The organism is Pseudoalteromonas sp. T1lg48, from assembly GCF_002964785.1.
Lineage (GTDB): Bacteria > Pseudomonadota > Gammaproteobacteria > Enterobacterales > Alteromonadaceae > Pseudoalteromonas.
Genome location: NZ_PQCC01000018.1, coordinates 1 through 57,671 on the forward strand (window position 1 = coordinate 1; position 57,671 = coordinate 57,671).

Annotated in this window: 54 protein-coding genes and 1 pseudogene (1 of these 55 running past the window's edge); 29 read left to right on the forward strand and 26 right to left on the reverse strand. The window is 50.3% G+C overall.

Annotation, left to right across the window (positions count from 1 at the left end; translation table 11 throughout):
* Positions 1-799: 799 nt before the first annotated feature.
* The 13 genes from C2M29_RS09270 (at position 800) to C2M29_RS09330 (ending at position 16,907) form a co-directional block, all read left to right on the forward strand.
* The gene (locus C2M29_RS09270; RefSeq protein WP_105189515.1) at positions 800-1,846 is read left to right on the forward strand and encodes a DUF2066 domain-containing protein; all 1,047 of its coding nucleotides are present in this window, start codon (positions 800-802) and stop codon (positions 1,844-1,846) included.
* A 6-nt stretch (positions 1,847-1,852) separates the two neighbouring features.
* Positions 1,853-2,554, forward strand: coding sequence for a DnaA regulatory inactivator Hda (hda, locus tag C2M29_RS09275; RefSeq protein WP_105190227.1), 702 nt, complete (start codon positions 1,853-1,855; stop codon positions 2,552-2,554).
* 93 nt (positions 2,555-2,647) lie between these two features.
* A complete protein-coding gene (gene pheS / locus C2M29_RS09280) occupies positions 2,648-3,628 on the forward strand; it encodes a phenylalanine--tRNA ligase subunit alpha (RefSeq protein ID WP_105189516.1) in 981 nt (326 codons plus the stop codon).
* Between the two features lie 13 nt (positions 3,629-3,641).
* A complete protein-coding gene (gene pheT / locus C2M29_RS09285; protein WP_105189517.1) occupies positions 3,642-6,029 on the forward strand; it encodes a phenylalanine--tRNA ligase subunit beta in 2,388 nt (795 codons plus the stop codon).
* A 2-nt stretch (positions 6,030-6,031) separates the two neighbouring features.
* A complete protein-coding gene (gene ihfA, locus C2M29_RS09290) occupies positions 6,032-6,334 on the forward strand; it encodes an integration host factor subunit alpha (protein WP_105189518.1) in 303 nt (100 codons plus the stop codon).
* A gap of 322 nt (positions 6,335-6,656) precedes the next feature.
* Positions 6,657-8,102, forward strand: coding sequence for a glyceraldehyde-3-phosphate dehydrogenase (locus C2M29_RS09295; RefSeq protein ID WP_105189519.1), 1,446 nt, complete (start codon positions 6,657-6,659; stop codon positions 8,100-8,102).
* Between the two features lie 282 nt (positions 8,103-8,384).
* Complete coding sequence (locus C2M29_RS09300; RefSeq protein ID WP_105189520.1) at positions 8,385-9,512, forward strand: M14 family metallopeptidase; 1,128 nt, start codon at positions 8,385-8,387, stop codon at positions 9,510-9,512.
* A 359-nt stretch (positions 9,513-9,871) separates the two neighbouring features.
* On the forward strand, positions 9,872-11,374 hold the full coding sequence (locus C2M29_RS09305; RefSeq protein ID WP_105189521.1) for an alanine/glycine:cation symporter family protein: 1,503 nt from the start codon (positions 9,872-9,874) through the stop codon (positions 11,372-11,374).
* A 159-nt stretch (positions 11,375-11,533) separates the two neighbouring features.
* Positions 11,534-11,863, forward strand: coding sequence for a hypothetical protein (locus C2M29_RS09310; RefSeq protein ID WP_105189522.1), 330 nt, complete (start codon positions 11,534-11,536; stop codon positions 11,861-11,863).
* Positions 11,860-12,141 carry a YeaC family protein gene (locus C2M29_RS09315; protein ID WP_105189523.1) on the forward strand — a complete coding sequence of 94 codons (282 nt, stop codon included), beginning with the start codon at positions 11,860-11,862 and terminating at the stop codon, positions 12,139-12,141. Before C2M29_RS09310 ends, C2M29_RS09315 begins: the two co-directional genes overlap by 4 nt.
* Positions 12,131-14,836 (forward strand): DUF349 domain-containing protein, encoded by a 2,706-nt coding sequence (locus C2M29_RS09320; protein WP_105189524.1) that lies wholly within the window; start codon positions 12,131-12,133, stop codon positions 14,834-14,836. Before C2M29_RS09315 ends, C2M29_RS09320 begins: the two co-directional genes overlap by 11 nt.
* Entirely contained in the window at positions 14,833-15,402 is a 570-nt protein-coding gene (locus C2M29_RS09325; protein WP_105189525.1) for a DUF1439 domain-containing protein, read from the forward strand. The genes C2M29_RS09320 and C2M29_RS09325 overlap by 4 nt, the downstream gene beginning before the upstream one ends.
* Positions 15,403-15,476: 74 nt before the next feature.
* Positions 15,477-16,907: a sigma-54 interaction domain-containing protein gene (locus C2M29_RS09330; RefSeq protein WP_105189526.1), complete on the forward strand. Its 1,431-nt coding sequence runs from the start codon at positions 15,477-15,479 to the stop codon at positions 16,905-16,907.
* Here the strand turns inward: C2M29_RS09330 and C2M29_RS09335 are convergent.
* Both C2M29_RS09335 and C2M29_RS16585 read right to left on the reverse strand, forming a co-directional pair.
* Positions 16,872-17,183 carry a hypothetical protein gene (locus C2M29_RS09335; RefSeq protein WP_105189527.1) on the reverse strand — a complete coding sequence of 104 codons (312 nt, stop codon included), beginning with the start codon at positions 17,181-17,183 and terminating at the stop codon, positions 16,872-16,874. The genes C2M29_RS09330 and C2M29_RS09335 overlap by 36 nt on opposite strands.
* A 93-nt stretch (positions 17,184-17,276) precedes the next feature.
* Positions 17,277-17,567 (reverse strand): hypothetical protein, encoded by a 291-nt coding sequence (locus tag C2M29_RS16585; protein WP_158684696.1) that lies wholly within the window; start codon positions 17,565-17,567, stop codon positions 17,277-17,279.
* A 603-nt stretch (positions 17,568-18,170) separates the two neighbouring features.
* On the opposite strand from C2M29_RS16585, the gene ccoG reads away from it, so the two are divergent.
* Positions 18,171-19,550 (forward strand): cytochrome c oxidase accessory protein CcoG, encoded by a 1,380-nt coding sequence (ccoG, locus tag C2M29_RS09345; RefSeq protein WP_105189529.1) that lies wholly within the window; start codon positions 18,171-18,173, stop codon positions 19,548-19,550.
* Positions 19,551-19,651: 101 nt separating this feature from the next.
* Here the strand turns inward: ccoG and C2M29_RS09350 are convergent, their stop codons facing one another.
* Together C2M29_RS09350 and C2M29_RS09355 are read right to left on the reverse strand one after the other, a co-directional pair.
* Positions 19,652-20,563: a M14 family metallopeptidase gene (locus C2M29_RS09350; RefSeq protein WP_105189530.1), complete on the reverse strand. Its 912-nt coding sequence runs from the start codon at positions 20,561-20,563 to the stop codon at positions 19,652-19,654.
* A 128-nt stretch (positions 20,564-20,691) separates the two neighbouring features.
* Entirely contained in the window at positions 20,692-21,099 is a 408-nt protein-coding gene (locus tag C2M29_RS09355) for a hypothetical protein (RefSeq protein WP_105189531.1), read from the reverse strand.
* Between the two features lie 196 nt (positions 21,100-21,295).
* Here C2M29_RS09355 and C2M29_RS09360 point away from each other — a divergent pair, with 196 nt between their 5' ends.
* The 5 genes from C2M29_RS09360 to C2M29_RS09380 all read left to right on the forward strand — a co-directional run bounded on the left by C2M29_RS09360 (position 21,296) and on the right by C2M29_RS09380 (position 26,120).
* Entirely contained in the window at positions 21,296-21,853 is a 558-nt protein-coding gene (locus C2M29_RS09360; RefSeq protein ID WP_105189532.1) for a GbsR/MarR family transcriptional regulator, read from the forward strand.
* A 268-nt stretch (positions 21,854-22,121) separates the two neighbouring features.
* Positions 22,122-24,290, forward strand: a complete 2,169-nt coding sequence (locus C2M29_RS09365; RefSeq protein ID WP_105189533.1) for a prolyl oligopeptidase family serine peptidase — start codon at positions 22,122-22,124, stop codon at positions 24,288-24,290.
* A gap of 70 nt (positions 24,291-24,360) precedes the next feature.
* The gene (locus tag C2M29_RS09370; RefSeq protein WP_158684697.1) at positions 24,361-24,876 is read left to right on the forward strand and encodes a GNAT family N-acetyltransferase; all 516 of its coding nucleotides are present in this window, start codon (positions 24,361-24,363) and stop codon (positions 24,874-24,876) included.
* A gap of 109 nt (positions 24,877-24,985) precedes the next feature.
* Entirely contained in the window at positions 24,986-25,540 is a 555-nt protein-coding gene (locus C2M29_RS09375; RefSeq protein WP_105189535.1) for a cytochrome b, read from the forward strand.
* 1 nt (position 25,541) lies between these two features.
* Positions 25,542-26,120, forward strand: a complete 579-nt coding sequence (locus tag C2M29_RS09380) for a YceI family protein (protein ID WP_442792547.1) — start codon at positions 25,542-25,544, stop codon at positions 26,118-26,120.
* A gap of 17 nt (positions 26,121-26,137) precedes the next feature.
* On the opposite strand, the gene C2M29_RS09385 is transcribed toward C2M29_RS09380, so the two are convergent.
* Positions 26,138-26,995 (reverse strand): TIGR02285 family protein, encoded by an 858-nt coding sequence (locus tag C2M29_RS09385; RefSeq protein WP_105189536.1) that lies wholly within the window; start codon positions 26,993-26,995, stop codon positions 26,138-26,140.
* 207 nt (positions 26,996-27,202) lie between these two features.
* On the opposite strand from C2M29_RS09385, the gene C2M29_RS09390 reads away from it, so the two are divergent.
* Positions 27,203-28,393 carry an isocitrate/isopropylmalate family dehydrogenase gene (locus tag C2M29_RS09390; RefSeq protein ID WP_105189537.1) on the forward strand — a complete coding sequence of 397 codons (1,191 nt, stop codon included), beginning with the start codon at positions 27,203-27,205 and terminating at the stop codon, positions 28,391-28,393.
* A gap of 22 nt (positions 28,394-28,415) precedes the next feature.
* Here the strand turns inward: C2M29_RS09390 and C2M29_RS09395 are convergent, their stop codons facing one another.
* The 3 genes from C2M29_RS09395 to C2M29_RS09405 all read right to left on the reverse strand — a co-directional run bounded on the left by C2M29_RS09395 (position 28,416) and on the right by C2M29_RS09405 (position 31,303).
* Positions 28,416-28,805: a hypothetical protein gene (locus C2M29_RS09395; RefSeq protein ID WP_105189538.1), complete on the reverse strand. Its 390-nt coding sequence runs from the start codon at positions 28,803-28,805 to the stop codon at positions 28,416-28,418.
* 115 nt (positions 28,806-28,920) lie between these two features.
* A complete protein-coding gene (locus tag C2M29_RS09400; protein WP_105189539.1) occupies positions 28,921-29,853 on the reverse strand; it encodes a LysR family transcriptional regulator in 933 nt (310 codons plus the stop codon).
* 208 nt (positions 29,854-30,061) lie between these two features.
* Complete coding sequence (locus C2M29_RS09405) at positions 30,062-31,303, reverse strand: hypothetical protein (protein WP_105189540.1); 1,242 nt, start codon at positions 31,301-31,303, stop codon at positions 30,062-30,064.
* Between the two features lie 176 nt (positions 31,304-31,479).
* On the opposite strand from C2M29_RS09405, the gene C2M29_RS09410 reads away from it, so the two are divergent.
* Positions 31,480-32,448: an NAD(P)H-quinone oxidoreductase gene (locus C2M29_RS09410; RefSeq protein ID WP_105189541.1), complete on the forward strand. Its 969-nt coding sequence runs from the start codon at positions 31,480-31,482 to the stop codon at positions 32,446-32,448.
* Positions 32,449-32,502: 54 nt separating this feature from the next.
* Here the strand turns inward: C2M29_RS09410 and metG are convergent.
* Positions 32,503-34,535: pseudogene (gene metG, locus C2M29_RS09415) on the reverse strand (methionine--tRNA ligase).
* 168 nt (positions 34,536-34,703) lie between these two features.
* Between metG and apbC the strand changes: the two are divergent.
* Positions 34,704-35,789 (forward strand): iron-sulfur cluster carrier protein ApbC, encoded by a 1,086-nt coding sequence (gene apbC, locus C2M29_RS09420; RefSeq protein WP_105189542.1) that lies wholly within the window; start codon positions 34,704-34,706, stop codon positions 35,787-35,789.
* Positions 35,790-35,791: 2 nt separating this feature from the next.
* On the forward strand, positions 35,792-36,382 hold the full coding sequence (gene dcd / locus C2M29_RS09425; protein WP_105189543.1) for a dCTP deaminase: 591 nt from the start codon (positions 35,792-35,794) through the stop codon (positions 36,380-36,382).
* A 49-nt stretch (positions 36,383-36,431) separates the two neighbouring features.
* Here the strand turns inward: dcd and C2M29_RS09430 are convergent, their stop codons facing one another.
* Both C2M29_RS09430 and C2M29_RS09435 read right to left on the reverse strand, forming a co-directional pair.
* Complete coding sequence (locus C2M29_RS09430; protein WP_105189544.1) at positions 36,432-37,208, reverse strand: CLCA_X family protein; 777 nt, start codon at positions 37,206-37,208, stop codon at positions 36,432-36,434.
* Positions 37,205-37,786 (reverse strand): tRNA-uridine aminocarboxypropyltransferase, encoded by a 582-nt coding sequence (locus C2M29_RS09435; protein WP_105189545.1) that lies wholly within the window; start codon positions 37,784-37,786, stop codon positions 37,205-37,207. Before C2M29_RS09435 ends, C2M29_RS09430 begins: the two co-directional genes overlap by 4 nt.
* Positions 37,787-37,901: 115 nt before the next feature.
* On the opposite strand from C2M29_RS09435, the gene C2M29_RS09440 reads away from it, so the two are divergent.
* Positions 37,902-38,243: an Hpt domain-containing protein gene (locus C2M29_RS09440; protein ID WP_105189546.1), complete on the forward strand. Its 342-nt coding sequence runs from the start codon at positions 37,902-37,904 to the stop codon at positions 38,241-38,243.
* A gap of 87 nt (positions 38,244-38,330) precedes the next feature.
* The gene (locus tag C2M29_RS09445) at positions 38,331-39,548 is read left to right on the forward strand and encodes a pyridoxal phosphate-dependent aminotransferase (protein ID WP_105189547.1); all 1,218 of its coding nucleotides are present in this window, start codon (positions 38,331-38,333) and stop codon (positions 39,546-39,548) included.
* 97 nt (positions 39,549-39,645) lie between these two features.
* Here C2M29_RS09445 and C2M29_RS09450 read toward each other — a convergent pair whose 3' ends face one another.
* The 7 genes from C2M29_RS09450 to C2M29_RS09480 form a co-directional block, all read right to left on the reverse strand.
* Positions 39,646-40,320 (reverse strand): M15 family metallopeptidase, encoded by a 675-nt coding sequence (locus C2M29_RS09450; RefSeq protein ID WP_105189548.1) that lies wholly within the window; start codon positions 40,318-40,320, stop codon positions 39,646-39,648.
* Positions 40,317-41,444, reverse strand: a complete 1,128-nt coding sequence (gene dapE, locus C2M29_RS09455; protein WP_105189549.1) for a succinyl-diaminopimelate desuccinylase — start codon at positions 41,442-41,444, stop codon at positions 40,317-40,319. Before dapE ends, C2M29_RS09450 begins: the two co-directional genes overlap by 4 nt.
* An 8-nt stretch (positions 41,445-41,452) precedes the next feature.
* Positions 41,453-41,800, reverse strand: coding sequence for an ArsC family reductase (locus tag C2M29_RS09460; RefSeq protein ID WP_105189550.1), 348 nt, complete (start codon positions 41,798-41,800; stop codon positions 41,453-41,455).
* A 15-nt stretch (positions 41,801-41,815) separates the two neighbouring features.
* Positions 41,816-42,328 (reverse strand): PTS glucose transporter subunit IIA, encoded by a 513-nt coding sequence (locus tag C2M29_RS09465; RefSeq protein WP_105189551.1) that lies wholly within the window; start codon positions 42,326-42,328, stop codon positions 41,816-41,818.
* Positions 42,325-42,708 (reverse strand): ACT domain-containing protein, encoded by a 384-nt coding sequence (locus tag C2M29_RS09470; RefSeq protein ID WP_105189552.1) that lies wholly within the window; start codon positions 42,706-42,708, stop codon positions 42,325-42,327. The genes C2M29_RS09465 and C2M29_RS09470 overlap by 4 nt, the downstream gene beginning before the upstream one ends.
* Positions 42,709-43,132: 424 nt before the next feature.
* Positions 43,133-45,283 (reverse strand): phosphate acetyltransferase, encoded by a 2,151-nt coding sequence (pta, locus tag C2M29_RS09475; RefSeq protein WP_105189553.1) that lies wholly within the window; start codon positions 45,281-45,283, stop codon positions 43,133-43,135.
* A 2-nt stretch (positions 45,284-45,285) separates the two neighbouring features.
* A complete protein-coding gene (locus tag C2M29_RS09480) occupies positions 45,286-46,485 on the reverse strand; it encodes an acetate kinase (protein ID WP_105189554.1) in 1,200 nt (399 codons plus the stop codon).
* A 176-nt stretch (positions 46,486-46,661) separates the two neighbouring features.
* Here C2M29_RS09480 and yfbV point away from each other — a divergent pair, with 176 nt between their 5' ends.
* On the forward strand, positions 46,662-47,108 hold the full coding sequence (yfbV, locus tag C2M29_RS09485) for a terminus macrodomain insulation protein YfbV (protein ID WP_105189555.1): 447 nt from the start codon (positions 46,662-46,664) through the stop codon (positions 47,106-47,108).
* Here yfbV and rlmA read toward each other — a convergent pair.
* The 7 genes from rlmA to C2M29_RS09520 all read right to left on the reverse strand — a co-directional run bounded on the left by rlmA (position 47,093) and on the right by C2M29_RS09520 (position 54,478).
* Positions 47,093-47,902 (reverse strand): 23S rRNA (guanine(745)-N(1))-methyltransferase, encoded by an 810-nt coding sequence (rlmA, locus tag C2M29_RS09490; protein WP_105189556.1) that lies wholly within the window; start codon positions 47,900-47,902, stop codon positions 47,093-47,095. The two genes, yfbV and rlmA, sit on opposite strands and share 16 nt — an antisense overlap.
* Positions 47,899-48,528, reverse strand: a complete 630-nt coding sequence (locus C2M29_RS09495; RefSeq protein ID WP_105189557.1) for an energy-coupling factor ABC transporter permease — start codon at positions 48,526-48,528, stop codon at positions 47,899-47,901. The genes rlmA and C2M29_RS09495 overlap by 4 nt, the downstream gene beginning before the upstream one ends.
* A gap of 6 nt (positions 48,529-48,534) precedes the next feature.
* A complete protein-coding gene (gene xthA, locus C2M29_RS09500; protein ID WP_105190229.1) occupies positions 48,535-49,344 on the reverse strand; it encodes an exodeoxyribonuclease III in 810 nt (269 codons plus the stop codon).
* 113 nt (positions 49,345-49,457) lie between these two features.
* Positions 49,458-50,465, reverse strand: coding sequence for a glutaminase A (glsA, locus tag C2M29_RS09505; RefSeq protein ID WP_105189558.1), 1,008 nt, complete (start codon positions 50,463-50,465; stop codon positions 49,458-49,460).
* Between the two features lie 37 nt (positions 50,466-50,502).
* Positions 50,503-51,951 carry a DcaP family trimeric outer membrane transporter gene (locus tag C2M29_RS09510; protein ID WP_105189559.1) on the reverse strand — a complete coding sequence of 483 codons (1,449 nt, stop codon included), beginning with the start codon at positions 51,949-51,951 and terminating at the stop codon, positions 50,503-50,505.
* 8 nt (positions 51,952-51,959) lie between these two features.
* Positions 51,960-53,048 (reverse strand): DUF481 domain-containing protein, encoded by a 1,089-nt coding sequence (locus C2M29_RS09515; protein ID WP_105189560.1) that lies wholly within the window; start codon positions 53,046-53,048, stop codon positions 51,960-51,962.
* A 137-nt stretch (positions 53,049-53,185) separates the two neighbouring features.
* Positions 53,186-54,478, reverse strand: a complete 1,293-nt coding sequence (locus C2M29_RS09520) for an anti-phage deoxyguanosine triphosphatase (RefSeq protein ID WP_105189561.1) — start codon at positions 54,476-54,478, stop codon at positions 53,186-53,188.
* Positions 54,479-54,638: 160 nt separating this feature from the next.
* Here C2M29_RS09520 and C2M29_RS09525 point away from each other — a divergent pair, with 160 nt between their 5' ends.
* From C2M29_RS09525 to C2M29_RS09540, 3 genes are all read left to right on the forward strand, one after another.
* Positions 54,639-55,457 carry a glucosaminidase domain-containing protein gene (locus C2M29_RS09525; RefSeq protein WP_105189562.1) on the forward strand — a complete coding sequence of 273 codons (819 nt, stop codon included), beginning with the start codon at positions 54,639-54,641 and terminating at the stop codon, positions 55,455-55,457.
* Positions 55,450-56,100, forward strand: a complete 651-nt coding sequence (locus C2M29_RS09530; protein WP_158684698.1) for a DUF2987 domain-containing protein — start codon at positions 55,450-55,452, stop codon at positions 56,098-56,100. Before C2M29_RS09525 ends, C2M29_RS09530 begins: the two co-directional genes overlap by 8 nt.
* Positions 56,101-56,318: 218 nt before the next feature.
* Positions 56,319-57,146: a hypothetical protein gene (locus tag C2M29_RS09540; RefSeq protein ID WP_158684699.1), complete on the forward strand. Its 828-nt coding sequence runs from the start codon at positions 56,319-56,321 to the stop codon at positions 57,144-57,146.
* A 57-nt stretch (positions 57,147-57,203) separates the two neighbouring features.
* Here C2M29_RS09540 and ttcA read toward each other — a convergent pair whose 3' ends face one another.
* On the reverse strand, positions 57,204-57,671 hold the 3' portion of the coding sequence (gene ttcA / locus C2M29_RS09545) for a tRNA 2-thiocytidine(32) synthetase TtcA (protein WP_105190230.1). It continues 450 nt past the right edge of the window; only the last 468 of its 918 coding nucleotides appear in the window; its start codon lies off the right edge, out of view; its stop codon occupies positions 57,204-57,206.

Consider the following 57,671-nt stretch of genomic DNA (forward strand, 5'->3'; position numbering starts at 1 on the left):
CCCCATGCCGAACTCAGAAGTGAAACGAAACAGCGTCGATGATAGTGTGGCATTTGCCATGTGAAAGTAGAACATCGTCAGGGCCTTATTCAGAGAAACCCGTTGCAGCAATGCAGCGGGTTTTTTGCGTTTGGCGTTTTAAAATTATCAGCCTGGGTGCAATCAATTCATCCATGAAGTATCTCCCCTTCGCGCATCCATGCGCTCACTTCCTCGAACTGCGAAGCGGGGCTTCGGTTTCTCGTCACCCAAACTCAGAAGTGAAACGAAACAGCCGGATGGCCGGCCCCGGCTAGGCGCCCCCGGTCAAAGATAGTGTGGCATTTGCCATGTGAAAGTAGAACATCCTACTTCTTAGCGAGCCAGGGCCTTATTATACGAAGAACCCAGCCTAGTGCTGGGTTTTTTTCGTTTTAAAGACGTGATGTTCTATTTGAACGCCGAAGGCGGCCCGAAGGGCGGAGGGCAGGAGAGCCCGGAGTAAAGTAGGTCATCTTACTGCGTCACGAACCAGGCTCCTATTCAGAAAAACCCGCTCAATGCAGTGGGTTTTTTGCGTTTGGGGTTTTGAAAAGTGTTTGTAGCCTAGCGGAAATGAATTCAGTCATTCAGCTATCACCTTCCTTAGCCCTACACCTTAAAGTTAGGTAAAAAGTAGGGGAGTATGGTGTTTAAATGAGCTTCTATTTACTTGTTAATTAATCGGGGATTCAGCAAGTTAACTAATCTTGGGTAACCCTTTGCTTTGTTACTGGCTTTGTTTTAGGATCAGGGCATTCACACTAAGGTTTAAGACGACGTGATCCGTAATTTATTACTGCTACTTATAGTCCTTGGCGCTTGGCCATTGCAGGCAATTGAAGTTAAAGGCTTATATCAATATCGCCAGCCGGTGGAAGACAAAACCAGAGCTAGTCGCGCTACCGCCAGCCAAAATGCGCTGCTCAATGTTATCGTTAAAGTAACCGGCGACGCTGGAGCATCGGAAAACTCCACCGTGCGTGCCGCCTTGCCCGATATCGCCAACTACATGACCAAATATGAGTATGCGGACGACAAGGGACAAACGTATTTACGGGTGCAGTTCGACGGTAACAAGGTCAATGATTTAGTACGTGACGCTGGCTTACCCTTATGGGGTAATCGTCGTCCATTGGTCGTAATTTGGTTGGCAATTGAAGACGGTTGGCGTCGTGAGTTAATGACCGCAGATTCTTATCCGCAAATTCAAGAATTGCTTGCCGAACGAGCGTCCCGTCGCGGACTTCCCGTGGTGACGCCTTTATTGGATCTACAGGATCATCAGCATGTTACCGTTGCGGATGTATGGGGTAACTTCAGTGACTCGCTTGATATCGCCTCTGAACGTTATATGGCTGAGCGTGTCGTCTCTGCGCGCCTTTATAAGGATGACAATTCCGATGCTTGGGAGGTGGAGTGGCGATTCACCAATGAAGACCAATTTGAAGCTATTAAGCATAAAGGCGACCAGCAGCAGGTCGTGGTTGATATGGTCGATGCCCTGGCAAGTGCTTTGGCAAGCGAGTACGCCATTGATGCAAGCTCAAGTTATGAAGCGCAACAGCAAACCCTAAAACTCTATAATACCCGTACCTTTGTCGATATAGAGTATGCTTTGCGTCGATTAAAAAGCCTAAGCGTGGTGACCGATGCTGCGGTGACGCACATTAGTCAGGAACGCGTGGAAATACGTATTAGTCACACAGGTGGCGTGGAAGATCTCAAAAAAGCACTTACCCTTGACTCTTACTTTAGCGACTATCGCGATCCGCAGAAATTCTATTACTCCAATAGTAACGATGACTTAGAGTACGCGTGGCAATAACCTATGATGCTTAGCTCGCAATTAGCGCTGCCGGTTACCTTGCCCGATGATGAAACCTACGCCAGTTACTTTGGCGGGGAAGACTCACTGGAGGTTAATCATCTGCAGGCGGCTTTCAATCACCTAAACGAACAGTTTCAATACACCTATTTGTGCGGTTTAGGTGATTCTGGCAAGTCGCATTTGCTTTATGCAACCTGTGTTCACGCCCAGGAGCTAGGTCTTTCCAGTATGTTGTTATCACTCAGTGAAGTGCAGCATTATGGCCCTCAGGTGCTAGAGGGAGTCGATGCCCTCGATGTGGTTTGTATCGATGATTTACACCTTATAGCCGGTGATGAAGCCTGGGAAAAAGCCCTTTTTAACTTCTTTAACCGCTTTAACGAGCCGGGTAAGCTTTTGCTTATCTCCGCCGACCTGTTGCCAGATATGTTGCATTTGGATCTGCCGGATCTTGAGTCCCGCTTAAAGTGGGGCACGACCTTGCAAATCCGCTCCATGAGCGATGATGATAAGGCGCAGGCACTGACCAACAGAGCCAAGATGCGCGGCCTGGAACTATCCGATGAATGTGCGCGCTTCTTGCTGACTCGTCTTAGCCGGGACATGCGTGCACTTCTGGATGTGCTTGATACATTGGATCACGCATCCATGGCAGCACAGCGTAAGCTTACCATTCCTTTTATAAAAGCCACACTAAAGCTGTAGAAACAGCCGCTCGGGGCTAGAATCAACGCGGCCCTTTAGTTATCATAAGTGGCTAAATAAACACTTTAAATTATCACCCTAGTCAGGTATCCGATGAACTTAGAAGCGATTTTGGCTGACGCCTTAAAGGCGGTTGAATCAGCCAGCGAAATCGCGCACCTAGAAGATGTGCGCGTAAACTACCTTGGTAAGAAAGGTGAAATAACCGGGCTACTTAAAACACTTGGGCAAATGGCGCCAGAAGAGCGTAAGAGCGCAGGCCAAGTAATTAATCAGGCTAAGCAACAAGTTACTGAAGCAATCAACGTTAAACGTGAAGCATTGAGTGCGGCTGCGTTAGAGGCGAAACTTGCAGCCGAAACAATAGATGTCACTTTGCCGGGCCGTAACATGGCCGCGGGCGGTGTTCACCCGGTGACGCGCACTATCGAGCGTATCGAGTCCTTCTTTGGTGAGCTAGGCTTTGCCGTTAAGTCGGGCCCAGAGGTTGAAGACGACTTCCATAACTTTGATGCTTTGAATATTCCAGCTCATCACCCGGCACGAGCCGATCACGATACCTTCTATTTCAATCCTAAGCTGGTATTGCGTACGCAGACCAGTGGCGTACAAATTCGTACCATGGAAACCGAGCAACCGCCACTGCGCATTATCTCGCCTGGTCGCGTATATCGTAACGATTACGACCAAACCCATACGCCGATGTTCCACCAGGTTGAAGGCCTGATGGTGGACACAGACGTAAGCTTTACCGAGCTTAAAGGCATTCTGCACGACTTCCTTCGTAACTTCTTTGAAGAAGACATGGAAATCCGCTTCCGTCCCTCATACTTCCCATTCACCGAGCCTTCTGCGGAAGTAGATGTGAAGGGTAAAGACGGTAAATGGCTAGAGGTATTAGGCTGTGGCATGGTGCACCCGAACGTTTTACGTGCGGTAAACATCGACCCTGAAAAGTACACCGGCTTTGCTTTTGGTATGGGTGTAGAGCGCCTGACCATGCTGCGCTATGGCGTAACCGACTTACGCGCTTTCTTCGAAAATGATATGAAATTCCTAAACCAGTTCCGTTAAGAGGTCGTGATAAATGAAATTCAGTGAAAAGTGGTTACGCGAATGGGTTAACCCGGCCATCGACGCGAACGAACTGGCAGAGCAACTGTCCATGGCAGGCCTTGAGGTAGACGGCGTTGACGCCGCTGCGGGTCAATTTGAAGGCGTGGTTGTGGGTGAAGTGGTTGAGTGTGGCCAACACCCTGATGCAGATAAACTGCGTGTTACCAAGGTTAACGTAGGTGAAGACGAACTACTCGATATCGTGTGTGGTGCGCCAAACTGTCGCCAAGGCCTCAAAGTGGCCGTAGCAAAAGTGGGCGCGGTACTTCCTGGCGACTTTAAAATCAAAAAAGCCAAGCTACGCGGCCAGCCTTCACACGGCATGTTATGTGCGTTTGTAGAATTGGGTATCAGCGAAGAAGGCGACGGCATCATGGAGTTGCCTCTTGATGCGCCTATCGGTCAGGATTTACGTGAATACCTGGCTCTTGACGACAAGATTATCGATGTTGATTTAACGCCTAACCGAAGCGACTGTTTAGGTATTAAAGGCCTGGCTCGTGAAGTGGGTGTACTAAATAACCTGGACGTTAAAGAGCTTGAAATTCCTGCGGTTGAACCAACAATCGACGACAAAATTAGCATCGAGCTGGTTAATGAAGAAGCCTGTCCGTGTTACCTTGGCCGTGTGCTTAAGGGCATTAACCTGGATGCGCAAACACCACTGTGGATGGTTGAAAAGCTTCGTCGCAGCGGCATTCGTTCAATCGATCCGGTTGTAGATGTAACCAACTATGTGTTGATTGAGCTGGGTCACCCAATGCACGCCTTTGATCTTAATGCCATTGAAGGTGGCATCAAGGTACGTAGCGCGAACGCCGGTGAAGAACTGGTATTGCTTGACGGAAACACAGCGAAATTAAACGAGTCGACTTTAGTGATCGCCGATCATAACAAAGCCCTGGCCATGGCCGGTATCTTTGGTGGCGAGCACTCGGGTGTAACCGAAGAGACCTCAGATATTCTGCTTGAAAGTGCTTTCTTCAACCCAGTTGCGATTGCCGGTCAGGCGCGCAGCTATGGTTTACACACCGATGCCTCACACCGCTATGAGCGTGGTGTGGATTTCGCCCTGCAGCGCGACGCTATGGAGCGTGCCACCGCATTGTTGCTTGAAATCGTTGGCGGTCAGGCTGGCCCTATCGTAGAAGCGGTTGCCCCTGAGCAATTGCCTAAGGTCACGGCCGTAACGCTTCGTCGCGAGCGTCTCGATCGTGTCATCGGTTATCATATCGATGATGAAACGGTCACCAATATCCTGCGCCGCCTGGGCCTGGATGTACAGTTCGAAAACAACACCTGGCAGGCGGATGTGCCTAGCTACCGTTTTGATATTCGCATCGAAGAAGACCTAATCGAAGAAGTGGCTCGTGTTTTTGGTTACAACAATATTCCTAACGAGGCACCGTTAGCCAAGTTGAATATGACCCGCCACAATGAAGCCGATGTTGCCATCAAGCGTATGCGCGACACCCTGGTAACCCGTGGCTATCAAGAAGCCATTACCTATAGCTTCGTTGATCCTAAAGTGCAAAATGCCATTCACGGCGAAGACAATAGCCTGGTTTTACCACACCCGATTTCAATCGAAATGTCGGTGATGCGTAAGTCTTTGATGCCGGGTCTACTTAACACCTTGGTGTATAACCAGAACCGTCAACAGCCGCGCATTCGTTTCTTCGAGCAAGGACTGAAGTTCATAGCCGATGAGCAAGCCGAAAATGGTGTATTGCAGCAGGCCGTGATCGGTGGCGTGGTAGCAGGCAGCTGTTACGGTGAGCATTGGCACCTAGATAGCCGTGCCGCGGATTTCTACGATGTCAAAGGTGATGTAGAAGCCTTGTTGGCGCTGTGTAATGACAGTGCGCGCTTTAGCTTTAAGGCTCAGGTGTGTGATGGTTTACACCCAGGTCAAAGCGCGGCCATTTACGCCGATGGCGTACAAGTTGGTTTTATCGGTGCATTGCACCCGCAGTTGCATAAGCAACTGGGCATTAATGGCACCGCGTTTGTATTCGAAATTGAAATAGCCGCGCTAAATAACCGCGTGCTGCCACAGGCAAAGGCTATTTCTAAGTTCCCATCGAACCGTCGCGATATCGCTATTTTAGTCAAAGACGAGGTGAAAGCCGGTGATGTTTTGGCCGCGATAGAAAAAGTTGGCGGAAATCAATTGGTTGACCTAAACTTATTCGATGTGTATAAGGGCAAAGGTATAGAGCCAGATTATAAGAGTTTGGCGATTGCTCTGACACTACAAGCGGTTGATAGAACGCTCGAAGAGAAAGATATCAACCTAGTTGTCGACAACGTCGTAGCCACTTTGGCTAAAGAGTTTAATGCATCGTTGAGGGACTAGATATGGCGCTTACCAAAGCCGACATAGCTGAACACCTATTTGAGAAGTTGGGGATCAATAAGAAGGATGCCAAAGAACTAGTTGAAGCGTTTTTTGAAGAAATCCGCTCAGCTTTAGAGAATGGGGAGCAGATCAAGCTTTCTGGCTTTGGCAATTTTGATCTTCGCGATAAGAAAGAGCGACCGGGTCGTAACCCAAAAACCGGAGAGGATATTCCTATTTCGGCGCGCCGTGTGGTTACCTTCAGGCCCGGGCAAAAACTGAAAACCCGTGTTGAAGTCGGTACCAGTAAGCTTGAATCTTAATAACAAAAAGCAGCCTTAGGGCTGCTTTTTTAATGCCTAAAACGGCAGACATTAGCTGTTTGTGCGCTTATTTTTGCTGTCAGCGTCTGGTGCTATGTTTTCTACAGCTGATATCTCCAGCCCCTATACCTCAATTTACCATCGCCCATTCTTAGGGTATTTAGTTAAAGCCAACTAGAGGTGGTTATTGTCGGCGCTTTGCATTAGAATATGGGCGCCCGGCAACAGGCATATTGTCCTTGATCACGCTCTCACTTTGTGGTCTGAACAATGGAATGCTGGGGTTGATATCCGTTCAAAACAAATTTCAAAGGCAGAAACAATGACCTTATCTCACGAGCAAGAATACTTAAACAGCTGGCAGGAACGCCAAGACTTCGCTGAAAGTATGCAACCTATTATTGGTAAACTGTACCGCAACCGTGGTATCGAAATTGCTGTATATGGCCGTCCGCTAGTAAGCGCCAGTACTATCGATATCATCAAAGCGCACAAAACCGTCGCTCAATTTGAAGATTCAAAACTGCGTTTACGTGAAAGCTTCCCATTCCTAGAAGCCATTAGCAAAATGGAGTTAAACTCTGCTCGTATCGATATCGGTAAGTTAGCTTATAACTACCTATACAAAGATGCAGCCAATGGTCGCTCTGTTGAAGAATACCTAAACGATGAACTGGCTGAAATCGTTAACGCCGGTTCAGCAAAAGAGCCACGCGACGTAGTACTTTACGGTTTCGGTCGTATCGGTCGTCTGCTAGCTCGTCTACTTATCGAAAAATCAGGTCCTTACGCTGATCTTCGCCTTCGTGCCATCGTAGTTCGTGGCGGTAAAGACGGTGACCTTGAAAAGCGTGCCAGCCTGTTGCGTCGTGATTCAATCCACGGTCCTTTCAACGGTTCAATCACTGTTGATACCGAGCGTAATGCCATTAAAGCAAACGGCAGCTACATCCAGGTTATCTACGCTAACTCACCAAGCGAAGTTGATTACACAGCTTATGGCATCAAGGATGCACTTGTTGTTGATAACACAGGTATCTGGAAAGACGAAGCTGGCCTGGGCCAACACCTTGAAGCAAAAGGCGCGGCAAAAGTACTACTTACCGCTCCTGCTAAAGGCGATATCAAGAACATCGTATACGGTGTTAACAACCAGGATATCAAACCTGAAGACAAGATCGTGTGTGCGGCAAGCTGTACTACTAACGCCATCACACCAACCTTGAAGGCTCTTAACGACAAGTTCGGTATTAAAAATGGTCACGTTGAAACGGTACACTCGTACACCAACGACCAAAACCTAATCGACAACTACCACAAGGCCGAGCGTCGTGGTCGTGCTGCGGCATTGAACATGGTTATTACCTCTACCGGTGCGGCTAAAGCGGTATCTAAAGCGCTTCCAGAGCTAGAAGGCAAACTAACTGGTAACGCTATCCGCGTACCTACGCCTAACGTTTCAATGGCTATTTTGAACCTGAACCTTGAAACTGCAACAAACGTTGAAGAGCTAAATGCCTTCCTACGTGACACTGCACTATACTCTGACCTGCGCGACCAAATCGATTACACAGCGTCGACAGAAATCGTGTCTACTGACCTTGTAGGCAGCCGTTACGCCGGTGTTGTTGACTCGCAAGCAACGATTGTTGACGGTGACCGCGTAGTACTTTACGTTTGGTACGATAACGAATTCGGTTACAGCTGTCAGGTTGTACGTTGTATGCAAGACATGGCTGAGGTTACTCACCCAAGCTTGCCACGCTAATAAGCGTAAAGAACAAGACTAGCCGACACCGAGTGTCGGCTTTTTTATTGCTAATACTGACTTTCCCAGCATTAGAGTGAGGGAAGGGCCAGGCTATTGCACTAATGCCAATTCTGTTAAGTATGTGATCAGAGATAGCGCTGGATAAATGATGTGATAACAAGGCGGAGTTTTTCTTATATAGTATTCTACATAGAAAAATTCCAACGCAGTTAGCACGATATTTAGCCCGCTAGAATGATTGGCTATTTAAGTGAATTGGTATAACTATAAGGATCAGCAATGAAGATCACCAGTAATTTCGACAGTGGTAATATCAAGGTTATCGCTTGTGAAAACCCGATGAATATCCAGCTAGAGATCAATAAGGACAACCAGTCTGATTTTTATCAGTGGTTCCACTTTCGCCTAGAGACCACGGCATTTGTTGAGCATCGTATTCAGATCAATGAGTTGGCGCAGTCAGCTTATCCAGAAGGCTGGGACGATTACCAGGCAGTGGCCTCATACGACCGTCAAACCTGGTTCCGCGTGCCTACCCGTTATGAAGACGGAAGCCTAGTCATCGACGTTGAGCCTGAATGTTCACAGATGTTCTTCGCTTACTTTGCGCCGTATAGCTATGATCGCCACTTGGATTTAGTGTATTGGGCACAAAGCCATGCTATTTGTGAAGCGCAAAACCTGGGCCTAACCCTGGACGGTCGTGATATGACGGTTCTACGCATCGGTGAGCCGAGTGCAGAAAAGAAAAACATCTGGATCACCGCACGTCAACACCCGGGCGAAACCATGGCCGAATGGTTCGTTGAAGGCTTGCTACACAAGCTACTGGACGACGAAGACCCCCATGCGGCAGCCTTATTATGCAAGGCCGTGTTCTACATAGTGCCGAACATGAACCCAGACGGCAGCGTGCGTGGCCACCTGCGCACCAATGCAGCCGGTGTGAATCTAAACCGTGAATGGGCAACCCCAAGCATGGAAAAGAGCCCGGAAGTATTCTTGGTGTTGAATAAAATGCGTGAGGTAGGCCTGGATATGTATTTGGATATCCACGGCGATGAAGCCCTGCCTTACAACTTTGTTGCCGGCAGTGAAGGGATCCCAAGCTATGATGCGCGCCTGGAAGAGTTAGAAAACACCTTTAAGCAAGCGTTGTTGACCATCACGCCAGAGTTCCAGGATGAGTTCGGCTACGATAAAGATGCGCCAGGCGAGGCCAACTTGACCGTGGCATCTTGCGCCGTGGGAGAAGAGTTTAAGGCCTTGGCCTACACGGTAGAAATGCCGTTTAAAGATAACGCCAACCTGCCAGATCTAGATTATGGTTGGTCTGATCGCCGCTCTTATCAGTTTGGCCAGGATACCCTAAGCGCCATCGTTGCTGTGGTCGATAAGTTGAGATAATGCGCTAATGCATGGGCATAAGTCATGTCGAGTGCCCATTTAACAGCTTAGCAGCCAATTAAGGCATGCGTCGTATCACGGCCCATGCCTTTTTTATTACTTTTAACATGGTCAGGATGAATTCTGGTTATACTAGTTTAACGTATTCAAATTAAACGACTTTTATTGTTGAAATACGTGCCAGCAGACACCCAAATGCAGTTGGATTGAAAATTAACTGTTAACAAACTTGGGTGGTATAAGTTAATATTCCAAAGGTTGAAGAGTGGGGTAAGTGTGCTAACCGATCCTCACTGCCTTATGTCCCGCATTCTCAGTATCGTAACTAAGAATAAAAAATATAATTATAGAGGATATCCATGGAAGCTTTTGTAAGCGCCGTTAATGACGTTGTGTGGAGTAGTGCACTCATTTATCTCTGTCTAGGCGCAGGTCTATTTTATTCCTTACTAACCCGTTTTGCGCAAGTAAGACATTTCAAAGAAATGTGGAAGTTGCTGCTGAGCTCGAATGAATCAAGTAAAGGTATCTCATCTTTTCAAGCCTTAGCCGTTTCATTATCCGGACGCGTAGGCGTAGGTAACATTGCCGGTGTCGCCGCGGCGATTGGTTTTGGTGGTCCTGGCGCTATTTTTTGGATGTGGGTCGTGGCATTTTTGGGTGCCAGCACCGCCTATGCCGAATCTACCCTAGGCCAAATTTATAAAACAGAAGAAGATGGGCAATACCGTGGTGGCCCAGCTTTTTATTTTGACCGTTGTTTGCAGCAAAAATGGCTGGCTATCTTATTTGCAGTCTCTGCCATCGTTGCCTGTGGCGTGTTTTTACCGGGTGTGCAGGCGAATGCGGTTGGTAATGCCTTTACCGAGGTATTTGGCCACGGTGAAATGGTGACTACGAGCTTTGGTGAGGTAGGAACCTTTAAACTCGTTGCTTTGGCTATTATTCTGATTGTTCTCGCATTTATTATCTTTGGTGGGATTAAACGTATCGCCCACTTCACTCAAATTGTCGTGCCGTTTATGGCCTTGGGTTACATTGTTCTGGCCTTGATCGTGGTCTTCCTAAACCTGGATAAAGTGCCGGGTATCTTCTCATTAATCGTTTCCGATGCCTTTACCGCACAAGCCGGTTTTGGTGCGGCGATTGGCTGGGGTGTAAAACGCGGAATTTATTCGAATGAAGCAGGCCAGGGTACCGGTCCTCATGCAGCCGCGGCCGCTGAAGTTGACCATCCTGCGCAGCAGGGTCTGGTGCAAGCCTTCTCTGTGTATGTGGATACTATCTTCGTGTGTACGGCGACGGCGTTAATGATCCTGATTACCCAGCAGTACAATGTGGTTGGTGAACTACCTGCGGGCCAATTTATCGTGCAAAATGTGGATGCGGCAACCGAAATTGGCTCTGCGGCATTTACCCAAATGGCTTTGTTTAAAGTGTTTGGTGACTTTGGCCATGCCTTTGTCGGTATTGCTTTATTCTTCTTCGCATTTACCACCATACTGGCGTACTACTACATTGCCGAAACCAACGTGGCCTACTTAAACCGTTACTTCAAAGGCAACATCCCAATCGTGATTGTGAAGTTGGTGATCATGTTTATGGTTTCATATGGCATGGTTAACAGCTCAGGTTATATCTGGAATATCGGTGACATTGGTGTAGGCCTGATGGCGTGGATCAACATTGTTGGTATCTTGGCTATTCTGTTTGTCGCCAAGCCGGCGTTGACCTGCTTGCGTGATTACGAAGATCAGAAGAAAGCGGGCGGTAAAGTGACATTTGACCCGGTAAAATTAGGCATTAAAAACGCCACCTTCTGGGAAGAGCGCCTTGCCAAGCAATCAAAAGATGCTGAGTAAATAGGTTCATTTTGTTGATGTAGAGGTGTAGCTCACCCCCATTTTTGAATCTCGGCATTTACCTTAAATTCAAAAAAGACATCGACAAATAAAACCAGTACAATGAGGCGCCAAGTGGCGCCTTTTTTATTTGGCGCGCAATTGCATCTAGGAGTAAGCATGGCCATAATTTCATGTCCGCAATGTCAAAAATCGATATCCGACAAACATAAAGCCTGTCCCCATTGCAATGCCGCTTTTGGCGAGATGGATGCTGAAACCAAAAGTCGATTGGCGGCGCGTACCAAAACGCAAAAACAGCAGTCGCTGATGAACCAATCTTTTATCGCCTTAATCCTTTTCCTCGGTGGCTTTTTAGTCCTTTACTGGCAACATCCGGTGCCCGGCTCATGGCAGCAAACAGCCTGTTATGGCACCATTGCCATTGGTGTCGTCTGGTACCTAGTTAACCGCGTTCGTTTAGTGTTTTTGAAAAGAAAGAAATTATGAATATTGACCAGTTAGTCCAGTCTATTACCCCAGAAGTATACGAACGTCTGCAATACGGCGCCGCAACCGGCAAGTGGCCAGACGGCAGCCCGTTAAGCGAACAACAAAAAGAGCAAACCGTGCAATTAGTCATGCTCTATCAAGCCAAGGTGCTCAAAAGCGACGAGCAGTTCACCGTTGGCGCCGACGGCCAGTTGGTGCAAAAGTCTAAGAAAGAATTAAAGCAGCAATTTAAGGCCGAAAACGAAATAGCTAGGTTCAGTGAAAATGATCTTTAAACAGTTGTTCCAACCCAAGTGGAAGCATCCAAAAGAAACCACTCGCCTGGGAGCTTTAGCCCAGTTGGATAAACAACAGGATGCACACATCATCACTGCACTGGCGTGTGAAGACCCCAGCGTCAATGTGCGTACCGCAGCGCTGAAAAAGCTTAATGATGTCGCTTTGTGGTGGCAGGCCTGCCAACAGGATGGAGAGCCAAGCATTAAACGTCTGGCCAATCAAAAAGTGGCCGAGGCCATTTTAGCCAGCCCTAATGCACTGAGCGACGCCGATAAAGAGCGTTATATCGAGCGTTTTGCCGCTGATAAAACCCTGGAACAACTGGCGCTGCAAGAAAAAACTGCGGCCATTAAAATTAAGCTGTTAACCCGCTTAAATAAAGCGCCCTTGGTGGAGCAGGTCTTCCGTAGTGCCGATGAGACCTTACAGTTGCAATTGTTCGAGCTGGTCCTCAAATTACAGCTGACGGAAAAACTGCTTAAGGTCGCCAAGGGCGAGGCCAAGCAAAAACTGCAGGACGTCATTGATGAGCAGCAGCGTCAGGCGCAGATGCCGGTTGAGGTGGCCGAGCAGGCCAAGTTGATTCTTGCCAAGCTGAACGCCTTGCGTGACAAAACTGACTATCAGCTGGTTAGCGGGCAATTTTCACAACTTCAAAAGCAGTATCAGCAGTTGGAGCTTGAATGGCTGGATGAAGAGCTACGTGGGCAAACACAACAAAAGTTTACGCAACTGGCGGCCAAACTAACTTCCCATAGCGATAAGCTAAAAGTTGCCTTTGAACAACAGCAAGAACAGCAGTTAGCTAAACAGCGCAGCGTACTCGCCCTGGCCAATCTCAGTGCCTTGGCCGAAGAGATCAGCAATGCCATGGCGCTGCGTTTTGACGGTAACGAGCAAATTCAAACCGATTGGCTTCATGCCAAGGTGGCGCAGGCCAAAGACATGCTGCAAAGTGAAGACTTGCAGGCCGGCACCGAGCTGCAAAGCCAGCAGCAGGAATTAGTGCGCTTATTTAAGCAGGTAGAGCAGCTCGCAGCCTACGAACAAGACGTGGATGCCCTGCGTGAGCAGCTTGCCAGCTACAGCAGTTTACGTGCCCCTGACGAGGTCAGTGAACTGGATGCGGCCATTAGCGCCGAAGCCGAGTTGCGAGCACAACTACAACAGGCCATTAAGGCACTCCCTAAAGAGCTGGCAGCGCTTTGGCAGCAACAGTTTTCGCACGCCCGCAAGCACTGGCAGAGCCAGAGTGACGCCCTAATGCAGGAGCAAAAGCAACTGCAGAATGCGGCGCGTAAAAAGGCGCGAGATATTCGTCGCCTGATCAACCAGGGCCGCTATCGCGTTGCCTTTGGCGTGTTCAATGGCCTACAGGAAATCTTTGAGCAACTGGCCGAACATTTTCAAAACGATATCAGTCGCGAATACGAAGGCCTTGCGCAAACCCTGAGTGAAGCCAAAGATTGGCACCAGTACGCCGGCGAAGCACAACAAGAGCAGTTACTAGAAGCCGCCAAAGCGCTGGCAAACGGCGACTGCGATGATGCCAACGAGCGCTTGGCGCAAGTGAAGCGTTTGCGTAAAAGCTGGCAGCTGTTGGGGCCAGAGGTGGCGCAGCAGGCGAAAGACGAATTCGAACAGGCGATCGAGGCGGCATTTGCCCCTTGTCGCGATTATTTTGCCGAGCAACAAAAGCTTAAAGAGCAGGCAATTGCCGAGCGCGAACAGCTCATTGCGCAAATGACCAGTCTGGGCGAGCGCAGCGGTGAGCTTGAAATTCGAGAGCTCGAGCACCAGTTCAATGCCCTATTAAAACAATGGCGCGCGGCTAAGCAGTTAGAAAGTAAGCTTTATCACAAACTCAATAAAGCATTTAGCAATGCTCAAGGGAATATGGGCGAGCGCGTTGCTAACTTCTATCAAGACAATGCGAATGCCAAAGCGGCGCTTTTACAGCGAGCGGAAGAGCTGCAAAGCCAAGACGATGTGTTTGCGGCTACGCAAACGCTAAAAGAGCTGCAACAACAGTGGCAGCAAATCGGCTTTGCTGGCAATAGCAAAGAGCGTAAGTTATGGCAGGCGTTTCGCCGCGTAAACGATAGTATCTTTAGTCAGCGCGATGCAGCTAAGGCACAGCAACATCAGGCCCATGCCGAGCAAAAAGCCGAGCAGGTGAGTGCCCTTGAGGCGCTGGAGCAACAACTGGCGCAAGCGCAAAGCAATGCGGATTTGCAACAGCTGCGCAATGATGTGCAGCAGCTGCAATTAGTGCGTGAGCTACAGGGGCGACAGAAAAACTTAGTGGCCCGCATTGAGGCGGCGTTGAATGCTAAAGAGCAGGCACAGCAAACCCGTCATCTGCAGGAATTGCGTGCAAGTTTGGCTCAGGGACAGGCGCTGCCAACAGACTGGCTGAATGATTCGCGCCTTGAGCTAAGCAGTGAGCAGATAGTACTTCGCCTGGAAATTGCCAATAATCTGGCCAGCCCTGAGTCACTTTCGGCACAGCGCATGCAGGAGCAAGTCAATATGCTCGATGCCAAACATCATGGCGTTGAGTACAGCACCGATGAGCTGTTACTTGCCTGGGTAGCCAAGGCGGGTGTTGACGAGCAAGGTATTTGTCAGGGTGACGCTCAAGAGCGTGAGCGCATCCTAGTAGTATTAGATAAGATGGTATCAGTATGAAGCAATGGATAATGGGTATGGTGCTGGCTTGTGTCGCCTTGTTAGGTGGCTGCGCCAGTCATGCACCTTTGAGTGTTTTTTCACTAACGAGTGGCGAGTTGGAGCAAAGCCTGCTGCAACAAAGTGATCGTTATGGCGCCAATGCCACCGTAATGGGTGTGCCCATGGAGCTGACGGTGAATGATATTGGTGTGCAAATTGGCCCCGAGCAGAGCCCTAATGGCATTGAGCTCGCGCTGGATAATACGGTGATGATGCAGGCCTTGGCACTTAAGGTGCCGGTGCGCGTGCGCTTAAATATCGCCGCTGTGCCTTATTTTAATGGTGATGAAGATGCCATCTATTTGCAGGATTTTAAAATCCTCAATGCCGATATCGATGCCATGGGCTACCGCGGTAAGTTGGCGCCTCTGTCCGAAGAGGTGCAGCAATTATTGACTCAGGCGTTGAGCCAATATCCGGTGTACAGCCTGAATAAGCAAGACCCTAAACAGGCCTTGCTGGCACGCTTTAAACTCGCTTTAGAGGTTAATCCAGGGGTGATCACCCTGACTTCGGGCCTTTAATTGCATTAAACCTTGCGAAATTGTGTGGGCAAGCCCTAAAATGACGACATATCGTCACTTGCTCGCACATTTCCATGGACTCTTCATTAAAACATTTTCTTCACGATCCCCGTCTATTGCTTGATGCCGCCGGCGAGGGCATTTACGGTTTCGATCTCAGTGGTAATGCGGTATTTATTAACCCCGCCGCAGAGCGCATGACCGGCTGGCAGGCAGACGAGCTACTGGGCAAAAAGATCCATCAGTTTCATCACCACAGTCACGCAGACGGCAGTGAGTATCCGGCCGATCAATGCCCCATTTATCGCACCATGTTCGACGGTCAAACCCGTCAGGTAAGCAATGAGGTTTTCTGGCGTAAGGATGGCAGCCAGTTCCCCGTTGAATACACCTCCACGCCTATTTATAAGGACTCCCAGCTGATTGGCGCAGTGGCGATATTTCGTGACGTATCGACCCAACGCAGTACCGAGCACGCTTTGCGTGAGGCGCTGCAAAGGGTGAGTCAGCTTAGCGAGCAATTGCAGGCGGAGAATCGTTATCTGTTAGAAGAGCTCAACGCGGATTGGCAGAATGGTGATCTGGTCGGTCAGTCGGCGCCATTTCGCACCATGATGCAGCAGATTGATCTGGTGGCACAAACCGATGCCAGCGTCTTGATCCTCGGTGAAAACGGCACCGGCAAGGAGCTGGTGGCGCGCCACCTCCATGCCCAAAGTGAGCGCCGTGATGCTCCATTAGTTAAGGTCAACTGCGCCGTATTTGCCGAAAGCCTGCTGGAGTCCGAGCTCTTTGGCCATGAAAAGGGCGCCTTTACCGGCGCCGCCCAAAGGCGCAAAGGGCGCTTTGAGCTGGCCGACGGCGGCACCTTGTTTCTCGATGAAATTGCCGAGCTGCCCATGGCGGCTCAAGGCAAGCTGTTGCGGGTGTTGCAGGAGCAGGAGTTCGAACGCTTAGGAGGGCAGGAGACCATCAAGGTGGATATTCGCCTGATTGCCGCCACCAACCGGGATCTGTGGCAAATGGTGCAGCAGGGCACGTTTCGTATGGATCTCTATTATCGCCTTAATGTATTCCCCTTAACCGTACCGCCGCTGCGCGAGCGCATTGAGGATATGGAGCTGCTGGTGGCCCAGCTACTGACTAAGCTATCGCAGAAGTTAACCCGTAGTTTCACCGGGATCAGTAAGAAAAGTTTGGCCATGCTTAAGCGCTATTCCTGGCCGGGCAATATCCGTGAGCTGCAAAATACCCTGGAGCGCGCGGCCATTTTAAGCCCGGGGCCGATTTTGCAAATACCCAGCTTGATGCTGGACGATGCAGCAGGGGAGCCTGTTCACGATGCGATGCCAACCTTGGCCGAACACGAAAAGCAATATATCGAAGAGGTGTTAAGCCAATGTCAGGGCCGTATTAATGGCCGTGGCGGCGCCGCAGAAGTTTTGGCACTGGCACCAAGTACCTTGCGCTCAAAGATGAAGAAGCTTGGGATCTGCCGCGGATAGTTTGAGTCTCGCCGATTTAGCCAAGGCCGCGCCGGCAATATCCAGGGCGCTAAGATTTGTGTAGCCCTGCTCAATCAGTTGATCGACCAGTACCGACGCGCCACCGCCCACGTCAATAATTGGCGCAGAGGGCTCAAGATGACACTTGGCTATCAGTTCCAGCGAGATGGCAGGCTTTAACTGAAACCAACTGACTTCTGTTGCTGCTTTTTGCTTATAGACGTTTTGCCAATGGGCCTTTCTGTCCAGATCTTGCACTAACTGCTCCAAAATCATATGTAACGCCCGCATAATGGGCGGATTAAGCTTGGCTAAAATTAGCGAGGAACGAGCACAAGCCAAGCGTTTTTCGTCCGATTATTTGTCTTGTTATACGTCTTTACTCGTAGGTTGCAATGGATAACCTTCAGGTTGTTTCACATGCTGGCTTTGTGGAAAGTCAAGTTTTGGATTTATGACAAAGACCTTTCCAGTTGGCTCGATTTGTAATTTAAATAACCAATGAGAAAAGTAATATCCCTCACCAAATTTATGATTAATGTAAGTAGGTTTATAAAACCACACATCAATTCCAGACGAAACTCTAACAGCTAGACCAATATAGTTATCCCAACTATCAATAGTTGCTGAAGTACTCTTAGATATAGCAACTGATTTCATAGCCTTTCCTTCACTGTATATAGTGAGGATAATATTTTCATTTGTATTGTTAAATACCTCAAATTTTGATGGTAACGAGCAGGCATTCAATAGAAATACCAAGCTGAAGAAAATGAAAATTCGAATACTAATCTGATTCAAATGAACCATCCTTGAGAATCGTATAACAGATGTGGCTCCGTTTCGCGCAATTATCATTGAGTCGGCTTTACAAGTTGAACTCTTACATAAGTTCGCAAGTATCAAGTGATTAGTGTTGACACCGAGGGAGTCTACATAAGCTAATTAGCGAGACCTTGCAAGGTAGGAGGTAACCCCTATACCGGTGCACTAACAAGTGCTTTAAAAAAATAGTCGTAAATCATACAGTAAAGGAAATAATGTCTGCGCACAATGCGAAGAGGATGCCTCACCAATTCAATCCTTTTCTAAGTATTCCGTCAATGGAAATAACGATATTTCGATACCTTCGGCGTTATGTCGTCACTAAGTCTGCTTTTGATTTTAAAAATAGTTAATAAAAACAATAGATTATTTTAATTTCCCACCTGGCACGGGGCTTGCGATAGGGGCTGTGTTCCCTAGTTAGTAAAAGCAAGTAATATGAAATTTGATATTAAAGAAGAAGACCTGATTATTAAGCCCTATAAGCAATCCGGGCCGATTTATGTGCGTGAGCAAAAGGGGCGCTTTCAGCGTATTCGCCGAGTGCTTAGCTGGTGTTTAATGCTCGCCTTTATCGGGCTGCCCTGGGTGAGTTATGAGGGCCAGCAAGCGGTGTTGTTCGATGTTGCCCAACAACAGTTCAGGATCTTTTCCGCCACCTTTTTCCCGCAAGACTTTATGCTGGTTGCCTGGCTCTTTATGGCCGGGGCCTTTGCGCTCTTTTTTATCACCAACTGGCTCGGCCGTGTCTGGTGTGGCTATCTGTGTCCACAAACCGTGTGGATGTTGATGTATACCTGGGTTGAGCACCGCCTTGAGGGTACCCGCAACCAACGTATAAAACGCGACGCTCAGCCCTGGAGCGCCGATAAACTGGCTCGTAAGGGCGCCAAGCATCTGGTGTGGATAGCCATGGCCTTTTTCACCGCCACCACCTTTATGAGTTACTTTATTCCCGCGCACGAACTGTATAGCGACCTGCTGGGTTTGAGCTGGGGTGGTATCACCTTATTTTGGGTCTTCCTGTTCACCCTGTGCACCTATGGTAACGCCGGCTGGCTGCGGGAAAAAATGTGTATCTATATGTGCCCCTATTCGCGCTTCCAATCCGTGATGTTCGATAAAGACACCTTGGTGGTGAGCTATGATCAAGCCCGGGGCGAAGCCAGAGGACCAAGAAAGCGCAAGGCCGACCCGAAACAACTGGGGTTGGGTGATTGCGTTGACTGTAACCTCTGTGTCGAGGTATGCCCCGCCGGTATCGATATTCGTAATGGTCTGCAATACGAGTGCATTAACTGTGGTCTGTGCATCGATGCCTGCGATCAAACCATGAACAAGTTTAATTATCCAAAGGGCTTAATTGCCTATCGCAGTGAGCGCCAGCAAAACGGTGGCCGGACATCAATTTGGCGCCTAAAACTGGTGGGCTATGCACTGATGACGGCCTTGGTGTTTGTGGTGATGGCTGTTTGGCTCAATGGCCGTACGCCATTGGAGGCTTATATCACCCGGGATAGGGGAGAGCTGTCGCGGGTCGATTATCAGGGCCAGGTGGAAAACCCATATCGCATTTCCATCATCAATAAATCCCAGCAGCCACAGCGCTACACCTTGAGCATAGACGGCTTGGCGCAGGCTCAATTGCAGGTGCATGGCCACTTGTTTTTGCATCCGGGTGAGCAAAAAGAGGTGCCGGTCACGGTTAGCGTAGACGGTGAGTTACTCGAGCGTAAGGTCACGCCCTTTAGCTTTGTGATAACGCAAAGTGAGGGAGAGCAGCAAAGTATTAGTAAGGAAACCCGTTTTTACAAGTAGTTTGGCCAATTACCAGATATATCCGAGCAATAAAAAAAGACCCAGCGCTAAACTGGGTCTTTTTTATTTGAGCCTACTTGGTTTTTTGCCTTAAGCGCTGCTTATAAAGCGCGGACAAAATCCAGGGCTGCGACCACGGCCGCTACCTGGGCGGCGACGCAATTTTCAGGGGTGCTGCGCGGGCTGTCCGGATACACCTCGGTGGTGGTGACATAAGGAGCTAAAGTCAGGCCCATGCAGAGCCCAAGCTTACGACCGGCGTATTCAATCACTCCATGCCCGGAAATGGGCACGCCAATCAACTGATTATTGACATCGGCTTCGGCAATATGAGTAACGGTCGCCACCTTGGCATTGATGGCTTTTTGGAAGTCAGGCTGTGGGCGCTCGGTGTCGGCCACCAGATAAAAACCATCGGGAATATTCCAATTGTTATTGGTCGTGCCTTCTCTGGCTGCCAAGGCCGGGCGGAATTCGGAGTTATCCGTATCCGTGGTTTCATGCAGGTCGATATGCACCAACACATCGCTGCTAAAGGGGGCAATAAAGTCCAGCAGCAGTTGGGACTCGGGGGCCGGCGAGCCCTCATAAAACGAGCGGTTAGGATCAACTGCAGCCGGATTCCAGCGGTTAATGGTTTCATAACCCCAAGGGCTCACACAGGGAACGACAAGAATATTGAAGGCGTCGCTGTGTGCTGGCGCCAGCTCGGCGGCAAACGCCAAAGCACCGTGTACGCCGCTGGTTTCATAGCCATGTACGCCACCGGTCACCAGGGCAATGGGGCGCCCGGGCTGCCAGTTTTTGTGCTTAAGGGCATAAAGCGGGTAGCGATTTTGGTAGTCAAGCTGGCCGTATTCGACGATGTCATACTGGTTGGCCAAAGCCTGGACCTTAGTGACGACCTCATCCTGATAGCTGCGTTGAACGTTTTGTGCTGCCAACCATTGTTGTTTGTGCTCTTCTCCCCACGGCTCGCCCGGCGTGCCAATGGGATAAATGGTGTTGCTCATAAGCCTTCCTAGTGTTCTTTTGTGTTTAGCCGCAGCTTAGAGTCTTGGTGTGGTTTGTCAACCAAATTGCCTTAAGTGGCCAGCGGCATGAGGTGCCTACAGGCGCACTTGTTTGCGCGGCCAACGCCTCAGGGGGTCGCTAGGTGTTCATTAACATAGGCCAGGGCATCGTCAAAATTATCGAAGACAATGTCGGAGGCGGTGTCGGCACGCCCTAGTGAGCGGCGAATTTGCTCTAACTGATTAATGGCGATGGCGGAGTCGATAACAAAGGCGGCGGCCTGACAGCCGTGGGCAAACATCTTCTCGGCCACGGAAACCATGCGCAGTTGCGCCTCCGGCGTGGCAGCGAGCACGTCCATGGAATTGCTAATGTAGGCCCAACGTTGAAGTTGATGCTCTTTAACCAGGGTTTCTAACTGAGTAGCGAAGGTGGCTATCATGCGCTCATTGATGGCACCACTGAATTGGCCGACGATAACATCCCCTTGTCGGGTTAGTTGATACGAACCATTGGCGCCGGAATAATGAAACATACATCCCCCTGTAGTTTGTGAAGGCCAGAATCTAATCACAAGGCGCTTATTGTAACTGCATCCAGGTGTATTTAGGATGCTTTTTTGCGCTTTATTTGATGTGAGCTAGGTTCGATAGATTTAAGTGTAGTCGATGCTTGAATCGCGTTGTTAAAATGAGGTACTTTCAGAACATAATGAACATTTGGGGTTGGTGATGGAACTAACAGACAAAATGCAGGCCTTTGTAATGCACTGTGGCGAAATGGGCAGTCGTTGGGGCTTTAACCGCACCATAGGGCAGATGTATGCGTTGTTACTTATTAGCGAAGAGCCTCTCAGTGCTAACGAATTATCGCAAACCCTGCATATTTCTCGTGGTAATGTCAGCATGGGTATTAAAGAACTCAATTCCTGGCAATTGATCGCCACTCGGCATAAGCCGGGCGATCGCAAAGAATATTACCAGCCCGCAGGCAGCATTTGGCAGATGGCCAATCGTGTGTTTGAACAGCGCCGCAAGCGCGAAATTGACCCAACCTTGAGCCTGCTGCGCGATAACCTGCTCGATGAGCCCAGGGATCAGCAGGAGCGTTATGCCCAGCAACGGTTATTAGAAATTCATGACTTACTGGAAATGATCACCGAATGGGCCTCCGAGCTACAGCGTTTAAGCCCGGAAAAATTATCGACCTTGATGAAGCTCGGTGCCGGCGTTTCGAAAATCCTCGATTTTCGCGATAAGCTCAGCCCCAAGGACCGCACGGAGTCCTGAGTTACTCATTTATTAGCCTGAAAAGCACAATAATACTAAACGCGTATATCTATATAACGAAAGAATTGAGGTGTTTTTGCGCAATTAGGTTAATAATTAGTTATAGGTTTCCAGCCAAAGATAACCAATCTCGCTCGTCGAGTTGGTTTTCTTCTTTTTTGGCCCTTCTTAATTTTCCCCACGCCTTGTACCTGCTCGCACAACACTAGACAAATGGCCGTCTAGCCGCTAACGTAAACCGGTTTATAACAACAAGAATGGAACTTTTATGCTTAAAAGAACACTGGCTGTGGCCGTGTGTGTGGCCCTAACCGGCTGCAACGACAAACCGGCGGCAGAAGCAAGCGCACAAAAAGAACAAAAAGTAGAGCAAACTCAGGTTGCCCAGGCGGCCATCAGCTACCCAACCACCCGTAAAGGCGATGTCGTTGACAGCTATTTTGAGCAGCAAGTGGCAGACCCATACCGTTGGCTTGAAGACGATATGAGCAGCGAGACGGCACAATGGGTTGAAGCGCAAAATAAGGTCACTTTCGGTTACCTTGAGCAGATCCCTTTCCGCGACGAGCTTAAACAACGTCTTAAGACCCTGATGGACTATGAAAAGGTGAGCGCGCCGTTCACCGAGGGTGAATACACCTATTTCTATAAAAACGATGGCCTACAAAACCAATACGTACTGTATCGCCAAAAGGGCGAAGGTGAGCCAGAAGTTTTCCTAGACCCGAACACCTTTAGCGCCGATGGCACCACCTCACTGGCCGGCATCAGCTTCAGCGAAGATGGTTCTCTCGCAGCCTACCAAATCTCAGAAGGTGGCAGTGACTGGCGTAAAGTGATTGTTCTTGATACCAAAACCAAAGAACAAATTGGCGAGACCTTGGTCGATGTGAAGTTCAGCGCTATTTCTTGGTTTGGTAACGATGGCTTCTATTATTCAAGCTATGACAAGCCCAAGGGCAGTGAATTGTCGGCGAAAACCGACCAACATAAGCTGTATTACCACAAGCTGGGTACGGCACAAAAAGACGATGCCCTTATTTTTGGTGGCAGCGATGAGCAAAAACACCGTTATGTTGGCGCCGAGGTGACCTCGGATGCGCGCTTCCTGGTAATCTCAGCGGCCGTATCTACATCGGGTAACAAGCTGTTTATTAAAGACTTAAGCAAAGAAGACAGCGAGTTGGTTACCATTATCGATGACCTGACTTATGACAGCTCGGTACTGGATAACAAGGGCGATACTTTGTTTATCGTCACTAACAAGGATGCACCGAACAAACGTGTGGTGACCGTTGACAGCAAAGATCCAACGCCTGAGAACTGGCAGGATCTTATTCCAGAAACCGAGAATGTGCTGAACATCTCTAAAGGCGGCGATTATTTCTTTGCCCGTTACATGGTTGATGCCATTTCTCAGGTGAAGCAGTTCGATAAGACCGGCAAGCTGGTACGTGAAATCGCCTTGCCAGGCCTGGGCACGGCATCGGGCTTTAGCGGTAAAAAAGATCAAACCACCCTGTATTACAGCTTTACCAACTATAAAACTCCAAGCACCATCTTTAGCTTTGATGTAAACAGTGGCGACTCGGCCGTGTATAACGAGTCTGGCGCCCAGTTTGATCCAGCACTGTACGAGTCTAAGCAGGTCTTTTATAGCTCGAAAGACGGTACCAAGGTACCTATGATCCTGACCTATAAAAAAGGCACCGAGCTCAATGGTAAAAACCCAACCATTCTTTATGGTTACGGTGGCTTTAACGTGAGCCTGACTCCTCGCTTCTCGGCCACTACGGCGGCTTGGTTGGAGCAAGGCGGCGTCTATGCGGTGGCGAACCTGCGTGGCGGTGGTGAGTACGGTAAACAGTGGCATAAAGCCGGTACGCAAATGCAAAAGCAAAACGTATTTGACGACTTTATTGCCGCGGCCGAATACCTGATCGCCAACAACTACACCTCAAGCGATTACCTGGCGGTACGCGGTGGCTCTAACGGCGGTCTATTGGTTGGTGCGGTGATGACGCAACGCCCGGATCTGTTTAAGGTTGCCTTACCTGCGGTAGGGGTACTGGATATGCTGCGCTATCACACCTTCACCGCCGGTGCAGGTTGGGCCTACGACTATGGTACGGCGCAAGACAGCAAGGAAATGTTTGATTACCTTAAGGGCTATTCTCCGGTACACAATGTAAAAGCGGGCACCAGCTACCCGGCGACTCTGATCACCACGGGCGATCACGATGACCGCGTGGTTCCAGCGCATTCATACAAGTTTGCCGCCGAGCTGCAATCGAAGCATGAGGGCGACAACCCGGTGATGATCCGCATCGAGACCAATGCCGGTCACGGGGCGGGTACGCCAACCAGTAAGATTATCGAGCAGTATGCAGATATCTATGGCTTTACCTTGTATAACATGGGTATTAAAAAGCTTTAATACCCAGTAAGTTATGCTAGTTTGAAAGCCGAGCCTTGGTGCTCGGCTTTTTCGTTTTAGGGATATGACAATGCCATTAGCCTCCTTTAAATCACCCAGACTCGAACACCAACCCTTGCGCCAAGCGCATTGGCCGCTGTTTGCAGCGCTTCATCAAAACCAAGAGGTGATGCGCTATGTCGCCGACTTACCCTCACACGCACTGATAAAAGAGCGCTTTGAAGCACGCTTGGCGTCACAGGCAACAAGTGATAGCTGGCATACCTGGGCCATAGTCAACGAAGATGGCCAGGAAATCGGTGTGACCGGCTTTTTACCTCAAGAGAGACAGGGTGCGGAACTAGGCTTTTTACTTCTGCCCGAGTATCAAGGCCGGGGTTATGGCCAGGAGTCATTACAAGCCTTGCTGATCCATGGCGAGCGGCGTTTTGCAATTGCTCAATATCGGGCTACGGTTACTGCAGGCAATCTTGCATCGCGAGCACTGTTGCTTAAATGCGGCTTTATCCAGCTCGCCAGCGCCCGCAATGGCTATTGTATTGGCGGTGTTGAGGTGGAGGACTGGTTATTTCAACTGAGCTTGTAATCGCAGTAAACGTTTTTTATTGTGCATATACGCACAGAGCCTAGCGCCATGGCGCCATGTTCACGGACCAATCGCTGGGATAAGCTAGAGTAAACGAGGAGTAAGAAGTATGTTGAATAATACCGAGCATGGCTATGGCTGGATGCACATTGCCTTGCACTGGCTGGTGGCTCTTGCCGTCTTTGGGCTTTTTGGCCTGGGTCTGTATATGGTCGAATTAAGCTACTACGACAGCTGGTACAAGGGATCGGTTGACCTGCATAAAAGCATAGGCCTGACATTGGCACTGCTTTTTGTTCTGCGGCTAGTGTGGCGTTTAACTCAGGCACGACCTCAGCCGGTGGACAGCAGCTTAACATGGCAAAATCGTGTGGCGCACTGGGTTCATATCACGCTGTACCTGGTGTTGATCGTGGTTATGGTTTCCGGGTACCTGATCTCAACCGCCGACGGTCGTGGTATCGAGGTATTTTCCTTGTTTACTGTTCCCTCGCTAGGGGAGTTTGTCGACAACCAAGAAGATATTGCCGGCATGGTGCACGAATACGCGGCCTGGAGCCTGGTTATTCTTGCCGGTTTACATGCCCTGGCGGCCCTTAAACACCATTTTATTAACCGCGACCATACGCTGGTGCGTATGTTGAAAGCGAAAAAAGGAGACTAATGTGAACAAAGCTCTGACTAAATTAACTATGGCTGCGGCCTTGGTGGCTGCCAGCGGTGCTGCCAGTGCGGCGGATTATGTTATCGATACCCAGGGAGCTCATGCCTTTGTGAATTTTAAAATTCAACACCTTGGCTATAGCTGGTTACATGGGCGCTTTAACACCTTTTCCGGCGACTTCAGCTACGATGCGCAAAAGCCCAATGACTCTCAAATCAAGGTGGTGATCGACACCGCCAGCATCGACTCAAACCATGCCGAGCGAGACAAACATTTGCGCAGTGCTGATTTCCTTAATGTGAAGGCACATCCTAAGGCCACCTTTGAAAGTACCAGTATCGAGTTTACGGACGCCGATAATGCCAAGGTAACCGGTGAATTCACTCTCAATGGTGTGACAAAAACCATCAGTTTTGATGTTAACAGGGTGGGTGAAGGTAAAGATCCGTGGGGCGGCTATCGTGCCGGCTTTAACGGCCATACACGCTTTGCCTTGGCCGATTTCGGTATCGATCAAGACCTGGGTCCGGCGTCAACCCATGTAGAAATTGAACTTTCCATTGAAGGCGTACGTCAATAACCTTCTTTCGCACACGCCTACAGCGCTTGTTGTAGGCGTGGCTTCAGCGCGGTGGGCAACCATTGCAACATCACCTCCTTGTAGGCCTGACTGCTTACCACCTGTTGCAGTGCCGGCGCTAAAATCTTGACCTGCTGTTGACCTAATTCATTGTTGCTACAAGCGATATAGCCATAGCTTAAGGCCGGTGCTTCGGTGATAGGGAAAATACTGAGCTGCTCATCTACACCCATTTTCTCGCTGAGGTACTGATATTCGCTGGGATAACTCAGCAAAATATCGAGCCGCTTTTTGGCCAACATATAGGTCAGACTGGCAAGCATATCGCGTCCGGGTCGGGTTGCTATCTGGGATTTAGGGACCTGGGCTATCACCTCATCCAACTCATTGCCGTAGGAGCGTCCCATGGGCAGACCTAAACGCAGATGATGTTCACCGAGTAATTTAGTTAGAGATTGGGGGGCACCCGGAGTTAAACCCAATTGCCGTGCCACCTCTTTGTGCATAACCAATGCCGGCGACAAGCCTATGGTGGAATACTGCTCACTAAAGTGTAGCTCCATCAGCCTTTGGCTGGTTTTATAAAGAGATACTAAGCAGTAGGTACTTTGCGTATGGCGCAGCTCCGTTAGTAAATGACTACTTGGGATAGCCATAAAATTAAAGTGATAATCCGGTAGTTGCTGCTGCAGTAAATTGATCACTTGCTCATCCCGGCCTTGCCCGGCATTGGCACCATTGAAAATATAGTAAGGTTCGAAATCCAGGGTCAGCCAGGTAATGGTTTTGCTGCTTTGCCCAAAACTGGCGCTAGAAACAATCAGGGTGAAGCACAGGCACAGGCTTCGCTGGAGACGTTGTCGGAGATACCACATACAAGTTACCGCTAATGTAAATCAACCCTTTGAGTCTAGCACCGGTATTACCCCAGGCACATGAAATATATATAAAAATGTAAATATCTTGCTCAGCAATAGCTCTTTGTGGCTATTAATATCATGAATAATCAACACACTAGCTTGAAATTAGCAAAGTAACTAAGACCTTGGTATAACTAAAAAAACAACCTTCCGGAGCCCCCTATGACACAAGCACAGAGCGTGGCGGTAGCCTATATTGACGGCGATGGCATTGGCCCCGATGTGATGCCCCTGGTGCGCGAGTTAGTGGATCTCGTGCTCGAGCGCTGCTATGGCGGTGAGCGGCAAATTCATTGGCACTGTTTACTGCTTGGTGAGCAGGCGGCTCGCGAAGGCGATGGTGAATGGTTTCCGCAGGCCACCATATCGGCACTACGTGAACTCAAGGTCGCACTGAAAGGGCCGATGAGCAGCGCCATTGGTGGTGGCTTTCGCTCACTGAATATTGCCCTGCGCGAAGAGCTGGATTTATTTTGTAACATGCGGGTGATCAAAGCCTTACCCGGCTTGCCTTCGGCGCTAAAAAATCCTGATGGGATTGATTTGGTGGTGTTTCGCGAGTGCAGTGAGGATAGTTTTGCCAGTATAGAGCTGGCCGCCAATAGTCCCGATGCCGAGCGGCTCATTGAGGTGCTGGAGCAGGAGCTGGGATATCATAGGCTACGGTTTATCGATGACTGCGCCTTGGCGATAAAAAACTGCTCTCGGGCGGCCACCGAGCGTCTGATCAAAGAAACCGTCGATTACGCCATTAAACAAGGGCGCACAAAAATTACCCTGGTGCATAAGAGCAATGCCTGGCAGCTCACCGAAGGACAATTTCAACGCTGGGCCCTCGATTACTTAAGTAAAGAATATCAGCTGACCCAGAGCGAATGTCAGCAGTACTACCTATTGCCCGGTACCGACGGCACTGAGATCCAGGTTGAACAGATGATGTTGGATCAGGTGATGCAGCGACTGCCGCGACAAGCGGCCGCGTTTGATGTCATAGTGTGCAATAACCTGGCTGGGGATCTTATAGCTGATTTGGCGGCGTCCCTGGTAGGCGGAGTAGGAATAGTGCCCAGTGTGAACTGTAACCACGAGTTGGCACTGTTTGAACCCAGCCATGGACCATTTCGGCGCATTGCCGGCAGCGGCTTGGCCAATCCCTGTGCCAGTGTGTGGGCGGCGGTATTGATGCTGCAGCATTTGCAGTTGGACCGGGCGGCCTCAAGCCTGTTCAGTGCCTTAACAAAGGTGATCGCCAGCCATGAGCAGTTGTTTCAGCTGGACACTCGCAATAGCTTAGAGCAGGGCGTACCGACCAAGCAGGTGATTGCCGCCCTGGTTGAGGCTTTGCCATGCTAAACAAAGCCCCATTTGTTTTCCATTAAGCGGCAATCGCTCCTTGCAGTAATTGGCGGGCGCGGACGCGCGCTGGATCCTTGCTGCCTAATCGGGGTGCGAGGCCAAGTTCATCAAGAAGGATAAACAGCATGGTGACCGGGATGGGGCAGTTGTTTTCGTCAAGAATATCGGCCTGAGTAGTGTTAACGCTGGCGGCATTGGGGTAGTGCTCACGCAGTGCATCCAAGGTCACGCTATTGTCGCCACAAGCGCGGCAGCGCCCACCAAACTCATCATTGAGTTGTGCGAGGGCTTGATAAAATTCCTCAAGAGTCATGGCTGAGGCACAGGCTTGCAGCTGGGCACGAATAAAAATGTCTAACTCGGTATTAATGTGAATGCAGTCGTAGTGTTTGTATTGGCGTCGTAGCATGGGTGCCTCCATCGGCTTGTTGTTGCTATAACTCTACCTTAGGGGGAACCACTCTATTAATAAAATGGATAACATCGATATTTGGTATTTATAGCGTAAATTATCTGGTCAGCCCCTACGCATAGCATTGTAATTGTTGTCTGAGCCAGATATGGGCCGGGCCGTGGTGCACCAGTGGACTCCATAACATGGACACGCCAATGGGCACGATGGGAAAGGGTACGGCGCACAGGGCTAAGGGCGCGTTACTTTGGGCGATAATATGCTCCGCCAGGCGCCTTGGCAGGGTGGCGATTAGCTGCGAGTCTGCACACAGTGCGGGGATCAGGCTGTGATGGCGGGCATAGACGCGAATATTACGACGTTCGCCTAGTTGTACCAAAGCCTGATCAACCCAGCCTAACTTTTGTGGCTCGCGATTTTTGATCATTGGTTCGGGGCCAAAGCCGCTGCGGTTAAGCCACACATGCGGGCTAGCCAAATAGGTTTCTAGGTCCAGTCTTTGCTGTATTGGATGCTGCTGCGAGCTCAAGCAGCAATAGTTATCCCGCCATAATGTGGCCTGATGAAATGAGGCGGGCATGCGGGTAAAACGATCGATGGCAATATCAACCTGCCCATGTTCAAGCTCACTTAAGGTGACATCGCTGGGGTTTATCAGATCGATATTAATCCCTTGGTAGGCGCTTAATACCTCGCTGATAAAGGGAACTAACAAGGAGGCGACTAAAAACTCATTGGCCATAATGCGAAAGGTATGTTCGCTGCTACTGGGGTCAAAGTCTTGTTCTGGTGTGGTGATCGCCTGCGCCACTGTAAGAAAGTGTTCCAGCTGAGGCTGCAGAGCCAGCGCTTTTTCGGTACACATCATGACACTGCCACTGCGTACCAGCAGGGGATCAGCAAATAAATCGCGAAGCCGTTTCAGGGCGTTGCTCATGGCACTTTGTGTGAGCGCCAAACGGTTTGCGGCTGCCGAGACGCTGCGCTCCTCGATTAGGATATGCAAATACACCAATAGATTAAGATCGACCTGACGTAAGTTCATACTTTATACACAAGAATATTATCTAACCAATACTCTATCCTAGCCGTCATGATAAAGCTAACCACAGCAACGGCTTAAGGTATTTTCATTGTTGATAATGATTATTTGCCGCTGCTCGGGATAGCAGAAAAGGAAAATAGGGGGGAAGCGTTGCGGTGATGGCAGAGGGCATAAACGGTAAAAAGGCGCCAACTCGGCGCCTCAGTATTTATGCACTTTGGGCTGAGCTCATGCCATCACCCATGTACTTTTTTGCTTCTTCGTCGTCCTCCGAGCGTAAACGCTCAAGCTCCGCATGGGTTTCCGCCAGGCTTGATTCCAGTTCGCTAAGACGGCTCTGCGCCAGGGTCGCACTCTTAGAAAGGCGCTCCAGCGTTGACGTTGAATTTTGCTTCAAGAAGGTGATTTGTTCGCCTAGGCGTTTGTTCTCATCAATAATACCCTGAGCTTCAGAGTCTTTATTCGCTAAGCGCTCTTCGAGCTCTTTGATCTTCTGCTGGTATTGATCGTTACTGGCGGTCAATCGCTCGATGGTTGAAGCGGAGTTATCTTTTAAGAAGCGTACCTGCTCATGCAATTTTTCATTATCCTGCTGCGCTTGAGCATGTGTTTCTTTAAGCTCTTGCAGCTCCTGAGTCTGGCCTTTATTTTGCTCACGTAACTGACGAATGTCTTCGCGCTGGCTCTCCTGGTGCTTGGCGGCAATGGCGCTTTGCTCCTTGAGCATGCTATTTTCATTCTTCAGGCGCTCAACTAAAGGCTGTTGCTCTTCTAATTGCTTCTGCAGACGTTCAATTTGAACGTCGATATCCGATTTTTCTTGCTCTAGCTGTTTGTGCTTGTGCGCAAGCTCGTCACGTTGCTGCTGTAACTCGTCGCGCTCTTGGGCCAGGGCCGCATAATCGTTATCGAAGTTATCGATGCGCTGTTGCATCGTCGCAATTTTTTGTTCGTTTTCCGATTGGGCTTCTTCAAGGCGCTGTTCTACGCCAGCGAGTTGATCTTGATGTTGTTCTAGCTCTGCGGCTTGAGCATCAATTTGCTCTTGGCGGGCGGCAATTTTTTCGTTTAATTCTTCGTTTTGCTGGGATAGTTGCTGATACTGCTGTTGCAAGTTATCTAGGCTTTGCACCGCCAGTTGCTCTGCCTGAATCATTTGTTCTAGCTGTGCCTGTACCGGGGCGAGCTGAGCATTGGCAAAAGCCTGAGACTGTGCCTTAAAGGCCTGAACAAATTGGTCGGAAAACTCAATATCGAGATCGGTCGCCTTGGCGGGTTGGGGTGCCTCTTGTGGACGAGCGGAGCGATCCTCGCTGCGCCATTGGCGGTAATGTTCAAGCACGCTAGAACGGTCTCCGTTAACACGTTGTAATAAAATTTCCAGTGTAATTGGTGTACCGGCGTGATGTAGTTCATCACAAACGGCTTTAATTTCATTATATTGAGTCATCAATCTATCCTCCCAGCAGATATTTAGGATAGCATTAAAACAGCCACTGGTCAGAAAAATTCTAATAAAAATATTCTAGTTAATTTCGCAGCGGCGGCTAATAATTACTATTTTAGTTGTAGTTCTATCCTTATAGGTACTACCTCAATCATACTACGACAATTTGGTATTACACAATGCTAACAATTGATTTAAATGAAAATAAACAGCCAGTTATAGTTGAGTCAGCAAAGGTTCAGGCAAAGGCCGGGCAATTACTGATAAAAGTGCGCGCAGCGGGCGTTAATCGCGCCGATTTATTGCAGCGTCAGGGTAATTACCCACCCCCACCGGGTGACAGTACCACTTTAGGATTAGAGGTGTGCGGCGAAGTGGTGGCCGTGGGCGAGGGAGCTGACAGCAAGTGGCAGGGTCAACAGGTGATGGCGCTGTGTGCCGGTGGTGGCTATGGCCAATATGTGGCCGTGGATCAGGGTCATTGCCTGGTGTTACCCGCCAACTTCAGTGCCGAGCAGGGGGGCGGCTTTTGCGAGGTGTTTTTGACCGCATTCGATGCCTTGCGGCAGTACCCAGGATTTGGTGTCGGTCATACCCTCCTAATACACGGTGGTGCCAGCGGGGTCGGTACCGCCGCTATCAAGCTGGCCAAGTATTTTGGCGCCAAGGTGGTGACCACCGTTGGCAGCGAACAAAAACGCCAGGCCTGTTTGCAGCTCGGCGCCGATGTGGCGATTAATTATCGGCAATCCGATTGGTTAGAGGCTATGCGTGCAGAAAATCTCAGCGCCGACCTGGTAATAGATCCGGTTGCCGGTGACTACCTCAATGCCGACCTGAAAGTCTTGGCTCAAGACGGCAAAATAGTGATTCTGGCCATGCTAGGCGGGCGCTATTGCGAACAATTGGATGTCGCCAGGGTGCTACAAAAACGCGCATCCATCATAGGCTCTACCTTGCGTAATCGCAGTAGCGAGTATAAATCGGCGTTGGTAAAAGAGCTGCAGCATAGGTGCGAAGCGGGCATGCTGAGCGGTGAGATAACGCCGGTAATTGATTCCCTGTTCCCTTGGGAGGAGGTGGAACAAGCGCATCAGCGCTTAGCGCAAAACGCCAATATAGGTAAGGTGATCTTGGTGCATACATAGAAAAGGCCAGCATTAAGCTGGCCTTTTAATCTGTATACTGACAGGCAGTAATGCTTACATCACGCGCATGCCCGGCTTGGCACCGGCATGAGGTTCAAGAATGTAGATTTCATCCTTGCCTGGGCCTGCCGCCAGCACCATGCCCTCGGAAAGACCAAAGCGCATCTTACGCGGTTTAAGGTTGGCCACCATTACGGTGTGTTTGCCAATCAGCTGCTCCGGGCTATATGCCGATTTAATGCCCGCGAATACCTGGCGCTGGTGACCACCCAGATCCAGGGTCAGTTTAAGCAGCTTGTCGGCACCTTCAAATGCTCGGCGTTGGCGATGAGGGCAACGCGCAAGTCCACCTTGGCAAAGTCATCAAACTCGATCTCATCCGCCAGCGGGTCTTTTTGCAACTCGCCGTTGTCGGCTACTTGCTCTACCGCCTGGCTTTGTGGTGCAAGGCTTTCTTTTGATTCATCGACCATGGTATTAACCTTATCCATTTCGACACGCTGCATCAGCGCTTTAAATTTATTGATAGGCTGACCTAGCAGCGGCTTATCGACACTATCCCATGCCAGCTCATCGTTTAAGAAATCGCTCACATTGGCGGCCATGCCCGGCAAAATTGGGCGCAGATAGGTCATCAGGATACGGAACAGATTCAGACCAACGCTGCATACCTCATGGGCTTGCTGCGCCGTGTCTTCGTTTTTAGCCAAAACCCAAGGCGCTTGCGCATCTATGTATTGGTTGGCCTTATCCGCCAACGCCATAATGGTGCGTACCGCACGACCGAATTCACGGTTTTCATAGTGTTCGGCTATGCTTTCTTTGGCCGCGGCAAACTCGGCCAACAAGGCCGGCTCGGCATTGGTGTCGCTTAGCTTGCCATCGAACTTCTTGGTGATGAAACCGGCACAGCGGCTGGCGATATTGACCACCTTACCGACAAGATCCGAGTTAACGCGCTGGGCGAAATCTTCCAGGTTTAAATCCAAGTCGGTGATACCACCGCTTAGCTTGGCGGCAAAGTAATAACGCAAGTATTCAGGGTCGAGATGATCCAGGTAAGTACGAGCCTTAATAAAGGTGCCTTTTGACTTAGACATCTTGGCGCCGTTAACGGTTACAAAACCATGGGCGAAGACATTGGTCGGCTTTCTAAAACCGGCGCCTTCAAGCATGGCTGGCCAAAACAGGCTGTGGAAGTAAATAATGTCTTTACCGATAAAGTGATACAGCTCAGCGTCGGAATCTTCGCGCCAAAAGGCATCAAAGTCGATACCGTTTTTATCACACAGGTTTTTAAAGCTGGCCATATAGCCGATAGGGGCGTCCAACCACACATAGAAGTATTTACCTGGTGCGCCTGGAATTTCAAAACCGAAATAAGGTGCATCGCGGCTGATATCCCACTGCTGCAGGCCATCGGCAAACCACTCGTCAAGCTTGTTGGCCATTTCTTCTTGAATACTGCCCGAGTGCAGCCAACCTTTAAGCATGCCTTCAAAAGCAGGCAGGTCGAAGAAGTAATGCTCGGAGTCGCGCAGCACAGGGGTGGCGCCTGACATCGCAGAGCGTGGTGATTTCAGTTCGGTCGGCGAGTAGGTGGCGCCACAGACATCACAGCTGTCGCCGTTTTGGTCTTCTGCATCACAGCTTGGACAGGTGCCGGTTACGAAGCGATCCGGTAGGAAGATTTGCTTTTCCGGGTCGAATAACTGCGAGATGGTGCGCTTTTTAATATAACCACCATCGTTAAGGCGGTTGTAAATAAGCTCGCTTAGCGCCTTATTCTCATCCGAGTGGGTGCTGTGGTAGTTATCAAACTCGATATTAAAATCGGCAAAGTCACGTTGGCGTTCAACGCTAACCTTGGCAACCATTTCCTCAGGGCTGATCCCTTGTTTTTGTGCGTTAAGCATGATCGGCGTGCCGTGGGCATCGTCGGCACACACATAATAGGTTTCATGTCCTTGGGACTTTTGAAAGCGAGCCCAAATATCGGTTTGAATGTACTCAAGCATGTGGCCCAGGTGTGTAGGACCGTTTGCATAAGGCAGGGCGCTTGTAATGAGAATTTTTCTCTTTGCCATAAGGTGCTTATTCCATCTCAGATAGGATCACCCAGATCATCGACTCAAGGCGCTGTAGCGCGATGAAGTTTCGGTGCCTAGGGTGAATAGACTGGTGTTAATGCCCTGAATGTTACATAATTTGGCGGCACATTTCATTACGCTTCTTTAATTATTTATGCAGTTACTATGTTTGGATTAGGCTCAGGTAAAAAACCCTCTTTGTTTTCAAAACGCCGGGGTTCACAATGGCAGGAAGAATATAGGCAACATCTGGGTCGCTATCGCAGCGCCGCCTTTCCCGTAGGGGTGCCAGAGACCGCGGTACAGGCCAGCAGCGAGCAAGGTTTATGCAAGCTTGTTATGCCCTTCGCCTGTGCTCAAGAAGCGCCGGAACTCGGTGCCTTTCTAAGCGAGCAATTGAGCCGCCAAATAGAGGTGGCAATTGACGTTCAGTTGGCTGAAAAACCGCGATTTGCCAACATTAAACACATTATTATGGTTGCCTCCGGCAAGGGCGGGGTGGGTAAATCCACCTGCGCCGTCAATTTGGCCATGGCGCTGCGCCATGAAGGTGCCCGCGTCGGTATTCTTGATGCCGATATTTATGGTCCTTCTATTCCCTTGTTATTGGGCCTGCAAGGACAGAAACCTCAGGCCAAAGACGAGAAAACCCTGCTGCCCATGAGTGCCCATGGCTTAAAAGCCCAGTCCATTGGCTTTTTGGTGGACCCGGACGATGCCACCGTTTGGCGCGGGCCCATGGCATCACAAGCCCTGGTGCAACTGCTGAATGAAACCCAGTGGGGGGAGCTGGATTATTTGGTCGTGGATATGCCTCCAGGCACTGGCGATATTCAGCTGACTATGTCGCAAAAGGTACCGGCATCCGGGGCGGTGATCATCACCACTCCCCAAGATTTAGCCTTGGCCGATGCGCAAAAAGGGGTGGCCATGTTTAACAAGGTGAACGTGCCCATTATTGGTTTGATGGAAAACATGAGTCAATTCCAATGCCCTCACTGTGGTGAGTCGAGCCATATTTTCGGTGCCGATGGTGCGGTGCAACTTTCGCAACGCTACGGCGTGCCTATATTGGCGCACTTACCGCTGGCGATGGAAATTCGCCAGTGCTCGGAGCGCGGCGGTGACCTAAACGAGCAAGATCAAAACATGGCGGCACATTTTGCCGCGGCGGCGCGCCTGTGCGCCAGCCAACTCTATTATCAACAAGGCGCTCATCAGGGCGTAGAAATTATTATAACGGACGACTAACCATGCGTTTATCAGATACCCATATAAAAGAATACCTAAACGATCAGCGCATCGTGATCACCCCGCAGCCCGACGAGCAGATGATCTCAGGCGTCAGCGTCGATTTGCGCCTGGGCAATAAATTTCGCGTGTTTCAGGATCACTGCGCGCCGTATGTAGACTTAAGCGGCCCTAAAGAGCAGCTTAACGCGGCGATGGAGTCCATTATGAGCGATGAAATCGTCATCAAAGAGGGCGATGCGTTTTTCCTGCACCCGGGTGAGCTGGCGTTGGCCATTACCTATGAATCTGTGACCCTGCCGGCTGATATCGTTGGTTGGCTCGACGGTCGTTCGTCATTGGCCCGTTTAGGTTTGATGGTGCATGTGACCGCACACCGCATCGATCCGGGCTGGAGCGGCAATATCGTCCTAGAGTTTTATAATTCCGGCAAGCTGCCTTTGGCGCTGCGCCCGAATATGAAAATCGGCGCACTGAGCTTTGAAACCCTGTCAAGCCCGGCGGAAAAACCCTATAACGCGCGTGTAGATGCCAAATACAAGGGCCAGAACAGTGCCCTGGCAAGTCGCATCGGTGACGAAGGCCAGCAGTAAGCTCGCTTCCTGTCTCTTGGCCGCCCAAGTCTTCAGGGCGGTCCTACCCTTATCCCAGTGATTGCCCCAAAAGGGTAAAATATTCCCGAAAACACGGCGCCAGCTTTGCCGCCTCGGCGGCATTGGGGTAGGCGCCTAGCTTTGCTAATTCCCCTTGCTTGGTGCCACTGACCAAATACTGGTTTTTAATCTCGGCATTTTGTACATAGTGTTCAAAAGCGCGAGCACTGAGTTCTTCAGGCATGGCCAGATAATATTGACCGGCGCCGGCATCGAGCTGTGCGCAGCGTTGCAAGTAGGCCGAGCTATCCGTTTGCTGCTCATTTAAGAGCGTTAGGGTTAAGAGTTGCAACAAGGGTTGATTAAGGCGATGCCCATTGTAGTCATTGCGGGTGAGCCAGAGTTTACTGGCAAAGGCGCGCTGCGGCGTCGGCCCGGTAAACAAGAAACGGCTGATGTAGTGATCAAATGCATGCCACCATTCATGGGCAAAGGCGCCGCTGCCGGCGTTTTTAGCCAGGGCTATGGTGCGCGTGCTGCTGTGATAATGAGCTTGGACACCAAGGCGTCCGCCCTGTGCGAAGGCCAGGGTTAAGGTCTGGCGCAGGCCAATGACCTCGGGAGGAACCGCCAGAATTTGGGTGAGATCCGCTAAGGCATCATAAACCAGATTAGCGGCTCGTTGACGCTCTACATTATTAACCCAGCGTCCCACACTGATGGCACGCAGGCCAAAGGTGGTACGCACCTCACTAAAGTCTACGTCTACGCCAAAACGATAGTCCGGACCGCGGCGGTACTTGTCCGCCATAAGCGATGAACTCATTTTTGATAACGTTGCTTAACGGCATCGGGCATCTGCTTTGTTTGCATGGTGACAAACCCATCAAGCAAGTGCAGTAGCGGGTTGGTATCCAGACCTTCGAGATGATGTAAACAATAGGCGCTGGCTTCAAGGGTCGACAGGCTTTGCTCACGATTGGCCTTACGAATATGGTAGCGGCTGTGGGGAACCTGGTCGAAGCTAAGGGTTTTTAACTCATGTAGCCAGGGATTTTGTTGGCATAACCTATGCACCTTACTCCAGGTGCCATCGAGGACAATAATGTGCTCAAGGGGCGTATTGATATGCTCCACCGGCTCGGCTGTTGGACCGGGATATAACAATGCACAGGCCTGTTTGGAAATGGCGCGCACCTCGGTGAAATCCTCGGGGAGCTCACCCACGCACAGCTGCACATTAGTCAATCCCAACTGCAAAAGTGGCGTGGTACTTTTAGCCTGTTTTTGCTCATGAGGATGCTGCAATACCCAAAGCTTAATACGGTTGTTTACTTGGGTCACAAAGGGGCACACACAGCTGCTGGGTGGATAATGACACTGAGAACAAAGAGGACGAGCCATAGCAAAAAGTATGTGTTACTGGTTGATGACGCCATTGTACTGGTTTTAGTTATTTGCTCCAAGTTACGCATTTGCTATCCTTTGCCGAGCCACTGATAAACGAGGGAAAGGGAACATGGACATAAAAATTGATCAATCAGCCTTATCGGCGATGCAGGACTTACTCGGTGAGCATTTTGATGAAACCCTCGCATTTTGTTTTAGTGAATTTAGCCGCTTACATGGTGCCTTTAAACAAACCTTGGGCAAGGAACAAAGCGATGCCATTCGTTATATTCACAGCCTAAAGTCCAACGCCGCCCAATTTGGTGCCATCACCTTGGCGGACACGGCTAGAGCCATCGAGCATGGCTTGGCCGAAGGCCAGCAACAGGCGTTGCAGACGCAGATCGACGCACTTCCCAGTGCCATAGAGCAAAGTATTGAGCTGATAAAGCAGTGGCAACAACAAAGTTGAAATTAATTCATAGCTAAGGGCATATCACATATAGCTATTTCCCGCTTGTGCCGATAATCTAACGGTAATAATTTGAAGGGGGAAAGCATGTCAGAAATTTTAAAAAGTCAGAAGTTACACGGTGTTTGCTACGATATTCGTGGGCCCGTGTTGGCTGCCGCCAAGGCCATGGAAGATGAAGGGCAAAAGGTACTTAAGCTTAACATCGGCAATCCGGCGGCCTTTGGCTTTGATATGCCAGAAGACATGCTTAAAGACATTATTCGTAACCTCAGCTCGGCTCAGGGCTATTGCGATTCCAAGGGGTTATATTCGGCGCGGGTGGCCGTCTATCAACATTATCAACAGCGTGGTTTGCATAACCTCAGTATCGACAATATTTTTATCGGCAATGGGGTGAGTGAGCTTATCCAAATGGTAACCCAGGCCCTGGTGAACAATGACGATGAAATTCTTATCCCGGCGCCGGATTACCCCTTATGGAGTGCCTGTGTGACCCTGGCCGGCGGTAAGGCGGTGCATTATCGTTGTGATGAGCAGCAGGACTGGTTTCCCGACATCGACGATATTCGCAGCAAAATCACCTCAAGAACCAAGGCCTTAGTGCTTATTAATCCAAACAACCCCACGGGGGCGGTGTACAGTAACGACCTGCTGCTGGAGTTGATCGCTCTGGCTCGTGAACATAACTTGCTGTTATTGAGTGACGAGATTTACGAAAAAATTCTCTATGATGGCACCACCCACAGCTCTATCGCCTCCTTGTGTGACGATGTGCCGGTGATCACCTTTAATGGCTTGGCGAAAACCTATCGCGCCGCCGGTCTGCGTATCGGCTGGATGGTGCTAAGTGGTCCGACTAAGCGTATGAGCGACTTGATCCAGGGGTTAGACATGTTGGCCTCCATGCGCTTATGTGCCAATGTACCGGCTCAATACGCGGTGCAGCAGGCTCTTGGTGGAGTGCAATCCATCGATGCCCTGATTGAGCCCGGTGGACGTTTATACGAGCAGCGCAATATTGCCTGGCAGGGCCTGAATGATATCGAAGGGGTGAGCTGTGTGAAGCCCAAAGGAGCCCTGTATGGTTTTGCCAAGGTCGATACCAAGCGCTTTAACATCAGCAACGATGAAACCATGGTGTTGGATCTGCTGACACAGGAAAAAATTCTGCTGGTTCATGGCCGTGGCTTTAACTGGCCGGAGCCAGACCACTTCCGTATCGTTTTCTTGCCCCATAAGGATGAGCTGGCCCCGGCGATGCAGCGTTTAGGTCGCTTCTTTGAGCGTTATAAACAAGATTAGGCACAAGCCTTGGGCCTTAGCCATATACTGAGGCTAAGCGCCTGGCCAAATAAAAAAAGCAGCGCGCTGGCGCTGCTTTTTGGTTTTTATGGAGTCTTCATTCCGGCGCGCAGAGCGTGAGCACATAACGCTCATAGAGCTCATCAAGATGGGGGAGGATCTCGTCTTTTCCCGCCACCTCAGATTTATTAAGGGCGTCGGCTATGGTGGCCGGGGTTTGCCAACCTTGTAACGTCTCGGCACTGCTTATATGGCTGATATGCCAAGGTTCAGCGGCAACACCGCCCAGGTATTTTAGATAGGGGCGATAGAACCCCAGTTCATGCAGATGTTCGCTTAACCAGGCGTTGAGGGTGGCAAAAGGGCCGTTTGAGGCATATTCGTCAGGGTTCAGTTGCAGTTGATAATCCTCAGCCACAGTACTTGGGTCCCACACATCAAAATCACTGCCGAAATGGTGGCGACTGGCTCCGGGCAACGCCGAATAAAGCATGATGGCATGCAGGCGCTCTATCGCGGGCAAGGCAGTGAGATCGACTAGCTGTTGTGTGGCATCGTAAACCGGACGCACGCCCAGGTACTTGTTGTTCCAAATCATGGCCTGGCGGGAAAAGGAGCGATACCCGGAGGCAATACGCAGGTCAATACCATCGCCCTGAGCAAGGCGTTGCAAGCGCTGGAAATCCGCCAACGCTTCACGATTTAGGCGATGACCTTGCCAGTCACACAAATGGGACTCGCTGCGCCCGGTAGCGCATAATGCCAGGGTCATGTTAGCAACCGCCTTAAGATCCCTTCGTAAATCAGCGCCAGTTTGTCTAAATCGTCACAGCTGACACATTCATCGACCTGATGAATGGTGGCGTTACGTGGCCCCAGTTCAATCACCTTGGCGCCAGTTGGGGCGATAAAGCGACCGTCCGAAGTGCCGCCACTGGTTTGTAGTTCAGCCTGATAGCCCATTTGCTCTTCAATCGCCCCTTGCACCGCGGTGGTTAACTCGCCCGGCTCGGTGATGAAGGGCTGGCCGTTGTGAGTCCAGTCGATATCGTAATTGACCTTATGCTCTGCTAAGAGAGCCAACACTCTGGATTTGATCTGCTCTGCACTCAGCTCGGTGCTGTAACGAAAGTTAAATTGCACCTCCAACTCGCCTGGGATCACGTTGCCGGCACCGGTGCCCGCATTGATATTGGAGATCTGCATGCTGGTGGCGGGGAAAAATGCGTTGCCATCATCCCACTTTTCCTGACACAAGGCCTGCAAGAAGGCAGTGGCCTGATGCACTGGATTCTCGGCCAAATGGGGGTAGGCCACATGACCTTGCTTGCCCTTAACCGTTAAATACGCGGTGAGCGAGCCGCGGCGGCCATTTTTGACCACATCGGCGAGCTTGTCGGTGGAAGAGGGCTCGCCGACGATGCACATATCGATTTTTTCATTACGCGCTTCCAGGGTGTCAATGACCCGGGTGGTGCCGTTGATAAAGGGGCCTTCTTCATCCGAGGTGATCAAAAAGGAAATTGAGCCCTTGTGTTCGGGATGGTTGGCGACGAAGCGCTCGGTGGCCACCACCATGGCTGCCAAAGAGCCCTTCATATCGGCAGCGCCGCGGCCATGCAAATAGCCTTCATGCTCGGTGGCCGCAAAGGGCGCAAAGCGCCATTTTTTTTCATCGCCCACCGGCACTACATCTGTATGTCCGGCGAAGCATACATTGGGCTTGCCCTGACCCTTACGCGACCAGGTGTTAAGGGTATCGACGAAAAACATCGGCTCATTGGTAAACCCTATCTTCGCTAAGCGCTCGGCGATAACATGCTGGCAGCCGGCGTCTTTAGGGGTCACCGAAGGACGGCGGATTAACTCTTTGGCCAGGTCTATGACTGCACTCATGGCGTTTCCTATGCAAAAATGGCGTCGTAGTCCGCCGCCTTAAAACCGATCAAATGATGCTCGTCGGTGCGCAAAATAGGGCGCTTTATTAAGGCTGGCGACTCCAGCATCAGGGTCATGGCCAAGTCTTTATCCAGTTGCTGCTTTTGTTCGTCGCTAAGCTGGCGATAGGTGGTGCCACGCTTATTGACCATGGCTTCCCAACCGAACAAGGCTTCAAGCTCGGTTAATAACGCCAAGTCCAGGCCTTGTTTGCGATAGTCGTGGAACTGGTATTCCACGTTATTATTTTCTAGATGTTTTTTTGCTTTTTTAATGGTATCGCAGTTACTGATACCGTACATAATTGTGGTCATAATCTGTATGTAGCTTTAGTTGCCGATAAATAATAAAGGTTCATTGGCCGCAACCTGGTGCTGGCAGTAATACGTCAGGGTCGACGGCGCAAGATTGGTGATCATGATAGCGGCCAAGGGCGCAGATTTAAACTGCCGCAGGTCGAAATAGGCAATTTCTTCGCCGCGCGTTAAGGTGGCGCCGTCTAAGTATTTTAATTTTGCCTTGTTACAAATACCGGGCTCATCAAGGTGTAAATAGAGCAGAATATTGAGCCCGTGCTTACTACGAAAATGCCACTGTTTTGCTCCTTCGCTGACTTTCACCAGGGTGCCGTCACAGGGGGCCAGCAGTTTATGGCCGCGCATCTGGATACAGACACCGGGACCTAATAAACCCATCGCTATAAGGGCATCGGGCGCCTCGGACAAGGGTAAAACGGCACCGCTTAGAGGCGCATAAAGGATTAAACTTTTCGATAGCGGGCCCGCGGAAAACAAGTCCTGCGACAGGTTGCGCTCGGGTATCAGTTGCGCGGTGTGATTCATGAACGTACGTTATAACCTTCTTTTTTTAATGAATTCATGGCGTTTGTAACTTGCATACGTTTGACCAAAATATAATCGGTATCAAAGGTGGAGATGGCGAAGATGGAGATGTTGGCTCGGGCTAATACCCCGGAGATATTAGATAAAATGCCGGTAAGGGAGAAGCCCAGCGGCCCCAACACCTCAAATGCCACCCAGCCGGGTTCCTGCGCCAGACTATCAAGCTCAATATCACTGTTACAAACGATGGACAGCTCCTCGGAGGTTTTACCGACAAAGTAAACTTCGCTTTGAAAAATAATACTCGGGATAGCAGCCGTGCTGTCGAAGCTGTGAATGGTGAATTCATGTGGGAGTAATTGGAGCGTTTGTTTGGCCATACAGATCCCCTTGGGTTAATACCAATTCTGTTAAGTATGTGATCAGATATAGCGCTGGATAAATTAGGTGCTAACAAGGCGGATTTTTTCTTATGTAGTTATTCTACATAGAAAAACCCCAACACCGTTAGTATGATATTTAGCCCGCTAGAATGATTAGCTATTTAAGTGAATTGGTATAAGTACAAGTTATACCTAAAAAGCGCAATTTATGCCACCGCAAGTTGCTCACAATAGCTGTGGATAAGTTTGGGGGTAGGGTGGTCGATACTATTTATCTTTATGAAATATATAGAAAAATATTGTTTGCCTGTTTATTGATCAACAGTGGTTTGGTTATTGCTAATAACGAAATAAAAAGGGCCCGCCAATATCCTAATAAATGGCGAGCCCTGCTATTTATTACATCTTATCCGGTCTAAAACTAAGCCTGTGTTTGATCCGCCTGAATGGCGGTCAGGGCGATGGTATAGACGATGTCATCCACTAAGGCGCCGCGGCTAAGGTCGTTGACCGGTTTGCGCATCCCCTGCAGCATTGGGCCTATGCTGACCAGTTCGGCGCTACGCTGTACCGCCTTGTAGGTGGTGTTGCCGGTATTCAAATCTGGGAAGATAAACACCGTGGCTTGACCAGCTACCGGGCTGTTTGGGGCCTTTTTACGGGCCACATTTTCCATGATAGCAGCATCGTATTGCAGCGGTCCGTCGATGATTAAGTCGGGACGCTTTTGTTTCGCCAGTTCGGTGGCTTCGCGCACCTTTTCAACGTCGGCGCCGGCTCCCGAGCTACCGGTACTGTAGCTGATCATCGCCACGCGCGGCTCAATGCCAAAGGCGCTGGCGGAGTCGGCGGATTGAATGGCAATGTCCGCCAACTGGGCGGCGGTCGGATCCGGGTTAATAGCGCAGTCGCCGTATACCAGCACCTGATCCGGCAGCAGCATAAAGAACACCGACGAGACCAGGGAGGAACCCGGTGCGGTTTTGATCAGTTGCAGCGACGGGCGTATGGTATTGGCGGTGGTGTTCACGGCGCCGGAGACCAGGCCATCGACTTTCCCCTGAGCCAACATCATGGTGCCGAGCACCACATTGTCTTGCAGCATTTCTTCGGCCACTACCTCGGTTAAACCCTTGTTCTTACGCAGCTCCACCATGGGCGCCACATAGTCACCACGGATCTGCTCTGGGTCAACGAGTTGCATGCGCTCGTTGAGTTCGACACCTTGTTGTTCGGCGATGCGGGTGATTTCCACAGGATCGCCCAGTAATACCGTATTGGCAATGCCACGCTCGCCACAAATCGCCGCCGCTTTTATGGTGCGTGGCTCTTCGCCCTCGGGCAGCACAATGGTTTTATGGGCGTGGCGGGCTTTATTCGTTAACAGATAGCGGAATGCCGGTGGCGACAACTTACGGGTTTTTTGTGACTGCTGTGCCAGGCTATCTAGCCAGTCGGAGTCGATAAAGGTGGCCTGGTGCGATTTAACCTTGTCGACGCGCTGCTCATCATCGCAAGGCACTTCTAAGTTGAAGTTGTGCAATAGTAAGGAGGTGCGCCAGGTATCGTGCTCGGTGGCAAGGATAGGCAATCCGGTTTGCTCCATGGCTTGATGACACAATTCCATAATGCGCGGCTCTGGCTCGATCCCTCCGGTGAGTAAGATAGCGCCTATCTTGGTGCCATTCATGGCCGATAAACAGCCGGCGACCAGGACATCGGAACGATCACCCGGGGTGACCAGCAGTACACCGGGAGAGATATGGTTTAACAGGTTAGAAACCGTGCGCGCACAGAAGGTTACCCGGCGCAGACGGCGGTGTAGCAGGTCTCCCTGGTGAATAACGCGGGCATCTAAATAATTGGCCAGGTCGATGGCACGCGGGGCCACCAGTTCAAAGTCCCAGGGAATGGTTCCCAGGAGCTGGAACGGATGCTTGCGAAACAGTGGCATCGACGCCAAGCGGTTAATTTCGTTATCCAGTAAATCCGGGTTAAACTGTTCGACCAAATCGGCACGGGCGCGGCCCTGCTCATCCAGTGGCGCATTGACCTTGTTGAAAATACAGCCCAACACCCGTGGGTGGGCGATGCCACCATAGTTGCCGGCGGCGATTTCTAACTTGTCTTCGAGCTCTTCAACCGTGTCGTTGCTCGGGGTCACCACAAAGACGATATCGGCGCCCAGGGTTTGCGCGATTTCACGGTTAACGCGCCCGGCATAGGGTTGGTTACGGGTCGGTACCATGCCCTCGATAATGGCGATTTCATCGTCGTTAATGCCGCTTTCAAAACGCTCAACGATTTCTTCGAGCAAGGTATTGCCCTTACCATCACCGATCATCTTTTCCGCATAGGCCAGTGAAATCGGCTCCGGCGGGTTAATGCTTGAACCAATTTTTACTATGGCGGTGGACTTTTCCGGGCCACATTCACCGCGACGTGGTTGGGCTATGGGTTTGAAAAAGTTGACCTTCAGTGCTTTTTGTTCCAACGCCCGTACCAAACCTACCGACACCGAAGTCAGGCCAACGCCGGTGGAAACGGGGATCAGCATAATACGTCTAGACATGATTAAGCTCCTTGTGCCAGACGAGCCGCATCCTGGCAGATCATCCACTCTTCATTGGTAGGGACCACCAAGGCGGTAATTGGGCTGTTGTCACTGGTAATAACGCCACTTTTGCCAAAACGAGCCGCTAGGTTACGCTTTTCATCGAGTTGCCAGCCAAGGAAGCGAAGGTGCTCAAGCACCTTGGCGCGAATAATGTCTGAGTTCTCACCTATGCCGCCGGTAAAGACCAGAGCATCCAAACCGTTTAACGGCACCAGGTAGGCGGCAATTTGTTTGGCCAGGCGGTAGCAAAAGATATCCAGCGCTAAAGTGGCCTGCTCGTGTCCCTTTAGATAGGCCTCTTCTATGGTGCGACAGTCATTAGACAATTCGCTAATGCCGAGTAAACCACTTTGCTGGTTGAGCATGGTATTGACCTCGGTCACCGAATAGCCAAGCTGACTGGTGAGGTAATCGAATAAGCCCGGGTCGATGTCGCCACTGCGGGTGCCCATGACCACGCCTTCAAGTGGGGTCAGTCCCATGCTGGTATCGACACTGGCACCATTTTTAATGGCGCAGACCGAGCAGCCATTGCCCAGATGTGCGGTGATCAAGCGGTGATTATCTGCTGCCAACCCCAGAGCCTCGACGGCCTGAGTGGATACATAATGATGACTGGTGCCATGGAAGCCATAACGGCGTACACCATGGTCTCTGTAAAGCGAATAAGGCAAGGCATATAAAAACGCGTGCTTTGGCATGCTCTGATGGAACGCGGTGTCGAATACGGCAACCTGGACCAGCTCAGGAAACGCCGTTTGCGCTGCCTTAATACCGGTTAAGTTAGCAGGGTTATGTAATGGCGCTAATTGCGCGGTCTGGGTAATGGCGTCAAGCACGTCCGGGGTGATCACCTGAGAGCCGGTAAACTGCTCACCACCATGAACCACACGATGGCCTACGGCAATCAAATCCTTGGCCAGATCATACTGGTGGATCAGGGCAACAAGGGCATCGATGGCGATTTTGTGATCGGCTCCGCTGGCTAATGCGTTTTGCTCTTTGTTGCCGGCGAATTTATACTTTAAGGTAGCGTCGTCGTTATGGAGGCGTTCGGCTAAACCGCTTAACAGTTCATCGCCGCTGCTGGCGTCGATAACCGCAAATTTTAGGCTCGAGCTGCCGCAATTTAAAACTAGGACGTGTTGTACAGACATTTGGTAGACCCGTGGTTGAATATCAGAAATTAAACCCCACGTTTACCTATAGTAATAGCTTTTAACCTGGTCATAATAGTTATGACCAAGGGCTACATGTAGACCAAGGTATTATTGCAGTGGGACCGGCTATTTTACCTTATATTGCCACTAAACGTTAGCTGTAAGGGGCGTAAATGCAAAACAGTATGATGGCACAAATTCAACAAGGGCATAGCTACGCCAAACTCTGGCCGCTGCGCCGAGAGCTGGCTCCCATGTTTGTGGAAAACCGTATTATCAGTGCCACCTTATTCGCAATTAAGGTAATGCCGCTGCTGGCGCTCACCAGCTTGGTGGTGCAATTGCAATTATTGGGGCAACATTACTTGGGTCCGGCGCTGGCGTGCGCCTTATTGATTTTATCCTTGCCGGTACAGGGGCTGTTATGGCTCGCCAAACGGGCGTCGTCACCGCTGCCACCGGCTCATGCCCATTGGTACAAGGAGATCTACACGAAAATGGTGGCCCAGGGTTATCAAGGCGCCCCGGCTAAGGCCAAGCCTCGTTATCGAGAACTGGCCCTACTGCTAAAGGACGTGTTTGATAAAATGGACAAGACTTTTCGTCAGGAACTCTTCTGAAACTCGCTGAGGTAAAACTCGGCCTGCACCTTAAATTCGGGCTGTGCTGCAAGCGCAGCCAATTGCTCTACACTAAATTTCCAGGCAAAGGGCGTCATTAAGGCCAGATCTCTCGCCTGCTCGCCAGTAAGAGTCAGAGTATGGCTAAGCAGTTGTTCGGCGCTGCGAGTAAAGCCGGTGGGTGTTTCAAGTGGCTGATGCTCACGCACCTCACGATAGATTATCTCTTTAAGCTCGGCTAAATGTCGCGGACCGGGGGAGGCCACCACCAGGTGTCCCTGTGGCGCCAACAAACGAGCGCTTTCTTGAGCAAAGATGGGCGCAAACACGCTGGTCACAACCGACGCCGAGCCCGCCTTCAAAGGGATCTGTTTACTCGATGCCACCGCAAATTCGCAGGTGTCATAGCGTTTGGCGGCGTAGCGTACCGCTGGCTTGGCGATATCTATGCCGTAGACCTGACCCTTATGCTGTAACTGGTTTGCCAGTTCGCTGGTGTAATAGCCCTCACCACAGCCCATGTCGATGGCCGCCGTGTTCGCCTGATGCAAGGCGCTAACGCGTTCGGCGAGCGCCTGGCGTAAAAACTGATAATGGCCCGCTGATAAAAAGCGGCGTCGGGCCTGCACCATATCTTGATTGTCACCGGGCTGTTTTGATTTTTTGTATTGCACCGGCAATAAATTGATATAGCCCTCTTTGGCATAATCGAACTGGTGTCCTTGTTCACAGCTTAGGCTGTTGCCCTGACGGGCTAAAGGTTGTTGGCATAAGGGGCAGCAATAAGCACTCATGGTGCAAGGTATTCCTTATCATAAAAGGTGCGCACCCAATGGGGGCGATAGATCACCAGCAGGGTCATGGCCATCCCGGTGAGCATGGCTTCCGGGAACCAGATAAGCGCACTTAGAATCACGTAGTTGTCCATCAGCATAGGCCATTCATAGGTGCCAATGGCCCAGTAGTACAGGGCACCGACAAAGATCTTCAGGCAATTGGCCAGCGCAGCACAAAGAAAACTACAAACGAATAGATAGATAAATAAATGGCGTGGCAGCAGGTTATAAACCAACACAAAGGCGCCATAGCTAAAGTAAATAGGGATAAGCGCCGTGGTGATAGCAAACACCGCCGCGTTTTCCCAGGCAATGGTCGAAAAGCTCGTAAGCAAAGCAGTGGCCAGCACTGCGGCCAAAGTAGCTAAACGCCAACCGAGGATCAAAGTCACCGCGGTAATACCGAGAATATGTATATCCAGCCCCGGGGCGATGCCTGCCTTAATTCGCCACAACAGCGCTAACACCAGGGCGCAGGCAAAGAGCCCGGTTTGTCTTGCCGGGCGCTGCCATAGACCAAGCACGCTGGGTTTATCCAGGGTCAACATCAGGATAATCGCCAGGGCCAAGGTGCTTACCAACATAACCAATTAGCCCTCGAAGGTGCTCCACACCGGCGCATGATCCGAGGGTTTTTCAATACCCCGTAGTTCATAGTCGATACCGCTGTCGGTTAATGATTTGGCCAAGGCGGGGGTGGCTAGAATAACGTCGATACGCAGACCGCGGTTGTCGTCGAAGCCCTTGGAGCGGTAGTCGAACCAGGAATATTGGTCGTCAACGTCCGGGTGTAACTGTCTAAAGGTGTCCACCAGGCCCCAACTCGTAAGGGTGGCCAACCACTGTCTTTCTTCTGGCTGGAACGAACATTTACCAGTTTTTAGCCAGCGCTTCTTGTTGGCTTCGCCGATGCCGATATCCAAATCGATAGGGGAGATATTGATATCGCCCATTACCACTAGTTTGCTGTCGGCGCTGTATTGGCTGCTTAGCTCGGCCATCAGGTCGCTGTAGAATTGACGTTTATATGGGAACTTGGTCTCATGATTGATGTTATCGCCTTGTGGAAAGTAGCCATTGAGCACGGTGACATCTTCCCCTTGGGCATTTTCCACGGTCACCGCAATCATGCGTTTTTGGTGCTCGTCGGTGTCGGTGGAAAAGCCTTTTTTCACCATTTTGGCCGGCTTTTTGGTCAGCATGGCCACCCCATAGTGGGCTTTTTGGCCATGGAAATAAACGTGATAGCCCATGGCCTCGACATCGGCGACGGGAAACATTTCATCATGCACCTTAATTTCTTGTAAGCCGATCACATCCGGTTGATGTTTGTCGATAAGTGCTTGAAGTTGATGAAGGCGAGCACGTAAGCCATTAATGTTGAAGGAAATTATTTTCATTGGTGATAAATGATGAAAGTTATTATTAATAGCGCGCCAGTGTAGCATTTTGTGCCCTTGGAAGGAATCGCGACAACACGGCAGGGGCGCTTTTCGCCGCCTTGCACCTTGTGTTAGTCCTGATGGCTAAATATATTTGCCTTGGCTTTGTCGGCAATATAACCAATGGCTTTTTGTGCACGTACACTGTTGCCGGCACCATCGAGGCGCGGTGAAAAGGCGGCAATGGCGAATTTACCCGGCATAATCGCGATAATGCCGCCGCCAACGCCACTTTTCGCCGGCAGACCAACGGTGTAGGCCCATTGACCACTGGTTTCGTATAAGCCGGCGGTGGTCATGACCGCTAAGACCCGTTCAACATTATCGGCACTCATCAATCGCTCGCCACTGATGGGGTGGGTGCCGCCATTGGCCAGTACAGAAGCCATCATCGCCAGCTCTTTGGTGGTGACTCCCACGGAGCACTGGCGGGTATAGATATCCAGGTTGATATCCACATCACCGTAAAAACGACCGTAAGATTTAAGCAGCTCGGCAATGGCCAGATTATGACCGTTACTGTTGGACTCGGAGCTATAGACCTCCTCAAGGACCCCGAGTTTAGTTGTGGCAAATTGCTCATACCAAGCACTGATTGCCTGCCACTTTTGTTCGGCCTTATCGCCGCCTATCAGGCTGACAGTGGCCATGGCTCCGGCGTTTACCAAGGGATTGACAGCTCTGGCCTCATTCAACTCAATGGCCGCCACCGAATTAAAGGGCAAGCCGGTGGCGTTAACACCGATTTTATCTCGGATAGCCTCGGCACCTTTTTGTTCCATGGCCAGAGCCAGGGTGAATACCTTGGAAATGGACTGAATTGAAAAGCGAGTATTGATATCGCCACGGGTAAAAACCTCGCCGTTGACGGTGACCACGGCAATAGCAAAGCGCTCGCTGTCGACCTTGGCCAGGGCGGGAATATAATCCGCATTGGCGCCACTTTTATCGTCTTTATACAAGGCGTGGGCCTGGGCTAATACCTGCTCAACCTTGGCGGCGTCGTAGGGCCGGGCATCGAGTTGTGTAGAGGACCCGAAGGCCAACACCAATAACAGCGAATAAAGTATTTTTTTCATTTGTGTGAGTCCTTATCACTAAAGGGGGAAAGTGGCTCTAATATTTAAAGCCAAAAGAAGTCTGCAAGCGGATGTTGTCGCCCTTGTCTCCCTGATAATTTTGCAACTTACCGTATTGCAGCTCTAACCCGAGGCGCGACATGATGGTGGGGTTGTAAATCAGGTTTACCGTACTGTAGAGACTGTTGTTAAAGGAGAAGGGATGCTGGGTAATGATGTTGTCGATATCCACATAGCTGATGCCAAGGGATGAGGTGTAGCTGTCGTTCCATTGTTTATCCAGATAGATAAAGCCAGCCGTGGCTCCGATGGCGGTCAATTCGCCATTACCGTCCAGGCCGGCATCGCTTCCGCCGGTGATATCGGCATAATAATGGCAGCAGGGATCGTTAAGGTAGCGGCCTATGCCTTTGCCGTTAGCCAATTGAAATTTGAGACTATGGCTGTAGTCCAGATCATAGGTGCCGCTGACATTGATACCCCAGCCCCATACCTTGTCTTCTTGCTGGGTGGTTTTATATCCCAAATAACGTAATATCAGTGCTGTTTTAATATATCCCTGCTCAAATGGATAGGTATAGCTGGCGCTGGCATCGGGCCAGTCGTTTTGTTCGCTATAGTTCAGGGACGCCGGGTCGATATAAACCGGTAACGCAAGATCTGCATCTGAGCGCTCAATGCCCACCGTCCAGGAGCTACCGTTGCTTAAACTGCGGCGATAACGAATTTGCGGGTGGCGGGCAAACACCATGGCCGATGGGCCCCAATAATCGAGGATATTGGGAAAGGAGTTGATGTCCATAAAACCGCTAAAGGTCTGCCCAGCCCCCCAGTTGCCCAGCTCTCCCCAGAGGTGAGTGAGATTAAAATCAGCCTTGCCATCGGCATCGAACATATCAAATTCAAAACGTGTGGTCATATCGCCATGCTCGGTGGGGGTATGACTGCGAAAGGAGAGTTTAGATTGTCCAGCGCTAAGCAGGGTGTCATCGTCACTGGCGTTGCCTTCAAACAGAATTGAGGAGGTTTGGAAGGCGCCGCGGTTGACCATTTCACCATCGTTATAGATGGCATCGAGCCAGATTTGCCCACCAATTTGCAAGGTGGTTTCCGAGTCGCTCAGGAAAATGCTTTTTGGTGGTGTTTTAAAACGGTAGCTTGGGCGTTCGTACTCCTGATATAGACGGCCATTGATCTTACTTCTGGGCTCCTCGGTTTGGGTTTTGACCGTGGTGAGAGGGCGTTTTATTGCAGCGATTTCGGCGTCCTTAAGCTTAAGTTGTCGTTCAATCTCGGCATCCTTTTGTTTTAATTGCTGCTCTAATTCGGTAATGCGACGTTCCAGCGCGGCTAAGCGTTCTTCGACCGTGGCACCTTGTACCGGCGTGGCCAACATCATCAGAGTTAGGACCAGGCCAAAAATGGGGCCCTTGGTGGGGCTTTGTACTGTGGCGCCGCTGAGGCGTCGAGGGGGTATCACGGCCATATTCACTCCTATAATTCGACGGCAAAGGTGACGATCATCTTGTAGTCGTCCTTTTTAGGTAAGCTGCCATCGGCATTGGCAATGGGAGATTGCAAATGATCCCAAAGTAGCGATATATCGAAATCGATATCACTGGTGATGTCTATAGAGGCACCGGCCAAGGCATGCTGGGCATTGCCGCCGGCGGCCTGTTCGGCAAAGGTAAAGCGGTAGTCAAAGTTTAAATCTATGTCAGACGTCAGTTCATAATCCATATTCGATGCAAAATAAGCCGAGGTGGAGGAGTTGCTACTGGCCGCATCGGCGGCGACATTGGCAAACTGTGTTCGTTGATAGGCCGGACCCAGACCAACATCCCACTCCCAGCGTTGATTATCAACCACGTAATAACCTACCCCGGCACCCAAGGTGTACTTATGGTCGATATTTTGAAACGGGTCGCGGTAGTACTCGAAAAATACCGGACGAAAATACAGTGCCTTGGTATAAAACCAGTCAAAGGTGCCGTTGGCGCGTACGTTATTTTCCGTGACCTCTTCGTCATTACTGGTGCGTGCCGCTAGCGCGTTTATCAGCAGTCGATTGGTGGCGGTGCGCCGCTTAATATCGACACTGGCGGAGAGCTCTGTTTGCTCCGTATTTCCACGGCTGAGATTGGCGCCAATGCCCACCTTGGCATACCAGGCACCGCCGACATTGTTTGCGCTGGCGGCGATGGAAACCAAGTCTTTGGGCAAATAGGTTAGTTTACGTTCGCCCACCTGGACATAGTCTGGGCCTATCAGTAAGGGTCCTTCGCTCACCGATCCATCATTAAAACGCACACTATGGGCCCTGCCGGATATCACCATGTGCACATCTTCGCGGTCGATAAACAAGGTATCGAGTATGTCGCTATCAAACTCGATTTGTTTGTCGTACATGGCTTTGAACTCGCCCTTTAGCCACTCCCCTGAGCTCAGGCGTATCCAGTCATATTTATCTATGTCTTTGACAATGGCCTGGCGCTCTTCAATGAATAACGAAGGCTGTTGAGCATAAACTCCTGGCGCTAACAACAGAGCAAAAATAACCATAAACAGGGCGAAAAATGGCATCGCGACTTCCTTTGCAACTCGGTTTTCAACGGGGGTGAATAAACGCAATTAATTGCCTATTAATAATAGGTCAATCTGCCGAGGGTACAAACGGGTGCAACGTTAAGCTCGCATTCTTAGGCGCAAAGCCTGTTTTGTTAATAAGCGCTGCTGCTAAACAGGCGCTGGTGGGTTTTATAAGCATACTCATCGGTCATGCCGCTGAGATAATCGCACAACACCCGATAGGTGCTGGTACCGCTTTGTTCCGCCTGGCGATAAGCGATGGCGGTTGTTTCCGGTAATAGGCGCAGTGGGTCGCTGGCAAAGGCTTCAAACAACTCGATGATCAGCTTTTGACCGTTAAACTCGATCTGCTGCATATGCGGGGCGCGAATAAGGCGCTTATAGATAAAGCCTTTAAGGCCATCCAGCAGCGCCTGATAACTCGGTGGCAAGGCCACCTGGTAGCTAAGAATATCGCAACTAAAATCCCCGTCGGTGGGCAACAGTCTGGCCTGGGTTATAAACAAATTAACTAATTCACCGATAATGTCCTTGCGCTGCGCCTCGCATTGGAAAAATAATCGTTGCGCCATATTGGCATCGCTCAACCAGGGGCAGTCGAGCTCAGCGAGGGCAGGCTCGGCATGAGATTGCCAATCGTGGATGGTGATCTGCTCGGTGGCAATGGCATCCTCTAAGTCATGAACCGCGTAGGCGATGTCGTCGGCAAGCTCCATGAGGGAGGCATCGACCGACTTATACAAGGTCTTGGCGCGGAAGCTATCCAGCGGCTGATGGCTTTGGAACAAGGTACGATCTGCGGCACTGAGGGGCGCAAAGATCCAGTCCACCAAATCGCTGTCGTCGCCATACAAACCTTTGGCAGGGCGCCATTCGTTGGCCTTGATATAGCGCTGCTGCGCCGGTTCCGATGGCTTGCTGTGCCATAAGGTATCGAGCATCGCCGGGTATTTGATAAAGCCCAGCAGGGTACGGCGGGTTAGGTTCATGCCATAGCCCTGGGTATAGGGTTCGAGCTTGGCGACAATCCGCAGGGTCTGCGCATTGCCTTCAAAACCACCGTGTTCACGCATCATATAATTAAGGGCAATTTCCCCGCCGTGGCCAAATGGCGGATGACCGATATCGTGTGCTAAACACAAGGTTTCCAACAGGGAGTCGTCGGGTAGGCATTTGACCTCGGGGTGCTGTCGGCCCAAATGGCGCAGCAGACCGCTGCCAATTTGAGCAACTTCTAAAGAGTGGGTAAGGCGGGTGCGGTGAAAGTCGTTGAGACCGATGCCCATGATCTGCGTTTTTGCCTGTAAGCGACGAAATGCAGCGGCATGAATGATACGTGAGCGATCCACTTGCCACGAAGAGCGATTATCATTGGGGCGGTGCTTATCTTCACCTGTGCGTCTTTGTTGCCAAATATCGGCCATGCAATACTCGTCACCCTGAGTCTTATATACTCAGTGTAAACAATAAATAACTCATTGTCTTGTATGATGTTAGCGCTCAAGTAGTGATTATTTCGTATTTGCCTCTGTTAGGATATAATGTGCCGTTTGTTTATCCAGACAGATGAATTCTAGAGGTGTCATGATCAAAAAACTGGGACTCGTTTTATTCGCCATCGTATCCATTACCGGTCTTTTGTACCCCTTTATTTGGGGGCAGCAAGAGCAAGGTGCACAAGTCACAGACGCGACTCCTGAGCAGGTGGCTAAAAAGCCGGTGGTAGAGAAACCACGGCATAATGTGAAGCTACCGAACTTTGCACAAGTGACGGATATCAAAAAGAAAAAATCCCTGTTTTTTGACTTTATTCGTGGTCCGGTGGAAAAAGCAAACGGCCGAGTCAGGGAGCAGCGTGCGAGCTTAGAAATTGCCCTGATGATGGTGCAGTATCAGCAGGCCTTATCCACCACACAAGAGCAAAAGGTGGCAGACATCTTTGCCGAATATGGCCTTGCGGATGAAGAAATCGGCGAACTGTCATTGCAACAGGCATTACGTCGCGTTGATGTGATCCCAAAAGAGCTGGTGATGATGCAGGCGGCCAATGAGTCGGCCTGGGGCACCTCGCGCTTTGCCCGTATCGGCTTAAACTTTTTTGGCCAATGGTGTTTTAGTGAAGGCTGTGGCCTGGTGCCCAAGCGCCGTAACCAGGGTGCTAAACATGAAGTGGCCGTGTATCAATCGGTACAAGAGGCGGTCGATGCGTATTTTTACAACATTAATACCCATAATGCTTATCGCGAGCTGCGCGACATTCGCGCCGAATTGCGCCAGGCACAACAACCCTTGAGTGCTAAAGCGCTGGCCTATGGGTTAATGTCCTACTCCGAACGCGGTGAAGCCTATATCGAAGAGCTGCACGCGATGATAGATCATAATGAGGCGTATTTTGATGATTAAATTGTCTTCCTGGTTATCCCCTTTATTAATTTTGTCGTTTGGCGCGGCCGCCGAGCCCGTAGTGATGTCTTACGACGGGTTTTATGACCGCATGGAAGTGGTGAACGAAGGCGAATATCAGTATGCGCAGGTAGGTTTCTATTTAAAAACCTATGCCGATGCCAAACCGTGCGATATTGCTGAGGGTGAAATCTTAACGGAAAAGCAAAGCTATGCCTTGACTTACAACGACCAAGGTCAGCTGTTTTTACCCTTTGATAAAGAGCTTGATACTCACAAGGCCATGGTGGTGGTAACGCCCGCTAGTGCCGGTGGTTGTCAGTTGAGCATGCAAATTGAAGCGAAAATGCCGCAACAGGGGATCACCGCAGGGCAGCTCTATCAGGTAAATGAAGAATTTGATGAGCTATTAGCAGATCTTTCCGGTTTCTTCGTCGGTACCCTGATGTCCTTCTTGTTACCAGAGCAGCAGGGCATTCAGCTGCACTTTAACGGCTCGGTACCGACCAATGTACCCTCCGATTGGCAGTGCGTTGACACCCGTTGTAAGGTCACTATCAAAAATAAGTGGCAAGACAGTGATACGGTATTGGTTGATGGCGGCAAACTGGTGCGCATCACTCCCTGGATTGATAAAGGTTAATCTTTGACCATAGTGCCCGGTGCCGCCGGGCTACTGACCCACCCCATTTCAACCTTGATTGTCTGTACTACGGCAGACTAACAAAACTCTTCCTATTGCTCGCTGCAAAGTCCTGTCTCGCTTCTATACTTTCTACGAGTGTAATGACGGTGACCCGTTCATTTTGTATTATGCGAATGCCTCGATCGCCGTTAAAAGCAAGCAACGAGGAATATAAAATGCAATACATATCCAAAATAGGAGCCATGCTGTTTGTGGTCACCTCAGGCGCAAGTATGCAGGGCTTGGCAACCGAACCCTGCGGTGATTTCGGAGAATGCCTGGCTCTGATTGAAATTAATGCCAGCGACGGAGACATAGGTTTCCACTTTTTATTCGACGGTGACGACCTTGAGTCGGCGCGGCTGACGGACCCAGATGGCGCCAAACTGTTCGAGTACAAAGTCGGGGGGTCATTGAAGGAACAAACCTTGACCGAAACCTTTGCCGAAAGCGCCGAACCCTTGTGTTGGAATGATCCGGAAGCTGAAGAGGATGAAGAAATAGTCACACTAAGTGAGTTTCTAGAGCGCTGGCAACCCGGCATCTATATGGTCACGGGCAAAGGTGAAGAAGGAGAAAAAGCCGAGGGAGAGACCTTGCTTACCTATCACCTACCGGCCGCGCCCGCCAATGTTTCATATAATGGTGGAGTGATCACCTGGGAGCCGGGTAATGATCTTGGTAAATGTGCGACCAGAGGCGAACTTGATGACTTAGTCAGTGATGGTAGCTTGCCTATGCACCCCGAATTTGTAGCCGTCGGTGCGTGGGAGGTCGTTATGGATACCGTTGTCGAGGATGGAGATCCCTTGGCGAAGATGAAATTCAGTGTTCGGGTGCCCGCATCGGCGTTTCAGGTTGCGGTCTCACAAGAGTTTTTGGATGCCTTGCCGGCAAATACGGAAATGAAAATTGAAGTGGGTGCCATAGGAGTCGACGGTAATGCCACCTTTACTGAAACCGGTGATATTTGTGTTAATGAAATTGAGGAGGGCTGCGAATAGGCTAGCCGCCTTGTATATATGAAAAAAGCGCTCATTAGCGCTTTTTTCAGGGTGACATTAAGTCAGTTCAATAATCGCAGGGGTCGTATCGGCGACCTCATCTTCTTGGTCATAGCCTACGGGGATGACGGGTACCTCAGGTTTATCCATCGCCGTGTCACCGCCGTCGATCACCTCGCCGGTTTGTAAGTCGCTAAAGGCAAATAAATGAGTGTCGGCCAGGTGCGAAGGCACCACGTTTTGCATCGCGGTAAAGATGCTTTCGATGCGTCCCGGATGTTGTTTATGCCATTGCTGCAACATGGCTTTGATGTTTTGTCGTTGCAGATTTTCCTGCGAACCACACAGGTTACAAGGGATAATCGGGAACTCCTTATGCTCTGCATACTCGGCGATATCCACTTCCTTACAGTAAGCCAAGGGACGAATCACCATGTGCTGGCCGTCATCGCTCATGAGTTTCGCCGGCATCCCTTTTAACTTGCCACCATAGAACATGTTCAGAAACATGGTTTCTATCATATC

Coding starts and splice junctions, on each gene's coding strand:
- hda (WP_105190227.1), top strand. CDS start 1,853: ATGCTTAGCTCGCAATTAGCGCTGCCGGTTACCTTGCCCGATGATGAA.
- pheS (WP_105189516.1), top strand. CDS start 2,648: ATGAACTTAGAAGCGATTTTGGCTGACGCCTTAAAGGCGGTTGAATCA.
- pheT (WP_105189517.1), top strand. CDS start 3,642: ATGAAATTCAGTGAAAAGTGGTTACGCGAATGGGTTAACCCGGCCATC.
- ihfA (WP_105189518.1), top strand. CDS start 6,032: ATGGCGCTTACCAAAGCCGACATAGCTGAACACCTATTTGAGAAGTTG.
- C2M29_RS09295 (WP_105189519.1), top strand. CDS start 6,657: ATGACCTTATCTCACGAGCAAGAATACTTAAACAGCTGGCAGGAACGC.
- C2M29_RS09300 (WP_105189520.1), top strand. CDS start 8,385: ATGAAGATCACCAGTAATTTCGACAGTGGTAATATCAAGGTTATCGCT.
- C2M29_RS09305 (WP_105189521.1), top strand. CDS start 9,872: ATGGAAGCTTTTGTAAGCGCCGTTAATGACGTTGTGTGGAGTAGTGCA.
- C2M29_RS09310 (WP_105189522.1), top strand. CDS start 11,534: ATGGCCATAATTTCATGTCCGCAATGTCAAAAATCGATATCCGACAAA.
- C2M29_RS09315 (WP_105189523.1), top strand. CDS start 11,860: ATGAATATTGACCAGTTAGTCCAGTCTATTACCCCAGAAGTATACGAA.
- C2M29_RS09320 (WP_105189524.1), top strand. CDS start 12,131: ATGATCTTTAAACAGTTGTTCCAACCCAAGTGGAAGCATCCAAAAGAA.
- C2M29_RS09325 (WP_105189525.1), top strand. CDS start 14,833: ATGAAGCAATGGATAATGGGTATGGTGCTGGCTTGTGTCGCCTTGTTA.
- C2M29_RS09330 (WP_105189526.1), top strand. CDS start 15,477: ATGGACTCTTCATTAAAACATTTTCTTCACGATCCCCGTCTATTGCTT.
- C2M29_RS09335 (WP_105189527.1), bottom strand. CDS start 17,183: ATGATTTTGGAGCAGTTAGTGCAAGATCTGGACAGAAAGGCCCATTGG.
- C2M29_RS16585 (WP_158684696.1), bottom strand. CDS start 17,567: ATGAAATCAGTTGCTATATCTAAGAGTACTTCAGCAACTATTGATAGT.
- ccoG (WP_105189529.1), top strand. CDS start 18,171: ATGAAATTTGATATTAAAGAAGAAGACCTGATTATTAAGCCCTATAAG.
- C2M29_RS09350 (WP_105189530.1), bottom strand. CDS start 20,563: ATGAGCAACACCATTTATCCCATTGGCACGCCGGGCGAGCCGTGGGGA.
- C2M29_RS09355 (WP_105189531.1), bottom strand. CDS start 21,099: ATGTTTCATTATTCCGGCGCCAATGGTTCGTATCAACTAACCCGACAA.
- C2M29_RS09360 (WP_105189532.1), top strand. CDS start 21,296: ATGGAACTAACAGACAAAATGCAGGCCTTTGTAATGCACTGTGGCGAA.
- C2M29_RS09365 (WP_105189533.1), top strand. CDS start 22,122: ATGCTTAAAAGAACACTGGCTGTGGCCGTGTGTGTGGCCCTAACCGGC.
- C2M29_RS09370 (WP_158684697.1), top strand. CDS start 24,361: ATGCCATTAGCCTCCTTTAAATCACCCAGACTCGAACACCAACCCTTG.
- C2M29_RS09375 (WP_105189535.1), top strand. CDS start 24,986: ATGTTGAATAATACCGAGCATGGCTATGGCTGGATGCACATTGCCTTG.
- C2M29_RS09385 (WP_105189536.1), bottom strand. CDS start 26,995: ATGTGGTATCTCCGACAACGTCTCCAGCGAAGCCTGTGCCTGTGCTTC.
- C2M29_RS09390 (WP_105189537.1), top strand. CDS start 27,203: ATGACACAAGCACAGAGCGTGGCGGTAGCCTATATTGACGGCGATGGC.
- C2M29_RS09395 (WP_105189538.1), bottom strand. CDS start 28,805: ATGCTACGACGCCAATACAAACACTACGACTGCATTCACATTAATACC.
- C2M29_RS09400 (WP_105189539.1), bottom strand. CDS start 29,853: ATGAACTTACGTCAGGTCGATCTTAATCTATTGGTGTATTTGCATATC.
- C2M29_RS09405 (WP_105189540.1), bottom strand. CDS start 31,303: ATGACTCAATATAATGAAATTAAAGCCGTTTGTGATGAACTACATCAC.
- C2M29_RS09410 (WP_105189541.1), top strand. CDS start 31,480: ATGCTAACAATTGATTTAAATGAAAATAAACAGCCAGTTATAGTTGAG.
- apbC (WP_105189542.1), top strand. CDS start 34,704: ATGTTTGGATTAGGCTCAGGTAAAAAACCCTCTTTGTTTTCAAAACGC.
- dcd (WP_105189543.1), top strand. CDS start 35,792: ATGCGTTTATCAGATACCCATATAAAAGAATACCTAAACGATCAGCGC.
- C2M29_RS09430 (WP_105189544.1), bottom strand. CDS start 37,208: ATGAGTTCATCGCTTATGGCGGACAAGTACCGCCGCGGTCCGGACTAT.
- C2M29_RS09435 (WP_105189545.1), bottom strand. CDS start 37,786: ATGGCTCGTCCTCTTTGTTCTCAGTGTCATTATCCACCCAGCAGCTGT.
- C2M29_RS09440 (WP_105189546.1), top strand. CDS start 37,902: ATGGACATAAAAATTGATCAATCAGCCTTATCGGCGATGCAGGACTTA.
- C2M29_RS09445 (WP_105189547.1), top strand. CDS start 38,331: ATGTCAGAAATTTTAAAAAGTCAGAAGTTACACGGTGTTTGCTACGAT.
- C2M29_RS09450 (WP_105189548.1), bottom strand. CDS start 40,320: ATGACCCTGGCATTATGCGCTACCGGGCGCAGCGAGTCCCATTTGTGT.
- dapE (WP_105189549.1), bottom strand. CDS start 41,444: ATGAGTGCAGTCATAGACCTGGCCAAAGAGTTAATCCGCCGTCCTTCG.
- C2M29_RS09460 (WP_105189550.1), bottom strand. CDS start 41,800: ATGACCACAATTATGTACGGTATCAGTAACTGCGATACCATTAAAAAA.
- C2M29_RS09465 (WP_105189551.1), bottom strand. CDS start 42,328: ATGAATCACACCGCGCAACTGATACCCGAGCGCAACCTGTCGCAGGAC.
- C2M29_RS09470 (WP_105189552.1), bottom strand. CDS start 42,708: ATGGCCAAACAAACGCTCCAATTACTCCCACATGAATTCACCATTCAC.
- pta (WP_105189553.1), bottom strand. CDS start 45,283: ATGTCTAGACGTATTATGCTGATCCCCGTTTCCACCGGCGTTGGCCTG.
- C2M29_RS09480 (WP_105189554.1), bottom strand. CDS start 46,485: ATGTCTGTACAACACGTCCTAGTTTTAAATTGCGGCAGCTCGAGCCTA.
- yfbV (WP_105189555.1), top strand. CDS start 46,662: ATGCAAAACAGTATGATGGCACAAATTCAACAAGGGCATAGCTACGCC.
- rlmA (WP_105189556.1), bottom strand. CDS start 47,902: ATGAGTGCTTATTGCTGCCCCTTATGCCAACAACCTTTAGCCCGTCAG.
- C2M29_RS09495 (WP_105189557.1), bottom strand. CDS start 48,528: ATGTTGGTAAGCACCTTGGCCCTGGCGATTATCCTGATGTTGACCCTG.
- xthA (WP_105190229.1), bottom strand. CDS start 49,344: ATGAAAATAATTTCCTTCAACATTAATGGCTTACGTGCTCGCCTTCAT.
- glsA (WP_105189558.1), bottom strand. CDS start 50,465: ATGAAAAAAATACTTTATTCGCTGTTATTGGTGTTGGCCTTCGGGTCC.
- C2M29_RS09510 (WP_105189559.1), bottom strand. CDS start 51,951: ATGGCCGTGATACCCCCTCGACGCCTCAGCGGCGCCACAGTACAAAGC.
- C2M29_RS09515 (WP_105189560.1), bottom strand. CDS start 53,048: ATGCCATTTTTCGCCCTGTTTATGGTTATTTTTGCTCTGTTGTTAGCG.
- C2M29_RS09520 (WP_105189561.1), bottom strand. CDS start 54,478: ATGGCCGATATTTGGCAACAAAGACGCACAGGTGAAGATAAGCACCGC.
- C2M29_RS09525 (WP_105189562.1), top strand. CDS start 54,639: ATGATCAAAAAACTGGGACTCGTTTTATTCGCCATCGTATCCATTACC.
- C2M29_RS09530 (WP_158684698.1), top strand. CDS start 55,450: ATGATTAAATTGTCTTCCTGGTTATCCCCTTTATTAATTTTGTCGTTT.
- C2M29_RS09540 (WP_158684699.1), top strand. CDS start 56,319: ATGCAATACATATCCAAAATAGGAGCCATGCTGTTTGTGGTCACCTCA.